Origin of the sequence: Nocardia kruczakiae NBRC 101016, from assembly GCF_001612965.1 — a bacterium.
GTDB lineage: Bacteria > Actinomycetota > Actinomycetes > Mycobacteriales > Mycobacteriaceae > Nocardia > Nocardia kruczakiae.
In genome coordinates, this window is record NZ_BDBL01000015.1 from 111771 (window position 1) to 169441 (window position 57671).

Annotated in this window: 54 protein-coding genes, 1 tRNA gene and 3 pseudogenes (2 of these 58 cut by a window edge); 29 read left to right on the plus strand and 29 right to left on the minus strand. The window is 65.8% G+C overall.

Annotated features, from left to right (window positions below; genetic code table 11):
- Both NK1_RS12910 and NK1_RS12915 read left to right on the plus strand, forming a co-directional pair.
- Nucleotides 1-435: the 3' portion of a MerR family transcriptional regulator gene (locus NK1_RS12910; protein ID WP_063008770.1), read on the plus strand. Its footprint begins 348 nt before the window's first position; 435 of the gene's 783 nt are visible here — the last part of the coding sequence; its start codon lies beyond the left edge, outside the window; its stop codon occupies nucleotides 433-435.
- Between the two features lie 55 nt (nucleotides 436-490).
- Nucleotides 491-829, plus strand: a complete 339-nt coding sequence (locus tag NK1_RS12915; protein ID WP_063008771.1) for a YciI family protein — start codon at nucleotides 491-493, stop codon at nucleotides 827-829.
- A gap of 34 nt (nucleotides 830-863) precedes the next feature.
- On the opposite strand, the gene NK1_RS36030 is transcribed toward NK1_RS12915, so the two are convergent.
- Nucleotides 864-995 (minus strand): hypothetical protein, encoded by a 132-nt coding sequence (locus tag NK1_RS36030; protein WP_281189152.1) that lies wholly within the window; start codon nucleotides 993-995, stop codon nucleotides 864-866.
- A gap of 24 nt (nucleotides 996-1019) precedes the next feature.
- Between NK1_RS36030 and NK1_RS34485 the strand changes: the two genes are divergently transcribed.
- A complete protein-coding gene (locus NK1_RS34485) occupies nucleotides 1020-1175 on the plus strand; it encodes a hypothetical protein (protein ID WP_157104240.1) in 156 nt (51 codons plus the stop codon).
- 314 nt (nucleotides 1176-1489) lie between these two features.
- Here the strand turns inward: NK1_RS34485 and NK1_RS12925 are convergent, their stop codons facing one another.
- Nucleotides 1490-1702, minus strand: coding sequence for a hypothetical protein (locus NK1_RS12925; protein ID WP_063008772.1), 213 nt, complete (start codon nucleotides 1700-1702; stop codon nucleotides 1490-1492).
- A gap of 61 nt (nucleotides 1703-1763) precedes the next feature.
- Between NK1_RS12925 and NK1_RS36215 the strand changes: the two are divergent.
- A pseudogene (locus NK1_RS36215) lies at nucleotides 1764-1985 on the plus strand (integrase core domain-containing protein); the annotation flags it as partial.
- A gap of 89 nt (nucleotides 1986-2074) precedes the next feature.
- On the opposite strand, the gene NK1_RS12930 reads toward NK1_RS36215, so the two are convergent.
- Nucleotides 2075-2800 carry an SDR family oxidoreductase gene (locus tag NK1_RS12930; protein WP_063008773.1) on the minus strand — a complete coding sequence of 242 codons (726 nt, stop codon included), beginning with the start codon at nucleotides 2798-2800 and terminating at the stop codon, nucleotides 2075-2077.
- Between the two features lie 91 nt (nucleotides 2801-2891).
- Here NK1_RS12930 and NK1_RS12935 point away from each other — a divergent pair, with 91 nt between their 5' ends.
- From NK1_RS12935 to NK1_RS12950, 4 genes are all read left to right on the plus strand, one after another.
- Nucleotides 2892-3311 carry a MarR family winged helix-turn-helix transcriptional regulator gene (locus NK1_RS12935; protein WP_245660467.1) on the plus strand — a complete coding sequence of 140 codons (420 nt, stop codon included), beginning with the start codon at nucleotides 2892-2894 and terminating at the stop codon, nucleotides 3309-3311.
- A gap of 158 nt (nucleotides 3312-3469) precedes the next feature.
- Entirely contained in the window at nucleotides 3470-3898 is a 429-nt protein-coding gene (locus tag NK1_RS12940) for a hypothetical protein (RefSeq protein ID WP_063008774.1), read from the plus strand.
- Nucleotides 3895-5277: a molybdopterin-dependent oxidoreductase gene (locus NK1_RS12945; protein WP_084460826.1), complete on the plus strand. Its 1383-nt coding sequence runs from the start codon at nucleotides 3895-3897 to the stop codon at nucleotides 5275-5277. Before NK1_RS12940 ends, NK1_RS12945 begins: the two co-directional genes overlap by 4 nt.
- Nucleotide 5278: 1 nt before the next feature.
- Nucleotides 5279-5842 (plus strand): hypothetical protein, encoded by a 564-nt coding sequence (locus tag NK1_RS12950; protein WP_063905985.1) that lies wholly within the window; start codon nucleotides 5279-5281, stop codon nucleotides 5840-5842.
- 49 nt (nucleotides 5843-5891) lie between these two features.
- On the opposite strand, the gene NK1_RS35690 is transcribed toward NK1_RS12950, so the two are convergent.
- The 14 genes from NK1_RS35690 to NK1_RS13020 form a co-directional block, all read right to left on the minus strand.
- The gene (locus tag NK1_RS35690; protein ID WP_063008775.1) at nucleotides 5892-6212 is read right to left on the minus strand and encodes a hypothetical protein; all 321 of its coding nucleotides are present in this window, start codon (nucleotides 6210-6212) and stop codon (nucleotides 5892-5894) included.
- The gene (locus NK1_RS35695; protein ID WP_245660468.1) at nucleotides 6209-6589 is read right to left on the minus strand and encodes an alpha/beta hydrolase-fold protein; all 381 of its coding nucleotides are present in this window, start codon (nucleotides 6587-6589) and stop codon (nucleotides 6209-6211) included. Before NK1_RS35695 ends, NK1_RS35690 begins: the two co-directional genes overlap by 4 nt.
- 313 nt (nucleotides 6590-6902) lie before the next feature.
- Nucleotides 6903-8747, minus strand: coding sequence for a serine/threonine-protein kinase PknD (locus NK1_RS12965; protein ID WP_374726777.1), 1845 nt, complete (start codon nucleotides 8745-8747; stop codon nucleotides 6903-6905).
- Between the two features lie 664 nt (nucleotides 8748-9411).
- Nucleotides 9412-10428 (minus strand): ABC transporter ATP-binding protein, encoded by a 1017-nt coding sequence (locus tag NK1_RS12970; RefSeq protein WP_157104241.1) that lies wholly within the window; start codon nucleotides 10426-10428, stop codon nucleotides 9412-9414.
- A gap of 30 nt (nucleotides 10429-10458) precedes the next feature.
- Nucleotides 10459-11082, minus strand: a complete 624-nt coding sequence (locus tag NK1_RS12975) for a hypothetical protein (RefSeq protein WP_157104242.1) — start codon at nucleotides 11080-11082, stop codon at nucleotides 10459-10461.
- 27 nt (nucleotides 11083-11109) lie between these two features.
- A complete protein-coding gene (locus tag NK1_RS12980) occupies nucleotides 11110-12075 on the minus strand; it encodes an MlaD family protein (RefSeq protein ID WP_063008780.1) in 966 nt (321 codons plus the stop codon).
- Complete coding sequence (locus NK1_RS12985; RefSeq protein ID WP_373281747.1) at nucleotides 12072-13088, minus strand: MlaD family protein; 1017 nt, start codon at nucleotides 13086-13088, stop codon at nucleotides 12072-12074. Before NK1_RS12985 ends, NK1_RS12980 begins: the two co-directional genes overlap by 4 nt.
- On the minus strand, nucleotides 13085-14167 hold the full coding sequence (locus tag NK1_RS12990) for an MlaD family protein (protein ID WP_063008781.1): 1083 nt from the start codon (nucleotides 14165-14167) through the stop codon (nucleotides 13085-13087). The genes NK1_RS12985 and NK1_RS12990 overlap by 4 nt, the downstream gene beginning before the upstream one ends.
- Before the next feature lies 1 nt (nucleotide 14168).
- Entirely contained in the window at nucleotides 14169-15113 is a 945-nt protein-coding gene (locus NK1_RS12995; RefSeq protein WP_245660469.1) for an MlaD family protein, read from the minus strand.
- A gap of 53 nt (nucleotides 15114-15166) precedes the next feature.
- A complete protein-coding gene (locus tag NK1_RS13000; RefSeq protein WP_063008782.1) occupies nucleotides 15167-16174 on the minus strand; it encodes an MlaD family protein in 1008 nt (335 codons plus the stop codon).
- Nucleotides 16174-17256 carry an MlaD family protein gene (locus NK1_RS13005; protein ID WP_063008783.1) on the minus strand — a complete coding sequence of 361 codons (1083 nt, stop codon included), beginning with the start codon at nucleotides 17254-17256 and terminating at the stop codon, nucleotides 16174-16176. The genes NK1_RS13000 and NK1_RS13005 overlap by 1 nt, the downstream gene beginning before the upstream one ends.
- Nucleotides 17257-17258: 2 nt before the next feature.
- Nucleotides 17259-18134, minus strand: a complete 876-nt coding sequence (locus NK1_RS13010; protein WP_083871560.1) for an MlaE family ABC transporter permease — start codon at nucleotides 18132-18134, stop codon at nucleotides 17259-17261.
- The gene (locus NK1_RS13015) at nucleotides 18131-18940 is read right to left on the minus strand and encodes an MlaE family ABC transporter permease (RefSeq protein WP_063008828.1); all 810 of its coding nucleotides are present in this window, start codon (nucleotides 18938-18940) and stop codon (nucleotides 18131-18133) included. Before NK1_RS13015 ends, NK1_RS13010 begins: the two co-directional genes overlap by 4 nt.
- A gap of 73 nt (nucleotides 18941-19013) precedes the next feature.
- Nucleotides 19014-20411 (minus strand): aldehyde dehydrogenase family protein, encoded by a 1398-nt coding sequence (locus NK1_RS13020; protein WP_063008784.1) that lies wholly within the window; start codon nucleotides 20409-20411, stop codon nucleotides 19014-19016.
- 208 nt (nucleotides 20412-20619) lie between these two features.
- On the opposite strand from NK1_RS13020, the gene NK1_RS13025 reads away from it, so the two are divergent.
- Nucleotides 20620-21435 carry an enoyl-CoA hydratase/isomerase family protein gene (locus tag NK1_RS13025; protein WP_063008785.1) on the plus strand — a complete coding sequence of 272 codons (816 nt, stop codon included), beginning with the start codon at nucleotides 20620-20622 and terminating at the stop codon, nucleotides 21433-21435.
- 12 nt (nucleotides 21436-21447) lie between these two features.
- Here the strand turns inward: NK1_RS13025 and NK1_RS13030 are convergent, their stop codons facing one another.
- The 4 genes from NK1_RS13030 to NK1_RS13045 all read right to left on the minus strand — a co-directional run bounded on the left by NK1_RS13030 (nucleotide 21448) and on the right by NK1_RS13045 (nucleotide 26588).
- Complete coding sequence (locus NK1_RS13030) at nucleotides 21448-22257, minus strand: alpha/beta fold hydrolase (RefSeq protein ID WP_063008786.1); 810 nt, start codon at nucleotides 22255-22257, stop codon at nucleotides 21448-21450.
- An 87-nt stretch (nucleotides 22258-22344) separates the two neighbouring features.
- Complete coding sequence (locus NK1_RS13035; RefSeq protein WP_063008787.1) at nucleotides 22345-24546, minus strand: 3-hydroxyacyl-CoA dehydrogenase NAD-binding domain-containing protein; 2202 nt, start codon at nucleotides 24544-24546, stop codon at nucleotides 22345-22347.
- A gap of 33 nt (nucleotides 24547-24579) precedes the next feature.
- Complete coding sequence (locus tag NK1_RS13040) at nucleotides 24580-25797, minus strand: acetyl-CoA C-acetyltransferase (protein WP_063008788.1); 1218 nt, start codon at nucleotides 25795-25797, stop codon at nucleotides 24580-24582.
- 83 nt (nucleotides 25798-25880) lie between these two features.
- Complete coding sequence (locus NK1_RS13045; protein WP_063008789.1) at nucleotides 25881-26588, minus strand: nitroreductase; 708 nt, start codon at nucleotides 26586-26588, stop codon at nucleotides 25881-25883.
- A gap of 142 nt (nucleotides 26589-26730) precedes the next feature.
- Between NK1_RS13045 and NK1_RS13050 the strand changes: the two genes are divergently transcribed.
- On the plus strand, nucleotides 26731-28050 hold the full coding sequence (locus NK1_RS13050) for an oxygenase MpaB family protein (protein ID WP_063008829.1): 1320 nt from the start codon (nucleotides 26731-26733) through the stop codon (nucleotides 28048-28050).
- Nucleotides 28047-29189, plus strand: coding sequence for a CaiB/BaiF CoA transferase family protein (locus tag NK1_RS13055; protein WP_063008790.1), 1143 nt, complete (start codon nucleotides 28047-28049; stop codon nucleotides 29187-29189). Before NK1_RS13050 ends, NK1_RS13055 begins: the two co-directional genes overlap by 4 nt.
- Before the next feature lie 89 nt (nucleotides 29190-29278).
- On the opposite strand, the gene NK1_RS13060 is transcribed toward NK1_RS13055, so the two are convergent.
- Both NK1_RS13060 and NK1_RS13065 read right to left on the minus strand, forming a co-directional pair.
- Nucleotides 29279-30418: an acyl-CoA dehydrogenase family protein gene (locus tag NK1_RS13060; RefSeq protein ID WP_063008791.1), complete on the minus strand. Its 1140-nt coding sequence runs from the start codon at nucleotides 30416-30418 to the stop codon at nucleotides 29279-29281.
- A 1-nt stretch (nucleotide 30419) separates the two neighbouring features.
- A complete protein-coding gene (locus NK1_RS13065; protein ID WP_063008792.1) occupies nucleotides 30420-31589 on the minus strand; it encodes an acyl-CoA dehydrogenase family protein in 1170 nt (389 codons plus the stop codon).
- Nucleotides 31590-31713: 124 nt separating this feature from the next.
- On the opposite strand from NK1_RS13065, the gene NK1_RS13070 reads away from it, so the two are divergent.
- The 8 genes and pseudogenes from NK1_RS13070 (at nucleotide 31714) to NK1_RS13100 (ending at nucleotide 39834) form a co-directional block, all read left to right on the plus strand.
- On the plus strand, nucleotides 31714-33714 hold the full coding sequence (locus tag NK1_RS13070; protein ID WP_063008830.1) for a flavin-containing monooxygenase: 2001 nt from the start codon (nucleotides 31714-31716) through the stop codon (nucleotides 33712-33714).
- A gap of 12 nt (nucleotides 33715-33726) precedes the next feature.
- Nucleotides 33727-35568, plus strand: coding sequence for an AMP-dependent synthetase/ligase (locus tag NK1_RS13075; protein ID WP_063008793.1), 1842 nt, complete (start codon nucleotides 33727-33729; stop codon nucleotides 35566-35568).
- A gap of 142 nt (nucleotides 35569-35710) precedes the next feature.
- The gene (locus tag NK1_RS13080) at nucleotides 35711-37003 is read left to right on the plus strand and encodes a TetR/AcrR family transcriptional regulator (protein WP_036511429.1); all 1293 of its coding nucleotides are present in this window, start codon (nucleotides 35711-35713) and stop codon (nucleotides 37001-37003) included.
- Between the two features lie 244 nt (nucleotides 37004-37247).
- Nucleotides 37248-37319 (plus strand): annotated as a pseudogene (locus NK1_RS35700) (Lsr2 family DNA-binding protein); the annotation flags it as partial.
- An 814-nt stretch (nucleotides 37320-38133) separates the two neighbouring features.
- Complete coding sequence (locus NK1_RS36220) at nucleotides 38134-38325, plus strand: helix-turn-helix transcriptional regulator (RefSeq protein WP_369689814.1); 192 nt, start codon at nucleotides 38134-38136, stop codon at nucleotides 38323-38325.
- A 267-nt stretch (nucleotides 38326-38592) separates the two neighbouring features.
- Nucleotides 38593-38877 (plus strand): hypothetical protein, encoded by a 285-nt coding sequence (locus NK1_RS13090; RefSeq protein WP_063008795.1) that lies wholly within the window; start codon nucleotides 38593-38595, stop codon nucleotides 38875-38877.
- Nucleotides 38864-39643 carry a site-specific integrase gene (locus NK1_RS13095; RefSeq protein WP_063008796.1) on the plus strand — a complete coding sequence of 260 codons (780 nt, stop codon included), beginning with the start codon at nucleotides 38864-38866 and terminating at the stop codon, nucleotides 39641-39643. Before NK1_RS13090 ends, NK1_RS13095 begins: the two co-directional genes overlap by 14 nt.
- A 20-nt stretch (nucleotides 39644-39663) precedes the next feature.
- Complete coding sequence (locus NK1_RS13100; protein ID WP_157104244.1) at nucleotides 39664-39834, plus strand: hypothetical protein; 171 nt, start codon at nucleotides 39664-39666, stop codon at nucleotides 39832-39834.
- 83 nt (nucleotides 39835-39917) lie between these two features.
- Here the strand turns inward: NK1_RS13100 and NK1_RS13105 are convergent.
- Nucleotides 39918-39994, minus strand: a tRNA-Pro gene (locus NK1_RS13105).
- Nucleotides 39995-40418: 424 nt separating this feature from the next.
- Between NK1_RS13105 and NK1_RS13110 the strand changes: the two genes are divergently transcribed.
- The 8 genes and pseudogenes from NK1_RS13110 to NK1_RS35705 form a co-directional block, all read left to right on the plus strand.
- Nucleotides 40419-42743, plus strand: coding sequence for an ATP-binding protein (locus tag NK1_RS13110; protein WP_218023115.1), 2325 nt, complete (start codon nucleotides 40419-40421; stop codon nucleotides 42741-42743).
- A gap of 83 nt (nucleotides 42744-42826) precedes the next feature.
- Nucleotides 42827-44032, plus strand: coding sequence for a PucR family transcriptional regulator (locus NK1_RS13115; protein ID WP_063008798.1), 1206 nt, complete (start codon nucleotides 42827-42829; stop codon nucleotides 44030-44032).
- 203 nt (nucleotides 44033-44235) lie between these two features.
- Nucleotides 44236-44934, plus strand: a complete 699-nt coding sequence (locus NK1_RS13120) for a cutinase family protein (RefSeq protein ID WP_084460828.1) — start codon at nucleotides 44236-44238, stop codon at nucleotides 44932-44934.
- Between the two features lie 723 nt (nucleotides 44935-45657).
- On the plus strand, nucleotides 45658-46035 hold the full coding sequence (locus NK1_RS13125) for a VOC family protein (RefSeq protein WP_063008800.1): 378 nt from the start codon (nucleotides 45658-45660) through the stop codon (nucleotides 46033-46035).
- A 130-nt stretch (nucleotides 46036-46165) separates the two neighbouring features.
- Nucleotides 46166-46465, plus strand: a complete 300-nt coding sequence (locus tag NK1_RS13130) for an ArsR/SmtB family transcription factor (protein WP_063008801.1) — start codon at nucleotides 46166-46168, stop codon at nucleotides 46463-46465.
- A 110-nt stretch (nucleotides 46466-46575) separates the two neighbouring features.
- A complete protein-coding gene (locus NK1_RS13135) occupies nucleotides 46576-48411 on the plus strand; it encodes a phosphoenolpyruvate carboxykinase (GTP) (protein ID WP_063008802.1) in 1836 nt (611 codons plus the stop codon).
- A gap of 2 nt (nucleotides 48412-48413) precedes the next feature.
- The gene (locus NK1_RS13140; RefSeq protein WP_084460849.1) at nucleotides 48414-50027 is read left to right on the plus strand and encodes a SulP family inorganic anion transporter; all 1614 of its coding nucleotides are present in this window, start codon (nucleotides 48414-48416) and stop codon (nucleotides 50025-50027) included.
- Nucleotides 50028-50198: 171 nt separating this feature from the next.
- Nucleotides 50199-50549, plus strand: a pseudogene (locus NK1_RS35705) (class I SAM-dependent methyltransferase); the annotation flags it as partial.
- Between the two features lie 423 nt (nucleotides 50550-50972).
- Here the strand turns inward: NK1_RS35705 and NK1_RS33710 are convergent.
- The 4 genes from NK1_RS33710 to NK1_RS13160 form a co-directional block, all read right to left on the minus strand.
- On the minus strand, nucleotides 50973-51395 hold the full coding sequence (locus NK1_RS33710; RefSeq protein WP_084460829.1) for a DUF7144 family membrane protein: 423 nt from the start codon (nucleotides 51393-51395) through the stop codon (nucleotides 50973-50975).
- 287 nt (nucleotides 51396-51682) lie between these two features.
- Nucleotides 51683-53047 (minus strand): hypothetical protein, encoded by a 1365-nt coding sequence (locus tag NK1_RS13150; RefSeq protein ID WP_063008803.1) that lies wholly within the window; start codon nucleotides 53045-53047, stop codon nucleotides 51683-51685.
- A gap of 128 nt (nucleotides 53048-53175) precedes the next feature.
- Nucleotides 53176-53547 (minus strand): ArsR/SmtB family transcription factor, encoded by a 372-nt coding sequence (locus NK1_RS13155; RefSeq protein WP_036508374.1) that lies wholly within the window; start codon nucleotides 53545-53547, stop codon nucleotides 53176-53178.
- Nucleotides 53548-53555: 8 nt separating this feature from the next.
- Complete coding sequence (locus NK1_RS13160) at nucleotides 53556-54800, minus strand: MFS transporter (RefSeq protein WP_063008804.1); 1245 nt, start codon at nucleotides 54798-54800, stop codon at nucleotides 53556-53558.
- A 192-nt stretch (nucleotides 54801-54992) separates the two neighbouring features.
- On the opposite strand from NK1_RS13160, the gene NK1_RS13165 reads away from it, so the two are divergent.
- The gene (locus NK1_RS13165) at nucleotides 54993-56360 is read left to right on the plus strand and encodes a DUF2254 domain-containing protein (RefSeq protein ID WP_063008805.1); all 1368 of its coding nucleotides are present in this window, start codon (nucleotides 54993-54995) and stop codon (nucleotides 56358-56360) included.
- 16 nt (nucleotides 56361-56376) lie between these two features.
- Here the strand turns inward: NK1_RS13165 and NK1_RS13170 are convergent, their stop codons facing one another.
- A complete protein-coding gene (locus NK1_RS13170; protein ID WP_063008806.1) occupies nucleotides 56377-57177 on the minus strand; it encodes an AraC family transcriptional regulator in 801 nt (266 codons plus the stop codon).
- A gap of 60 nt (nucleotides 57178-57237) precedes the next feature.
- Here NK1_RS13170 and NK1_RS13175 point away from each other — a divergent pair, with 60 nt between their 5' ends.
- Nucleotides 57238-57671 carry the 5' portion of a hypothetical protein gene (locus tag NK1_RS13175; protein WP_157104246.1) on the plus strand. 139 nt of this gene lie beyond the right edge of the window, so 434 of the gene's 573 nt are visible here — the first part of the coding sequence; it begins with the start codon at nucleotides 57238-57240; its stop codon lies off the right edge, out of view.

The following is a 57671-nucleotide window of genomic DNA, read 5'->3' on the forward strand; positions in this document are numbered from 1 at the left end:
CTGACGCCCGCCGAGCGGTTCGAGGTGTTCGGCGGCGACCGTCTCGTCGAGTTCGCCGACGAGGCCGAGCGGCGCTGGCACGATCGGCCGGAGTTCACTCAGCGGCGAGAGCGGACCAGCCGATACACCAAGCAGCAGTGGCTCGAGCTGCGCGCCGAACAGCGAGAAATCCACCAAGCCCTCGCCGATGCGATGCGTGCAGGCACCCCGGCGGGCGATCCAGCAGTCATGGAGATCGCCGAACGGCACCGCCGTCATCTCGAACGCTGGTTCCACGACTGCGACTTCGACACCCATCGACGCCTGGCCGAGGAATACCGCGCCAACCGCCGACTCGGCCTCAACTATGACGATATGGCCCCGGGGCTGTCGCAGTACATCCACGACGCGATCCTGGCCAACTGCCGCCGCGGCACTCGATCCGCTGGCCGATGACCCCGAAGCGGTTATCGTCGCGGAGACCGAGTAAGCAGGACCGGAGGCGACAACTTTGAGCACGACAGTGACCGACGAACAGATTCAAGCGCTGGCCGCGACCGCGAAACCCTTCAGCCTGGCCGTGCTGCACTGGGGCCCGGATCGAGACATGGACGGCGCGAACGCAATTGAACTCGAGCACCAGCGCCGAATGGTCTCATTGCGATCCGATGGCGTGATCGCAGTCCTGTGCCCGGTCGTCTCCGACACCATCGCAGGCGTCGCGATCATGACCGTCCCCGCCGAACAGGCCACCGCGATCCTCGCCGGGGACCCATGCGTGCAGGCCCGGATGATGCACTACGAGGTACACCCGTGCCACGGTTTCCCCGGGGACTCCCTTCCCGCCTGAATGATCGGTTCGCCGCGGCGGAACCGGGCCGCTTTCAGTCGAGCGGCTCCGTAGCCTCGACCAGGTACGACGGAGACAGCCGGGACATGGCCTCGAGCGTCGGCTCGACCGCCACCATGGCTGCGGTGGCCCGGGCGATCGCGACGCGTGCCGATCCCCCTGCCACCGTGCAAACCCGGAGGGTCGCGCCATGACACAACAGCCCGGCCACGACCTCGACGAACTGCGGGACGCCGTAGCAACGCAGTTGAGCGGGTGGCGCACGGTGGTCAGCGGCGACGCCTTCGGGTTCACACATGCCCGCGACCGGCACGGGCAGCGACTATCGAACGACGTTCCTGCCTGAGGCTCGACTCGAGTCTTGTCGCAGAGATCGGCCGCCGACGAGCCGACAACGACGGTACGTTCGATCGGTCCGGTCCCGTGCACATGGTGACGCTCGTGCTGGCCAGCGATCCAGCTGCTGCATCCGGCGAGACCGACACGATCGTCGATTACCGGGAGGCGACGGCATGGCGCAATGTTCTTCTGCCTCGAATGGCCCCGTGCTACCTCTTGGAGAATCCGAGCCATCCTGGAGCCCACCGGCCCGGTCGTGGTCGATGAGGACGGCCGTCGGGTCGAGACGGTGTACGAGAACCCGCGGTTCCCGCGGTTCTATCACAGCAATCGCTGATGGCTTGCGGCCGATGTCACTGTCCTGGCGACAGGGCAATCTAGCGCGGCGCCGGTGTCGAACAGCCAGCGCTCGATCAAAGCGGTACGGGCGCAGCAGCATTCGTCGCGCCACCTGCGCAGCATCCACATGTAGCGGCCGTAGACCTCAGCCGCCACGCGTTTCTCGTCAAACCTGACCAGCGGATGGAACAGCATCTACGATCGTCCCAACAACGAAAGGTTGCGTCGACCAGTTGAACTCACCCGATACACCTCGGTGAAATTCACTGAATCTCTTGCTCTGCAAGAACTCTCGGCATCGACAGGTTCGGTTGGAGATGCCTACGACAACGCTCTTGCCGAATCGATCATCGGCCTGTTCAAGACCGAGGTCGTCAACCGGCACTGTCCGTGCAAGACCCTCACCGAAGTCGAATTCGCGCTCATGGAATGGGCCGACTGGTACAACAACGCCCGCCTGCACTACCTGGCCCCGGCCGAATACGAAACCGCGTACTACTCTCGACGATCGCCACGCCGACCGAGGTACTCGTCCCATTCGGCCTCGGTCGGTAATCGACTCCGCGTTCAGAAACTTCCGCCGCCGGCATCGATGAGCTGGCCGGTCAACCACGCTGCGTCGGGGGAGGCGAGAAATGCCACGATACCGGCGATGTCGTCCGGTTCTCCGATTCGGCCCAGCGGAATAGTCTGCGCCGTCTGCTGCAACGCGTCGGGTGTCACGGTGGCGGTGAGCGCTGCTGTGCGCGTCGGGCCTGGCCGCACCGCGTTCACGGTTACCGAACGGTGCCCCACCTCGCGAGCGAGCACTCGTACCAGGGCCTCGCTCGCGGCTTTGCTCGCGGCGTAGGCTCCCGAGCCGGGGCGGTGAGTGACTGTGACGCCGCTGGAGACCACCACGATTCGGCCGCCGTCACGGATACGTGTCGCCGCCGCGCGCAGCAGTTGGAACGTGGCACGGGTGTTGGTGGCGAACATCGCGTCGAAGTCCTCGTCGGTGGTTTCCGCGACCGGCGCGAACCGTGCGGCCCCCGCATTTGCGACGACGACATCGAGTGTCCCGGCGTCGCGCTCGGCATGATCGAGCAGAGTTCGTAGCTGTTCGGAATCGGCGACATCCCCGGCGATGGTGATCGCCCGCCCGCCCCGCTGGGTGATCTGTTCCGCCGTGCGCGCGGCAGCGTCCGCATCGGTGCGGTAGTTGACCACCACAGTCGTGTCCGGCGCGGCCAGCCGGACCGCGATGGCCCGGCCGATGCCGCGAGAACTGCCGGTAACCAGCGCCGTACGCATGCACCGTCCCCAATCGTCGAGTATGTAGTCAGTCGATATGCTCGACTAATATGGTCGATAGTGTCAACAGTCGCTTTGCTAAACTGTATGCGTGGAGTTGGCCGAGTCGCTTGCGGTATTGAACCGAGAGATCGCCATGCTGCGCATGGTCGTTGCCCGCCGCTTCGATCTGACCGTGCAGCAAGGTGAGTTGCTGTGTCAGATCAACCGTGACAGTCCGTCATTCGGGGAGTTGGCGCTCCGGCTGGGATGCGACAAGACCAACATCACCGGCATGATTGATCGACTCGCGCAGCGCGGCCTGGTGAGCCGCCGACCCGACCCGACCGATCGCCGGGTCACCAGGGCGGTCCTCACCGCGGACGGCATCGAACTCGGGGCCAGGATCAGAGCAGCGTTTTCCGCCGAGGTCGAACGCCGTTGCGCGGATCTGTCACCGGAAGACCGTTCACAACTGATCCGACTGACCCGCAGCATCGCCGACGATCTCGCCGGCAGTAAGACCCCCTGACCGGAAACAGCCTGTCGTCGCACCCGCTGTCACTGGCCAGCCGTCGGGGAGTGTGGGGATCGCGGCGAGGTAAATCGTAACCTCGTGATGATCGGGACAGGTCTCGTAGTCGCGGACACAGCGGCGGTGGTCGACCAGTCATCCGAAGGAGCCCGTACGTGCAGGGCGACATCAACCACACCGGTAGCGGGCTGTCGCTCACCGCCGGACCGGCCACGGCCCAGCCGACCGACTTCGACATCGACCCCGGCGCCTCGGTGCTCTACGGCGACGTCAGCGTCAACGGCGCCCCGGCGGCTACCCACGCACTGCTGTTCAACCTCGACGGCAGCACACCGCAGCCACTGCGCAACGGACCCGACGACACCGCCATCCTCCAGGGCATCCGAGTACTGCTGTCCAAAGACGCCGCCGGACTGTTGAACAAGACGTTCAACACCGACGCGGTCAAGGAGGGACTTGCTGGTCGGCGTCGCGACGATCACACTGAACACCAAGTAGGTGCGGCCATGCCAGAAGAAGTCGTTTCTGGTGAGGCGCAAGGTAACTCACTGTCATCCAGACCGGATCGGACAGGGTGCTCATGACCACGAACAGCTCGAGCGCGAATCGGTCCGGTCGCGCACCGAGTCCGACCGACCAGCAGGCGCGGACGCGGGGAGAACCCCCCGCCTACGGCTTCCCGGCCGGCTTGTGGCGGGCGGTCGAGCGCCGTCGGCCGCGCGGGTTCCCCGGCCCGCGGACCTGGCGAAGCCCGCTCCGAGGGCCATGGCTGACATCTGTTTTCGGTGCGGTGCTGCTGGCGGCTCTTCCCGTCGTCGTCGTCACCGGCCTGCTCGACTACATCGCCTACGGACCACAGTTCGGTCAGGCGATGCCCGCCGATGCGGGATGGCTGCATCTGCCGTACTTCGACTGGCCGACCCGACCGGCCTGGCTGTTCCGCCTCACCCAAGGCCTGCACGTGGGCGTCGGGCTGATCATCGTCCCGGTGGTGCTGGCAAAGCTGTGGTCGGTGATGCCCCGCCTGTTCACCTGGCCACCGGCCCGATCGGCCGCGCAGATCCTCGAACGAGCATCGCTGCTGCTGCTGGTCGGCGGAATCGTCTTCGAGATCGCCACCGGCGTGCTGAACATCCAATACGACTACATTTTCGGCTTCAGCTTCTACACCGCGCACTACTTCGGCGCATGGGTGTTCATTGCCGGCTTCCTGATTCATGTCACCGTCAAAATGCCCCGCATGGTTCGCAATCTGCGCACCCGTTCCCTGCGGCGGGAACTGCGCACGACCCGGTCCGACACCCGCTCCGAACCCCTCGACCCCGACGGGCTGGTCGCCACGAACCCGGCTCCGGCGACGATGAGCCGACGCGGCGTACTGGCGCTGGTCGGAGGTGGGTCACTGCTGGTGGCGGGGCTGAGCGCGGGTCAGACGATCGGCGGGGTCACTCGCGAGGCGGCGTTGCTCCTGCCGCGAGGACGGGCGGCCGGGCCCGGCCCCGACGGGTTCCCGATCAATCGGACGGCGACCGCGGCGTCGATCGATCCGGCCGCGACCGGCGAGGCCTGGCGGCTGACACTCACCGGCGGACCGCGGACGGTCACACTCGATCGCGCCACGCTGGCCCGCATGCGGCAATACAGTGCGTGGCTGCCCATCGCATGTGTCGAGGGATGGTCGACCACCCAGCAGTGGACGGGTGTGCGTCTGCGCGATCTCGCCGCGCTCGCCGGGGTTGGCGGCCCGCGCTCGGCGCACGTCGTCTCGCTCGAACGCAACGGTCCGTTCGGCGCGGCGACGTTGCAGGGAAATCAGGTCCGGCATCCCGATTCGCTGCTCGCATTACGGGTCGGTGGTGTGGATCTGTCGCCGGATCACGGCTACCCCGCCCGGATCATCGTTCCGGCCCTGCCCGGGGTGCACAACACCAAGTGGGTCGGTTCGATCGAGTTCCGGAGCTGATATGGCTGCCATCGTGTCCGTCGTGCGGCGCTATTACGGGGCGCGTCCCCTGCATTTGCTGGCCTTGACGACCTGTTTCGCGTTCGTCGGGTACGTCGTCGCGGTCATCGGGCCGAAGACGTTGTGGAACACCCAGGTCTGGTGGCAGTCGATCCTCGTCTGGTTCCTCGGCGCGATCATCGCCCACGACCTACTGCTGTTCCCGCTCTACTCGCTGGCCGACCGCTCCCTGCGCGCGGGCCTGCGTGCCGTGCGCGGGCGCACGCCGGCACCATCGCCGAAAGTGCCTCCCCTCAACTACATTCGCGTGCCGACGATGGGTTGCGGACTGCTTTTCCTGCTCTTCTTTCCCGGAATCCTCCACCAGGGACAGGCGACCTATCTCGCCGCCACCGGACAGAACCAGCAGCCGTTCCTCGACCGCTGGCTGCTGCTGACCGCGCTGATGTTCGGGCTCAGCGCGGTCGTTTACGCCGCGCGAGTGTCGATACTCGCGAAACACGAACCAACGCAGCCGAAGTCGACGAGCGAATCCTCCACCGAAAGCCGGGAGAGGTCCACGTGAGCGCATCGGCCTCGAACAACGGGCGAACGCAACTCTGCGATCGGCCTTTTCAGTTCGGTTGGCTGCCGATCGACCGCGCCAGGAACGGCCGGAGACGGTGCAGGTCGTCCTCCCGGTAGCCCCACGAATGGGTGCCGACCGGCCGATCGTCGACTGTCACCGGAATATTCAGCTCGTGCAGCCTGTCGGCCAGGTTCATCGTGCAGAAATGGACCGCGGCCTCGATCGGACCGCCGAGCGCGGTCTGCGCCGGCAGCGGAATGCGCCCCTCCGCCACCCGCCGATCCGCCGGAGTGTCGTGCGGTGCGGCCGGAACGCCGCTGCCCGAGCTCATATAGATCGCGGTCCCGCGCAGCCGATCCGCGTTCACCAGCGGGTCGTTCGCCCGCCGGGCCCCACATATTCTCCACGCTGCGTGCCCCCGCCCCAGTTCTCGACAGTGAGCCGCACGAACTCGTGCCCGATCGCATCCGAGGTCTGCGCGCAGCCGCTGTAGGAGGCCACACTCGCCCAGAAGCCCGGCTTGGCGATAGCCAGGTTCAACACCGACGTGCCACTCATCGACACGCCCACCACTGTGCGGTTCCCGTTGGCGCCCAAGAACTTCTCGATCACCGGAGGCAGCTCGTCGTTGAGGAAGGTCTGCCATTTCTCGACGCCGAGAACAGGGTCATCGCGCACCCAATCGGTGTAATAGGAACTGGCGCCGCCGATCGGGTTGACGACATTTACATCTTTGTCGCGCAAGAATTTCAGCGCATCGGTCTGCGCGTCCCACCCGCTCTCGTTCGGCCCGGATCGGGGCGACTCCGTACCGAGTGCGATACTCGGCGCTGAACGCACAGAATATCGGTGTCGCGGGTCGCTCTTCCCTGCGAGAAAATTTGTTGCCGCCTCATGGATTTCGATTGTTTCGGCGTTCTCGAGTTCGAGTTCGCGGATCTCCCCCGCGTCGTCGATTGAGACGCCCTCGGCTCACCCGCATCGACCTCGGCTCGGCGGAGCCACTTACGCGGTCCCACGCTGCGGTTTTCCCACGATCTCGATCGCTCCGAGCGCCTCAGCCTACCGGGAGTTTCACCACCGGATCGGCGCCCAGGTCGGTGATATAAATGTTGCCCGCCGTGTCGACTGCCACACCCTGGGGATTCTTCAGGCCGGTGAACGGCAGCGGAGTCGGCGTCGACGCACCCGCCGCCAACCTCACCACCCATTGATTACCCCAGTCCACGACGTACAAGTCTCCCGCCTTGTCGACTGCCACGCCCTGAGGATCCTTCAGCCCGGCGAACGGCAACGTGGTCGGCGTCGACGCACCCGCCGCCAACCTCACGACCCGCTCGGTACTCAATTCGGTGACATATACGTTGTGCGCAGCGTCGACCGCGACCCCGTGGGGATCTCGGAGCCCCGTGAACGGCAGCGTCGTCGGCGCCGACGCACCCGCCGCCAACCTCACCACCCGATCGTTGCCCCGGTCGCTGACGTACACATCTCCCGCCGTATCGACCGCCACCCCCTCGGGATCCTTGAGCCCGGTGAACGGCAGCGGGGTCGCCGTCGACGCACCCACCCCCAACTTCACCACCCGATTGTTACTCGTGTCGGTGACGTAGACGTTGCCTGCCGTGTCGGCCGCCACACCCTGGGGATTATTCAGCCCGGTGAACGGCAGCGGGGTCGGGGCCGACGCACCCGCCGCCAACTTCACCACCCGATCGTTACCCATGTCGGTGACATATACGTTGCCAGCCGCGTCCACAGCCACATCAGTGGCCAAGCTGACGCCGGTGAACGGCAGCGCAGTCTGTGCCGAGTAGGCCGAGTTGACAGGCGGGGGCGAGCTGCCACCGCCGCCCGATTGCCGTTGAACACCGATGACGACAGCTACGGCGGCCACCACCGTCACCGCGACCGCGGCGGCGAGTAGCCCGGCGGTCTTGGGCGACAATCTGATTCGCCGCCCACGGCGCGCAGCCCCAGTGGTGCTGACCGCGGAATCGCCCAGCGCGGCGTTGGCCGCCGCCGCCAGCTCGCGTACGGTCTGGTAACGCTCCTCGGGGTTTTTGGCCATGCCCTTGGCGATGACAGTATCGAACGCAGTCGGTACATCGGGTGTAGTGGTGCTGGGACGCGGCGGCGGGGTGTGCAGGTGATGGGCGATCACACCCTGCACCCCCGCTGCGCTCGCGAACGGTGCTCGACCGGTCAGGCACTCATACAGCACGCACGTCAACGCGTACACGTCCACTCGAGCATCGGCCTTGACCTCCGCGCCGATCTCCTCCGGCGCCATGTAGGCGACGGTGCCGATGGTCTCACCGATCGAGGTCAGCGTACGGTCGTCGGCGGCGTGGGCGATCCCGAAGTCGATCAGGGAGGCGAACTCATCGGCCCCCAGCAGGATGTTGGTGGGTTTGACATCGCGGTGTACCAGCCCGACATCGTGGGCCGCCTGTAGCGCGCCGGCCACCTGCGTGATGATCGACACCGCCCGCCGCGGCGACAAGGCCCCTTCTCGCGTAATCACCTTGCGCAGGTCGGTGCCCTCGATCAAGCGCATATTCAGATAGAGCCTACCGTCGATATCGCCGAAGTCGTGTATGGGGATCACATGCGGCTCGGTCAACTGCGCCACCGCCCGGCACTCCCGGCGGAACCTCTCGCGCAGCTGCTCGTCATCGGCAAAGCGCTCAGGCAACACCTTGAGTGCGACCACCCGGTTGGTCAGCGAATCATGCGCCCGCCACACCTGGCCCATGCCACCCTGACCCAGCAGCGTCAACAGCCGATATCGCCCGAACGCCTCCGCTGAGATCGTGTCCCCGCCACCAACTGACGTGTCATCCATTGTGTCGTCCCGTGACCATCCGACTGGCGAAAGGTGTACATGCCTGCGTCCCATCCCCGCCCTAGCTGGTACCCCACCCCAGTTGATTCAGCCAGGCCAGACAGTCGAGAGTCGGCGCTATCCAACCACAAACCTGTCGCGACTCAAGCGTACCTCTTTGCTCTTGATTCAACCGCCCGTAACCGGTGTAGCCAGTGTCTGCCAGCCACACGACCACGTCACGGACCTGCGCGGCGGCTACCGCGGTGGCGTACACAACGGCCCATCGACCCTGTACGTTGTCTCGATCCTCGCGTTCGACGCACAGCCCGTCGGTCCAGATGCCTCTGGCTCCCGTGAGCAACCACCTGGGGGGAGTGTCGGGATAACGGCGGATCTGACCTCGGTCTAGACGGCGGGTCGGCCGGAGGCCGAGATCGTCTCCAGCTACGCCTGCGAGCAGGACCGCCAGCCCTGCATGCCGATCACGGAACGCAATTTACGTCGTGATTGTTCGGTGAGAACCTGCGACGACTCTGAAGCTCTGCTTCAGAAGTGTCGTCGAGCATCTGCCTCACAACGAGGATCGAGATAGCGAAATACCCACATGCGGGGCACTTTTCGAAGAAGTTCAGAATCTCATGGGCAGCAACACGCACCGGAGCGTCACGACCACTCGAAATCGAGGTATACGAAAAACGTGACGGCGCAACGTATTCAGCAGCGCGACGAACCGTCCTCACCGCGGCGTGTAGGCCAGCATGACTTGAGTATCGCTGTTCTGGTCCATGGATTCTCCGATGGCGAGCTGGGCCTGCTGCGGCAGCGTGTGCATGATCTCGAGGACCCGGCGGCGGCGGCGTTCCACGGCCTGACGCACCGGCATACCCGGCTGCGCCTTCATCTGCGGCGGAATACCCTCGACCTCGTCGATACCCGAGTCGTAATGGCCGGCGTCGGCGAGGGCCTGCTCGCGCGCCATCTGGGCCTCGTCCTTCTCCTCCGACATACCGATCGGACCGACCATGCGGCCGTTGAGGAACTGCTTGACCACCGGCTCCTCCGACGTCAGCAACACCTCGCGCGGACCGAACATCACCAGCTGACGGCGGAACAGCATGCCGATGTTGTCGGGCACGCTACGCGCCAGGTTGATGTTGTGGGTCACGATCAGAATCGTCGCGTCGATCTGCGCGTTGATATCGATCAGCAGCTGCGACAGATACGTCGTACGCACCGGGTCCAGACCCGAGTCCGGCTCGTCGACGAGGATGATCTGCGGGTCCAGCACCAGCGCACGGGCCAGGCCGGCACGCTTGCGCATACCACCGGAGATCTCACCGGGCAGCTTGCCCTCGGCGCCGAGCAGACCCGTCAGCTCGAGCTTCTCCATCACGATCTGCCTGATCTCGGACTCGCTCTTCTTCGTGTGTTCCCGCAGCGGGAAGGCCACGTTGTCGAACAGGTTCATCGAACCGAACAGCGCGCCGTCCTGGAACAGAACGCCGAACAACTTGCGGATCTCGTAGAGCTCCTTGTTCGAACAGGTGGTGATGTCGGTCCCGTCGATGAAGATCGAGCCCCGCTCGGGGCGCAGCAGACCGATCAACGACTTCAAAAACACCGACTTACCCGTACCGGACGGGCCGAGCAGAGCACTGACTTCCCCCGGAGGCAGCGTCAGAGTGACGTCCTGCCAAATACGCTGGGAACCGAAAGATTTCGTAACACTCTCGGTTTTGACCTCAACACCCACGACAATCCCTTCTCGATATCAGTGCGCAGATCAGCGCGGCGCACTACCCAGCGCGGAGTCGATTCCGCTGATCTCGGTGATTGTCCAGTTCTTGCCACTGTCGATGCTGAGTTTGTAGGTTGCCGTCGATTGCACGCCGTCGGGAGCCTGGACATTTTTGGTGAGCACGTCGACGAAACAGATCACATGGAACACACCGTTGGACTCCGACTCCGTCTTCGCAGCGATCGGGTGGGCGGTGGATGACCATTGAAGCGGTCCGATGAGCTGCTCCATGGACGTAGCGGCCTTGCTCAACCGGTCGGTCAGTTCGGGCGTGGTGTTCTTCGTCAACCTGCCGCGCCACTCCTGAGTGTTCTGAAAACTCATCTGCGCCGCACCGGTCGCGTAGTCGAGGGCGACCTGTTCCGCGTGCCGCTGATTCGCTGCGTCGGCGTCCCGACGATCGAGCCCGTCGGCGGCCGAATGCCACTTCCAGCCGAGCACTGCGATAACGACGGATACCACCACAGCCGCCAGGATCGCCCCGGCCCTGCGCGTCACAATAGGTCGACGACTGTTCCGCCGCCACACCGCATTTCCTTCCGCGCGATCGGCGACTTCTGTGTTCTCGTTCTCTTCGATGACCGCTGTGGCCGATGACTTCTCCGGCATCAACCTGTTCCTTCCGATTCGGGACTTCTAATTAGGGGGCGAGACCGCTGGGACGTGCACGGTGAGTGCGCCAGGAGGATCCGTGGCAGCGAGCACGCGGCCCAGTAGGCTTCCGAGGTCGACCGTTCGCAGTGCGGCGCCGCCGGCCTGGGCAGCGGGCAAGAGATTTACGCCGATAACCTTCAGATCGGATGCCGTGTGATCGAGAAATTTTTGTAGTTCGCCGAAGAGCGGACTGGCACCGTCGCGAATACCATCCAGCAACGGCCCGCGCCGCATCGCGTCGCGCACCGAGTTCAGCAGATCCTGGAATCCGACGCCGAAACCGGCGAGCTGCGGACTCGTCGCAGCGAGGCTTGCGGGGACATCGCCGGATCGCATCAGCAACGGCTGTAGCGTGCTGAGCAGGGTGACCAAGTTGTCGGTCTGCTCGGTGAATTCGGCTGCGAGCAAGGAGCCGGCGCGGTTGAGGTCGCCGATCACTTGCACACCACCAGGCAGGCCGACATCGAGAGCGTGAAAGATCCCCTGGACCTGATCAGGGGCGACCTGCTGTAGCAGGTGCGTCAGCCGGGCCGAGAGTTCCTCGAACGTGGTCGGGACCGAAACTCGGTCCGCCGCGACCTGCGCACCGTCAGCCAGGTAGGGCCCGTTCGCGGTGTCGGGAAGCACGGAGATGTACGACTCGCCGAGCGCGGACAGATTGTCGATCCGGAACCAGCTTCGCACGGGAATGTGATGGGAGTCCTCATAGCGAAGGGCGAGCCGGACGCCGCCTGCCACGGGCGTGATCGCGGTGACCTTTCCGATGGGCACGCCGCGCAGCAAGACGCGGGCGCCGACCAGGACGCCGTTGGTGTCCGGCACTGTCATGGTGGCCGTGCGGGTGTCGCGGAATCGGTCGACATCCAGGCCGACGCGCTGGATATAGAGCAACGACAACGCGGTCAAGGCCGTCATGGCCACCACCGAGACACGGGTGCGGGTGATCATCGAACTGCTCCCAGCATGCGCAGAATGGATGTCGCGTCACCGATGAGCTCGTCACCGTTGCCGCTGCTCACCGAGGTGACGTTCACAGCGGGATGTTGCGCGAAGGGCAGCAGCGTGGTGCGAAGGAAGTTGTTTATCCGCACCATGGTCGCGGGCGCGCCGTCCCAGATGCCGCGTCCTGATTCCGCCGTTCCGGCCAGTGAATTCAACATCGGAGTGAGCCAGAGCCCACCTTCGAAGATGGATCCGACCGACGGTAGCAGCGTGCTGATGTGAGCGACGACGGCGCGCGCCACATTGTGCCAGTAGTAGGCGCCCTGCTCACCGAAGGCGGCCTGCCATTCGGTGGCCTTGTCGTCGACCGCAGTCGCGGTGTCGTTGAATCCGTTCAGCAGTCGATCGAGTTCCGCAGTGCCGGAAGCCAGATCGGACATGTCCGCCGCGACAGTGGAAGCCATTCGCCTGACGTCGGCAAGCGCCGGCATGGTCCGGTTCAAGGTTGCCATGGTGTCCTGCATCTTCTGGATGCTGCCGCCGTTGACGAAATAGGCGAGCACCGCGATGGTGTCCTCCAATTGTGGTGGTGACGTGGTGCGATTCATGGGGATCACCCCGCCCGGGCCGAGGAAGCCCTGATCGGGGTCTCTGTCGGTGTTCGGGATCAGCGCGATGTAGGTGTCGCCGAGCAGAGTGTTCTGCCGAATGATCGCACCGGCGTCGCCGGGCACCTTGGTGTTCCCGCTGAGCCCGACGGTGACATCGACCCCGTCCGGGGTAGATGTCAGCGCTTTTACCTGCCCTACGCGCAACCCGTCGAAGAGGACGTCCGCGCCGGAGGGCAAATTCATGACATTGTCGAATTTGACGGTCACCGTGTAGTCGGTGTGTACGCCCGCACGAACAGAAGGAAGATCGTTGGGGCCCAGGGAACATCCGGCAACCGATAGTGCGATCACTGTTCCCACGGCGATGGCGGATACCCGCAACCCGCGGCCGATTTCGGAACTTCTCACGACGCCCTCCGAACGATCAGGGACAGCAGATTCACTGTGCCCGGGGCGAATTGGTTGTTTACGCACTGCGGCCCGAGCAGTTCGCACGCGGCGGCGTCCACCGGAACCGATGGCGGCTGGTATGGCACCGACAATCCACCGCCGGAGTCGGCCTGGTAGTTCGCGGCGGTGACGATCGCCGGGACGGTTCCGTACAATTTCGCGAGATCCGGTGCGCGGGTGGCGGCCAGATGAATCAGTTCGGCGACCGGTCCCTGCATGAACGGCCACAGTTGTTCGCCGTAGTGGCGCTGGATGTCGTAGATGGTGGCGACCAGCCAGCCGACGCCTCGATCGAAGCGGGCGACGAACCCGAACAGTTCGGTGCCTTGGGCGGCGATTTGCGGCATCCGGTCGAGGATCGAGCTGATGCGATCCCAGTCGTGCAGGGCGTTCTCCGTCAATGGGGCCATGTTCATGATCGACGAGCCGATATCCGAGGTGACCTGGTCCGGGCTGGCGGCAGCCGAGGCCGCATGATCCAACATGGCGTGGATGGCGGGGCCTGTTCCGTCGAGTGCGGTGTCCAATCCGGCGACCGAACCTCGTACGCTCTCGTCGCTCGTCGCCGACAGCGCGTCGATGAAATCCGCTGCCGAACCGGCGATCTGGGAGATGCTCTTCGGGGTGTAGCTGCGGCTGATGGGCACACATTGCCCCGGCCGCAGGACGGGACCGGCGGTGTAGTTGCCCACCAGTTCCAGGCTGCGGTCGGCGAGAAGCGATTTCGAGCGGGTGACCACCCGCACGTCCGCGGGGTAGCGTCGACCGCCGTCGAGGGCGAACTCGACGCGCACGTGGTCACCTCGCTCGGTCACGGCCCGTACCTTGCCGACCCGAAAGCCCATCTGCGTCACCGGGTTACCGGGGTACAGGCCGATGGCATCGGGCATATCGACGCAGTAGCCATCGCTTGCCGCGACCGGTGCGGTGCCGACCGATCCCGTACCGCGGGCGTAGTGCACCACTGCGGTCGTGGCGAGTGCGGCTGTGGTGGCGAGCGCCAGTGTCACTACCGTGGCTCGTTTGGATACGCGCATATCAGCACTCCCGCCCGGGTATCGGAATACACAGAGAACTGGCCAGCACACCGCCGCCGAATTCGGCCATGCCCGCCGGCGTCAGCCATTGCTCGAGTTGTCCGCGCAGCTGCGTGAGATTGTCGATGGCCGGACCGAGGTGCTGCCGCATTTCGGTGATCAGATCCCGCAGATCGCGGAAGTGGGCGAAGACTTCCTCGGAGTGGGCCAGATAATACGACTCCAGCGGTTGCAGCCTCGACAGCGCACTGCCGAGTAGTTCGTACGCGTAGTTGAATCCCGCCGCATTGTTTTGATAGGTGGTGAGAACGGTGTCGATCTTGCCGATCAATTCGAAGATGAACCCGCGGTTGGCGTTGAATGTCTGTAGATACTCGGCAGCCAATGCTGCCACCTGGTGAATCTGCTGCCGTTGCCGATCGAGGACTTCCGCGACGGAGTTCATGCCGTTGACGATCGTGCCCAGCGAGGTGGTATTCGCCTGCAGTGCTTGTGCGACCTGGCGCAGATTGGCGTTCATGGTCGCGGCATCCACATGGTCGGTGACAGTGGGTGCGCTCTGCAGCACATCACCGATCGAGTACGGCATCGCGACCCGGTCCACCGGAATCACGCCGTTGTGGTCGGTACGGGAACCGAGCGGGATGAGCGATACCGCGTAGCCACCGACAGGGGTCAGCATTCGCACCTCGATGCGGGACTGGTCACCGACGTGAATGGTGTGGTCGATTCGAGCGCGCACGGTCACGGTGGAAGCGCCGATGGCTATGTCGGAGACCTTGCCCACGCTGATGCCGGCGACACGGACGTCGGCACCGGGTTCGACGGCGGAAGCATCGGTTGTCTCGAAGGCGATGGTCTGCTGTCCGGGCGGATGCAGGTACAGCCCGGCGAAACCGACGACGACGACCATCGTGGCGCCGACGACAGCGGTTCCCAGGAGCACGTCGTTGTGCCACACCGTGCGTGCCCGGTCGCGCAGTCCCCTTCTACCCCTTGTTATTTGGCGTTGCACAGTACGACCTCACTACCATTGAGCAGGACCTCCATATCGGGCGGCAGGTGCGCGTGCCCGTTGCTGCATCGAGCGTTCTCCGGACGAGGGTGCGCGACCTGCAGCCCGGCCAGCGCACCCGGCATCAGCCGAAACGAATCCACGGCCTCGGTGAGCGAGGCGAATGCGTGGCCGACCAACGCGTCCACGTCCAGGTCGCTGCGAAATCCCAGCGCCGCGAGCAGTCGCTCGATCGGCTCGACCAGCGCCGGGCCGGCCGATGCGGTCTTGGGGAACTCGTCGAGCACCGTCATGGCGTTGCTGATGGGCAGACTCATGGCCTTCAGGAACTCGATCACATACGGTGACCGGCCGCCCATGGAGTCGGCGATCCGCGCGACGTTGCCGGTCAGGGTAGAGATCAGCCGCTGACGGTCCTGGGCGTAGGAGGCCAGCCGCTGCGCACTGTCCAACATCGGCGCCAGCCCTCCGCCATCGCCCTGCAGCACCGCGATGGCGTTCTCGGCGAAAGCATTGATCTGGTCGGTGTTCATGGTCGACAAGACCGGCTGCAAACCGTTGAACAGGGAAGTGATGTCGAACGAGGGGCGCGTGGCCGAGGCACTCAGGTGATCGACCGGTTTCCCGGGTTGCGCACCCAAGCCGACATCGATGAAGCGGACCCCGGTCAGGTTCTGATACTTGATCGCGAGCGTGGTGGTATCGGTGAGCTGATACCGGCGTTCCATCGAGAAGGTGACCCGCGCGGCCATCCCAGCGCCCTGATGGATCAGTTCGACGCCCGTTACTTTGCCGATACGCAACCCCTCGAGCCGCACATCGCCGTTCACGCGGAGGCCGGAAACGTCGGTGAATTCGGCGGAGTAACCACGGGTGCTCTGCTCGACCGGGTTGCGCATCGCGTTGAGCACGATCACGAAGAGCAACACGGTCACCACGGCCACCGCCGCGAGTTTGATTGCGGCCCAGAGTCGTCCGCGTCCGCTCGCCATCAGTGTCCCCCTCGCGCCGGTCCGGAGAGCGCGCCGAGCTGTGCCAGCGGTCCGGCGAGCGCCGGTACACCGTCCAGCACGACCCGCAGTTGCAGCGTCTTCTGCTCCGGGGTGCCGCTGAACGACGATTCGATCCTGTCGACGGCGGCGTTCAGTTCGCTCATTCGGCCGTTGCCGAGCAGGCCGGGCAGTGGAGCGACGACCTCGTTCACCGATGCGGTGACCGGGGTCAGTTCGCTGTCGTGCGAGGCCAGCAGGGAGCCGGCCAAGCCGAAAAGGTCCGATGCCGCCAGGGTCAACGCTTGATCGGTTTCGGACATGAAGGCGTCGTCCACACCGGTGCTTCCGTCCGGGCGCTTGTTGTAGGCGCTGTTGTAGATCGCATACAAGGCGTCGGCCGCGCCCCGGCCGAAGGCCGGTAGCTGTGTCAGCACGTCGTTGGCACGGATCAGCAACTCGACCGGCATGTGCTGCTGGGTGCGTGACATCTGCTGGGCGATGATCACGCCGGTGCGAATCAACGGTGCCAGGCCGTTGGCATAGGTCATCATCTTGTTCAACGTGGCGATCATGCTCGAGGTGAGCGTGCCGTCCACGACCGTCGATACCTGCTCCAGCATCGTGGACATGGTGAAATCGGGTGCTGTGGTGCGCTGTAGGACCTCGCCGCTGGTGAGGGCCGCACCGCCGGGACGTTCGATCAGGTTCACCGCGGTGACACCGAAGTAGTTCTCCGGCCGGAAATCGACATCGAGACTGTCGGTGAGGATCGTGTCCATCTTCTGGTCGAGCACGAGAGCCACTTTCACGGTGCCGGAGCCGAGCGCGGTGACCTCGGTGACCTTGCCGACCTCAGCGCCACGGACGAGCACCTTCGATCCGGCTTCGACACCCGGTCCCAGCGCGGGTACCACGATTTGCAGCCGGATCCCCTGCGGCGCTGTCACTTTCGAATAGGCCCAGGATCCCGCGATTACCGCGATCACCATCACGAGCGCCGCGGCGCCGCCACACAGCGCCAGTACCCGTAGTTGGCGGCCCCGGTCGCCTCGGATGAAGTCTTGATTGATATGTCTGGCCATATTCATCCCCTGAATGGAAGTTCGGGGTTGAGGCCCCAGATGGCAACTGTCATCAGAAAATTGAGAACGACGATGGCGACCAGGCTCGCCCGGATGGCACGCCCGGAGGCGATTCCGACGCCCTCGGGTCCACCTGCGGCGAAATAGCCGTAGTAGCAATGGATCATGGTCACCATGGCGCAGAACACGAGCGCCTTGGCCACGGACGCGACAAGATCACCGGCATTGACGAACTGGGCGAAGTAATGGTCGTACGTACCCGAGGGCTGCCCGTACCCGATCTTGATGATCAGGCCACCGGTGATGAAGCTGACCACGATGGCCATCAGATAGCCCGGCAGTACCACCAGCATGCCGCCGACCAGACGGGTTCCCACCACGAACGGAATCGCTTGCAGCCCCATCGATTCGGTGGCATCGATCTCCTCCGAGATGCGCATGGCGCCGATCTCGGCGGTCATCCGGCAGCCGGCCTGGGCGGCGAAGCCGATCCCGGTGATGATCGGCGCGATCACCCTGATGTTGCCGAACGAGCCGATGATGCCCGTCAACGCGCCGAACCCGAGCAGATCGAAGGCCATGAACGCCTGAATCGCCACCACCGCGCCGACCGCGACGCCCAAAAAGAACATCAAGCTCAGCACGCCACCGTCGACGATGAGCGAGCCGCTGCCCCAGGCCATGTCGCTCATGGTCTTGAGCGTCTGCTTGGAGTAATGCCGCACCGTCTTCGGCAGGGACGTCAGCGTCTTCCAGGTGAACGCCACGATCTGCCCGAACTCGTACACGAGGCCCAGCAGCGAGCTGGTCGCAGCGCGCCCGGTGCGCGCCAGTGGTCCGGGCCGGGTCAGCGGGTAATTCAGACTGTCGATACTCATGCCAGCCTCGCCGGAAAGAACATGTTCTGCAGCTGGCTCACGGCCAAGTTCGTCATGAAGATGCAGAAAACACTGAGCACGACGGAGGCGTTGACGGCGTTGGCGACCCCCTTGGGACCACCGGTGGCCTCCAGACCACGCAGGCTGGCGATCGTCACCACGATGATCGCGAACAGAAGAGCCTTGACCACAGAGAAGAGCAGATCGACCGGCGTGGCGAAGGCGCCGAAGGACTGCCAGAAACTGGCCGGCACCACCCCGTTGACGTTGGTCGAAATAATAAGACCGGCCGCCACACCCGCCGCGATGATCAAAATGCACAGCGCCGGCGCGATCGCGACCATCGCGATGAAACGGGGAACCACAAGTCGCTGCACCGGATTGACACCCATCACGCGCATGGCGTCGATTTCTTCCCGGATGGAGCGAGCGCTCAGGTCCGAGGCGATGGTGGATGCGGCCGCTCCACTCATGAGCAGGCCGGCGGCCATCGGCGCCCCTTGACTCACTACGCCCAAACCGCTCGCAGCACCGGCAAGCGAGTTGGCGCCGACCTGATCCATCACGCCCCCGACCTGTACCGACACCTCCGCGCCGATCGGCACTGCCATCAGTAGCGCGGGTAATGCGGTGACTTTGAACAATTTCCACATCTGCTCGATCACCTCGCCGACCGGCAACCGCGCGCCGAACGTGTCGACGACCGAGAAGCGCGTCACGTCTACGCCCAGGCGCGCCGATCTACCCAGCGTGCCGAGGCCGCGCAGGATACGGTCAACGAACGAGTCGCAGACACGCTGCGCAATCCCCCCGGATACAGAAATACTCACTGCACATCTCCTGTGGCAGGTCGGATCGAACGAACTGGGCAGGAACGACTCAGCCCATGAGGCGGCGCAGTATCTTCTGCATCGTCGCGCCATAGGGCGGATAGGCCGCCGCGGGGTCGGGCCGTGACGGCTTGCGCAGCACAGCCTTGTAGTGGCTGAAAGTATCGAACCCGTGTTTGCCGTGGTAGTTGCCCAGCCCGGAGTCACCGACTCCGCCGAAGGGCAGTTCGGGCACCAGCAGGTGATACAGCAAGTGGTTCACCACCACCGCACCGGAGGATGTCTGCTCCAGCACCGTGCGCTCGGTATCCCGCGAGGAGGTGAACAGGTACAGCGCCAGTGGCTTGGGCCGGCGATTGACGAATTCGATGGCATGCCGGACGTTTTCGACCGACAGCAGCGGCAGGATCGGTCCGAAGATCTCCTCGCGCATGAGCTCGGAGCTGGGGTCCGGATCAGTCACCAGGGCGGGTGTCAGGGTCAGCTTCGCTCGATCGATCACACCGCCGAACTGTTCGCCACCGTGGCTGGCCAGCGCACCGGCCAGCCGGTCGAGTTGGCGTTCGTTCACGATGCGGGTGGTGTCGTTCGAGCCGTGCGCCGGCAGTTCCGCGAGCAGTCGTTCCACCAGTTGTGGCCGCACCGCGTCCTCGACCAGCACGTAATCCGGCGCGATGCAGGTCTGCCCGGCGTTGATGGACTTGGCCCAGGCGATCCGGCGAGCGGCGACCTCGATGTCGGCATCCGCGGTGACGATCACCGGACTCTTGCCGCCCAGCTCCAAGGTCACGGGAGTGAGATGCTGTGCGGCCGCCGTCATCACGGCTTTGCCCACCGTGGTCGAACCGGTGAAGAAGATGTGGTCGAAGCGCTGCTCCAGCAACCGGCGGTTGACCTTACCGTCGCCGAGGACCACTCGGACCGCCTCGGGATCGACATAACGCGGCAGCAACCGGGCCAGCAGCGCACCGGTACGGCCGGCGGCGTCGGAGGGCTTGAGCACCACGGTATTTCCCGCTGCAAGTGCGCTCACCAGAGGTTGCACAGTAAGCAGTACCGGGAAGTTCCAGGTGCCGAGGATCAGCACGACCCCCAGCGGCTCGGGCAGTGACCACGCCTTACCCGGCGCCGTCGCCGCGCTCATCCGCACCGGGTTCGGCCGCATCCAGTGCGCCAGATGTGACAGGGTATGGCGAATCTCGTGCCGCACCGGCCCGATATCGGCCATGAACGTCGCCATCGGACTCCGGCCCAAATCGGACTCGACTGCCGCCGCGATTTCGGGTTCGCATTCATCGATGAACCGGAGCAGCCCTTCCAATTGCGCTGTCCGCCAGGACAAGGAACGTGTTCGGCCACTGCCGAAAGCCGCGCGAGCACTGTCCAGGTCGGCGGTGAAATCCTGGTCGAACGCACCACTCGCCTTCGCGGTGGCCGCGGCGGTCATCGCTGGACTCCAGCGCGATCGCGGGATGTAGGGGCGCCCCCCACCATGGCCACAAAAGTGGCTGGAACAGGAATAACTTCGAACATGACGAGCACCATACATAGTGTTCAGATGTAATGTCAATCACGTTCTCCGCCCGGTCGGAAGGCGTGCGAATTGGGGTAAAACATCTTGTCTGTACACTGTGTATGGACTACGCTGCCAATCTATGTCCGACTGGGAAACTATTTCTCGTACAAATGTCCTCGAAATTCGCCGTTCCGGTGCCATTTCACAATTGGTCCTGGCTCGCCCGCAGGCCCTCAACGCCTTCGACCTCGCGCTGCAGAGCGAATTACGCAATGCCGTGGAAACGGCGGCTACCGACGATTCGGTGCGCTGCGTGATACTCACCGGCGCCGGTCGTGCGTTTTCTGCCGGCGCCGACCTTTCACTCGATGACCTGTCCGACGGAACCCGACTGGCGCCACGGACCGAGGAAGAGCTGCGCCTGCGGTACAACCCGACAGTGCGTGCCCTGCGAAACATGCCCAAACCGGTGATAGCCGCGGTCAACGGCGCGGCCGTCGGCGCGGGATGTTCGCTCGCGTTGGCCTGCGATCAGATCGTGGCGGCTCGGTCGGCATCCTTCACCCTCGCGTTCGCGCGAGTCGGTCTGACCTTGGACGCCGGGTCGTCACTGCTGCTCGGAGCACGGGTGGGACTGGGCCGGGCTACCAGGATGGCGCTGCTGGCAGAACGCGTCGACGCCGAGACCGCCCTGAGATGGGGCATGGTCGATGAGATCGTGGACGACGACGCGTTGCCCGGACGCACCGGCGAACTGGCTGCCCAGCTGGCCGCCGGACCCACAGGCGCGTTCGCGGCGACCAAGCGCAGCCTCAACACGGCGCTGCTCTCCGGACTGGACGCGAGTTTCGAAGTCGAGGTGGCCGGCCAGACGCGATTGGTCGATTCACCCGATTTCCGGGAGGGGGTCACCGCGTTCACACAGCGACGTCCCCCTGCGTTCACCGGTAACTGAAAGTGCCGCCGCTCAGTCTGTTTCGGCAAGAGCGGCAAGCAGCGCCGCATCGAACTCGGCAGCGGCTTCCAGCATCGGATAGTGGCCGGTGTCGAGTTCGACGAGCGTGCTGCCGAGACGCTCGCACACCCAGCGCGCGCCGCGCACCGACAATGCGGGGTCGGCAGTGCCGATGATCTGAGTCACCGGTATCGCCACGCGGTCCAGGATGTGGGTCTGATCGGTGCACAGAAGGGTCCGCATAGCGGCCCCGGCCGCCCAGCTCGGCGTCTGCAGCGAGACTCTGTGCAGCCAGTCGAGCAGGTCCGGGTTCGGCGGTTCCTTGAATGGATCGCCCACCGCACTGCGGCGCAGGGCGATCCGGTCGCGGTGCTCGGCGTTGAGGATGGCGGTCAACGGTCCCTCGGCGGGCACGCCGAAAGGGAAGGACTCGGTACGAGACGCGGCGACACCATTGGAGGCGACCATGACGACGCGTTCGACCGCGGCCGGATGATCACAAGCCAGGCGCAGTGCGACCATGCCGCCGAGCGACCAGCCCACCACCGCCGCGATCGGAATGCCGAGGGCGACCAGCACGTCGGCCGCGTCCTCGGCGAGTGATCCGATGTCGTACCCGTCCAGCGGCGCGTCGGAACCACCGTGGCCCCGCATATCCATGGCCAGCACCTGATAGTCGGCGTCCGCCAATACTCGGATCTGCCGGTCCCAGACCTCCCCACTGAGACTCCAGCCGTGTATCAGGAGGACCGGTCGCCCCGTCCCCAGCACCCGGACGTTGATGCGCACATTGTCACGGGTCTCGACGAGGCGTTCGGACATGGTTCTCCCTCAATGGATTACGGATGGGGGGCGGCCCAGGACGGGCGGATCGGACCGGGGGCCGAGAACTACAGCGGCCCGGAAAACTCAGGAGCGCACAGGCTCCCGGGCTGCGTGTGCGGCCGCGAGTGTGCCGCCCTCGCCGGCGAGGGCGACCAGTGAGGCCGGCGGTGCGAAGCGGTCGCCGTAAGCGGCGGCCAACTCCTCGGCACGGCGCACGAAACCCGCTACGCCTCCGGCATATCCGTCGATGTACTGCAGAACACCACCGGTCCAGCCGGGATAACCGATGCCCAGCAACGAGCCGATGTTGGCGTCGGGCACCGACTCCAGAACACCCTCGTCGAGACACTTCACCGACTCGATCGCCTCGACGAACAGCATTCGCTCCTTGACATCGGTGAACGGCACATCCGCCCGCGACGCCCCGAAAGCCTCTGCCAGATGCGGCCACAGTCGCTGCCGGACACCGTCGACGTATTCGTAGAAGCCGGCCCCCGCCAACCGACCGGCGCGGCCGAACTCGTTCAACATGCGATCGAGCACCGCCTCGGCCGGATGCGCGACCCAGGTGCCGCCCGCGGCATTCGCGGCGTCGCGGGAAGCGTCACGCACTCGCCGCAGCAGTTCCAGATTCAGCTCGTCGGCCAGTTGCAGTGCCGGGGCCGGGTAGCCCGCCCGGGTCGTCGCCTGTTCGATCACCGGCGCCGGCACACCTTCTCCCAGCATGGCCAACGCCTCGTTGACGAAGGTGCCGATCACCCGGCTGGTGAAGAACCCCCGGCTGTCGTTGACCACGATCGGTGTCTTGGCGATCAGACGCGCCAGATCCAATGCGCGGGAAAGGGTTTCCTGCGAGGTGCGCTCACCCTTGATGATCTCGAGCAGCGGCATCCGGTCCACCGGGCTGAAGAAGTGCAACCCGATGAAGCGTGCAGGGTCGGTGACACTGGCGGCGAGCCCCGTGATCGGCAGGGTAGATGTGTTCGATCCGATCAGCGCGTCGGGGGCCAGCAGCGGCTCGATCTCACGAAGCACATTCGTCTTGAGCGCTGGATCCTCGAAGACCGCCTCGATCACGAGATCGGCACCGGCCGCGTCGGCGGCATCGGCGGTCGGCTGGATACGAGCCAGCACCTCGTCCCGGAACTTCGCGGAGACCAGCCCGGACTTCACTCGCTTGTCGAGCACCCGCTGCGAATAACCTTTGCCACGCTGTGCGGCCTCGGCGGTCACGTCTTTGAGTACGACCTCGATTCCCGAGACCGCACACTGGTAGGCGATTCCCGCACCCATCATCCCGGCACCGAGCACGATCGCCTTACGCGGCGACCACGGCTCACGCGCCGTATCACGGCCGCGGGGTCCGCTGACCACTCGCATATCGAAGAAGTTCGCCTGAATCATATTCTTCGCGATCTGACCGGTCGCCAGATCCAGGAAGTAGCGCGCCTCGATCGTCAAGGCGTTGTCGACATCGACCTGAGCGCCTTCGACCGCAGCGGCGAGGATGTTCTCCCGCGCCGGGCAGGGAGCGCCTTTCGTCTGCGCACGTAGGCTGGCCGCCAGGGCGGGCAGGGTCGCGGCCAGCGCCTGCCCGCGGTCGCCCGGAGCGCCGCCGGGAATGTCGAATCCCGTTGTGTCCCATGGCTGTCGAGCATCGGCGTGCTCCCGGATCCAGGCCGCTGCGGCCGCGGGTAGTTCAGCTACGGTGGACACGACTTCATCGACGAGACCGAGTTCGCGCGCGTGGGCCACCGTGTGTTTTTTGCCGGTGAGCAGCAGCTCCTGCAGTGCCACCCGGACTCCGAGCATGCGCACCGATCGCACCACTCCCCCCGCACCGGGCAGCAGGCCCAGCGTGACCTCCGGCAGTCCGAGGCGCAGATCGGGCGCATCGACGACGATTCGGTGGTGGGCGGCCAGGGCAAGTTCCAGACCGCCTCCCAGTGCCGAGCCGTTGATCGCCGCGACCACCGGAACCGGCAGTTTCTCCAGCCGCCGCAGCAGGGCGCTGTTGCGTTCGACGAACGCGGCGAACTCGTCGAGCCGGTCGCGGCTCGCCGTGCGCAGGTCGTTCAGGTCACCACCGGCGAAGAAGGTCTTCTTGGCGGAGGTGATGATCACCCCCGTCACATCATCGGCCCGCTCGATGGCGTCGAGTTCGGCGGCGAGGGACTCCACGAACAGTGAATTCATCGTGTTGACACGTTGATTCGGGTCATCGATCGTCAAGGTGACGATCCCGTCCGGATCGCGCGTCAGGTGAATTGCGCTGGCAGTGCTCATCGTATTTCCGTGTCCTTTTGGGTTCGTCGACGATCAGAGGGCTTCTACGACGGTGGCGATGCCCATCCCGCCACCCACACACAGCGTCACCAGGCCGTATCGGCCGCCGGTTCTGTGCAGTTCGTCCAGCACGGTGCCGACCAGCATCGCCCCGGTGGCGCCGAGCGGATGGCCCATCGCTATCGCGCCGCCGTTGACGTTGACCTTGTCGAGATCGACGTCGAGATCCTTGACGAAACGCATGACGACCGAGGCGAATGCCTCGTTGACCTCGAAGAGATCGATGTCTTCCACGGCCAGGCCCGCCTTGGCCAGCGCCTTGCGCGATGCCGGGGCGGGGGCGGTCAGCATGATGGTCGGGTTGTCACCGGAGACCGCGGTGGACACGATGCGTCCGCGCGGAGTCAGCCCCAGTTCGGCGCCCGCACGTTCACTGCCGATCACCAGGAGCGCCGCCCCGTCGACGATGCCCGAGCTGTTGCCGGCGTGGTGGACATGATCGATCCGCTCGACGTGCGGGAATTCCTGCAGCGCAACAGCATCGAATCCAGCGGAGGCGCCCAGCGCGGCGAAGGATGGGCTGAGCTTGGCGAGCGACTCGACACTGGTACCCGGGCGAATGGTCTCGTGGCGGTCGAGCACGATTCGGCCGTTGCGGTCGCGCACCGGCACCACCGAACCCTCGAACCGCCCCTCCGACTCGGCCTTCGCGGCGAGCTCGTGCGAGCGTGCGGCGAACTCGTCCACATCGGCGCGCCCGAAACCCTCGATGGTGGCGATCAGATCGGCGCCGATGCCCTGGGGCACGAATCCGGTGACGAGGTTGGTCATCGGGTCTTCCATCCAGGCCGCCCCGTCGGAGCTCATCGGCACCCGGGACATGGATTCGACACCGCCTGCCAGCACCACGTCCTCGAAGCCGGAACGCACCTTCTGCGCCGCGAGGTTGACCGCTTCCAGACCGGAGGCACAGAAACGGTTGATCTGCACTCCCGCGACTGTGTGCGGCAGCCCCGACACCAGCGCGGCTGTCCGGGCGATGTCGCCGCCCTGCTCCCCCACGGGAGTCACCACGCCGAGCACGATGTCGTCGACTCGACCGGGATCCAGCGATGGGTTGCGCTCGAGCACAGCTTCGATGGTCCCGCTCGCCAGGTCGATCGGTTTGATGGTGTGCAGGGAACCGGAATTCTTACCCCGGCCCCTGGGGGTCCGGACGGCGTCGTAGATCAGCGCCTGTGTCTCCGGCATGAGGACTCCTTACCTATTGATATTCGCGAGTGCCGCTGCGATCAGGCACTTTCCGGACCATACAACGTGTATGAACTATATGTCTAGCCTTCGCAAAATGTCGCTAATTGGTTCAGGTCCTGCCGATCGGTGCGATAGGAGTTGACCGGGTGATCGTCATCGGCGTAGCCGAACGAGATTCCCACCAGCACCTGCCGATTCGCGGGCAGGCCGAAGTGCCGCCGTATGAGGGGCGCCTGAGTGGCCAGCGCGGCCTGCGGAATGGTTCCGATCCCGCGGCTGTGCGCGGCGAGCAAGAAATTCGAGACAAAGATCCCGCAATCGACGGCACCATAGGAGCCGAGCGCCCGCTCGGTGGTCACAATCGCGACGTGCGGCGCATCGAATAGTTCGAAATTGCGCAACATCTGCCGGCCAGAAGCGATCCGATCACCCTTTTCGATGCCGAGACTCGAATACAGCTGCCGGCCGCTGATCTGCCGCCGCTCGCGATATACACCTTCATACGCTTCCGGAAACGCGATGTCGGGCGACTGCTGCAACCCTTCGGCAATAGCGGAGCGCAACGCAGCGCGGAAGCGCTCGGTTTCGGCCCCGCTCGTCACGTGCACATGCCAGGGCTGGGTGTTGCACCACGACGGCGAGCGACGGGCCAGGTCGAGTATCCGCAGGATCTCCTCGCGCGCAACAGGTTCCGGCCGGAATGCGCGACAACTCCATCGATCGGCCAGCAGGCGTTCCAGCGCCGCGGTGGCCTCGTCGTCGGAACGGAGAACAGCAGTGTCAGGCATGGCGGATTCCTTACCGAAGATGGCAAACGACCGGCATCGCGGGCAAGAGCCTTACGAACAACGAAGCCAGACAGTCAGTGTAGACATAGTGTTCAGTCGGGTCTACCCTCGCTGTAACCACAGTCACAACGAGGAGATGGAAATGACCAGCGCATCGACGCGCCCGGAGGCCCGCACCTTCCGCGGCGACTTGGATGTCCCGCCCGGACTTCCCCGCGGCATAGACCTCGGCCGCATCGCCAACAAGGACAAGGCGATCGCCATGTTCGGCCGTGAGATGGTCGAGAAGCTGACCGATCACGCACTGCTCGCCGACGACTACGCCTATCAGGCGATGCTCGACTTCAAGGACAAGAGCAACACCACCAACTGGCGCACGTTCGATCTGGCCCTCGAACAGGGAATCGACGCTGTCGAAGACCCGGGCCCCGGCCTGGTCGCGCTGTTCGAGCAGTTCGACCGGATCCCGGATTGGGTTGATTTCGACCAGCTCTACCGAGGCGCGGTCGCCTTCTGGCGGGCCGGCCCCATCGTCCCGCCGGTGTTGGCATGGGCGACCATCGCGGGCGGGTTCTCCATGTACAGCGCAACCAGGCCGGTGCTGTTCAGCGGGCGGCTGCAACACTCGGACAGGGTCGGCACCCGGCTGATCGAGAGCTTCCGCTACGTCGTCGCCGCCTACACACCCGGAGGAATGCACCGTTTCGACGAGGGGTTCCGGCTTACTGCCAAGGTACGAATGATCCACGCCGCGGTCCGGCACAGTCTGGGACGTTCGGATGCCTGGGACTGGGCCCGGTGGGGTGTGCCGATCAATAATCTCGACGGTATGGTCACCCAGGCGGGGCAGTTCGGGGTGAAATTCATCGACGCCGTGCAGAACTCGGGCATCCGCTACAGCGATCGCGAACTCGAGGACATCTTCGCGCTCAGCCGCTACGTCGGGTATGTCATCGGAGTCCCGGAAGACATCCTGCACACCGGCTACGAAGACGCGCGGCGCAAGACCGAACTCCACACGCTGATCGAGCAGCCACCGGACGACTTGTGCCGCGAAGTGGTGCATTCCATCATCAAGTTCAGCGTTGAGAATCCGCCCGGCGACGCAGAGGTACTTCCCGGCCCGGTGGCGAAGTTCATGACCACGGAGCGCCGCCTGTCCTTGGCCTACGGTCTGTTGCACTCCTGGATCCCCGCCGATGTCATGACAGCACTCGGCGCCGAACGAACACGCTGGCGACATGTACTGCCCGCCGTCCGCCCGTTCGTCTCTGCCGCCGACCGGATCAGCCGGCTCCTCCCCCATGACGACGAACGCACCGCCTTCGATATTCTCCGCACCTTCAACGCCGCGATCGAAGTACCCGCCGGGCAGCAGGCCGCCGCAGTCGCCAACCCGGACGAAGTGCACGCCGACATCACCGCCAACAAGGGGGGCATGCCCCGGGTGAGTTCCTCATGACGCGGCCGCCCCTCGATGGCGTGCGAATCATCGAATTGGCCGGTATCGGCCCCGGCCCGTTCGCGGGAATGATGCTCGCCGACTTGGGTGCCGAGGTGATCTGCGTGGACCGACCGGGCGGCAATCCCTGGGCGGCCCAAGGGCATTCGATCCTGTTTCGGAGCAGAAGACATCTCGCCCTCGATCTGAAGAACCCCGCGGGCGCGGAAGTGGTGCGCAAGCTCTGTGGCGAGGCGGACGGCCTCATCGAGACGTTCCGTCCCGGGGTGGCCGAGCGGCTCGGCGTGGGACCACAGGACTGCCTGGCCGTGAATCCGAATCTCGTATACGGCCGGATGACCGGCTGGGGGCAAACGGGGCCGATGGCATCCATGCCGGGCCACGACATCAACTACATCGCGCTGGCCGGCGCGCTACACGCGATCGGCCGCAAGGGCCAAGCGCCGGTCCCTCCGTTGAACCTGGTCGGCGACTTCGGCGGCGGTGGAATGCTGCTCGGTGTAGGCATGCTGGCCGGGATCCTGTCCGCCCGCGCCGGCGCCGGTGGCCGGGTTGTCGACGCCGCCATGATCGACGGCATCTCCGCGTTGATGGCGATGTTCCACACTTACCGCGCCGAAGGAACCTTCACAGCCGAGCGCGGCACCCATTTGCTCGACTCCGGCGCCTTCTTCTACGACGTCTACCGCACCCGAGACGGGCAGTGGGTGAGCATCGGCGCCATCGAATCGGCCTTCTGGCAGAAACTGTGCGACATCCTCGAAATGCCGGACGAGGTGCGAGACAACCAGTTCGACATCGAGAACTGGGATGAGTACCGTCGCATCCTGGCCGAGCGCATCGTCGGCTACGACCGGGCAGAGCTGGACGAGCTGTTCCTCGGTACCAACACCTGCTACGCGCCGGTCTTGTCGCTGGCCGAAGCTGTGGAGCATCCACATCACCGCGCACGCGGCACCTTCGTCGATATCGACGGTGTGGTCCAACCCGCACCCGCACCCAGATTCGACGGCGTCGCGCCCACCGCACCGCGTCCGCGCCGAGCGCCGGGCGCGGACAGCCGCCAGATCCTCACCGACCTCGGCTACCCGCAGCACGCGGTGGACGCACTCGTCGCCGGCGGGGTCGTCGCCGACTGAGCGGCGAGACGGTCGCACCGCGTTGCCGAAGCCGCGAGAAGATCAGCGCGGCAACGGTATCGCGGTGCGACCGTCCTGGTCCGCAAGGACTACAGACCGAGCGACCGGCCGACAATCTCTCGCATGATCTCGTTGGTGCCACCGTAGATGCGCTGCACCCGCGCATCGCGCCATCGCCGCGCAACCTCGTACTCCTCCATATAGCCGTAGCCGCCGTGCAACTGCAGGCAGACATCCAGCGCCTCGAATTCGAGTTCGGTGGTGGAGAACTTGGCCCCGGCTGCCTCCGCGGCGGTCAGCTCACCGCTGTTCTGCGCTTCGATGCATCGATCGACGTAGACCCGAGCGAACCCGACCTTGGTGGACAGCTCCGCGAGCCGGAACCGGTTTGCCTGGAACGAGCCGATCGGCCGGCCGAAAGCATTGCGTTCCTTGGCATATGCGATCGCGGTCTCGACGGCGTACTCGGCGCTGGCGACCGCGACCACCGCCATCGACAGCCGCTCCTGGGCCAAGTTGCTCATCAGGTAGTGCAGGCCCTTACCCGGCTCACCGAGCACGTCGGTCTCCGGCACATGCACGTCACGAAAGAACAGCTCGGCGGTGTCCTGGGCACGCCGGCCGATCTTCTCGAGTTTGCGGCCACGTTCGAACCCGTCGCGGTCCGACGGGACGACGAACAGGCCGAATCCTCCACCGTCTCCCTCCGGGATACGGGCGGCCACAATGATCAGGTCGGCTTGGATGCCGCGGGTCACGAAAGTCTTGGCACCGTTGAGCCGCCAGCCGTTTCCGTCGCGAACCGCAGTGGTTTTGATGGCCCGCAGGTCGGATCCGGTGCCGGGCTCGGACATGGCCACGGCGATCGCGATGTCGCCGTTGACGATTCCGGGTATCCAACGCCTCTGTTGCGCGGGCGCAGCGATGTCCAGGAAGTACGGCAGCACGATGTCGTTGGTGAGCGAGAAGCCATCACCTACCGTTCCGGTGCGCACTACCTCCTCGTTGAGCACGGCATTGAACCGGAAGTCACGCAGACCCGCGCCACCGAACTCCTCCGCCGCCGCGAATCCCACCAGTCCCTGTGCCGCCGCGGCTTTCCAGAAACCACGGTCGACCTGCCCCGTGGCCTCCCATTCAGCGGTGTGCGGCACGGCGTGGCGATTCAGGAAGCTACGTACCGAGGCACGGAACTGATGGTGTTCGTCCGCGAAGATGGTCCGTTCCATCTCAGATCCCCATCGCTTTCCCGACGATCTCCTTCATGATTTCGCTGGTTCCGCCATAGATCCGCTGCACCCTGGCATCGGCGTACGCGCGCGCGATGGAGTACTCGGCCATGTATCCATAGCCACCGAACAGCTGCAGGCAGGCATCGACCACACGACCCTGCACCTCGGTGGCTTCGAGCTTGGCCATGGCCGCGCGATCGGCGGTCAGACGCCCGTCGAGGTGTTCGCGCAGGCAATCTGTGACGAAGGAGCGCACCACCTCGGTGTCGGAGTACGCCTGTGCCAGCGCGAACCTGGTGTTCTGGAACGCCGCCAACGGCTTTCCGAATGCCCTCCGCTCGCGCACGTATTCGGTGGCATGCTCCACCGCGCGAGCGGCGGCCGCGGCACTCGCCACCGCGATGGTCAGGCGCTCCTGTGGCAGATTCGACACCAGCGCGGTGAATCCGCTACCCGGGTCGCCCAGCAGGTTCGCCGCGGGTACTGCGGCATCCTCGAAGAACAGTTCGGCCGTGTCCTGGGCGTGCATACCGATCTTGTCCAAATTGCGGCCGCGAGTGAACCCTGGAGTGTCGCGTTCGACCACGATCAGCGAAAGTCCGTCGTGCCTGCCCGCATCGCGATGGGTACGTGCCGCGACGATCACCAGATCGGCATTGATTCCGTTGGAAATGAAGGTTTTCGCACCGTTGAGCACATAGTGGTCACCGTCGAGTACGGCGGTGGTCTCGATACCGGCGAGATCGGAGCCGGTACCCGGCTCGGTCATGGCGATAGCAGCGATCAGCTCCCCGCTCGCGAGACCGGGCAGCCACCGCTTGCGCTGCTCGTCGTTCGCGTAGCGCAGGAAATAGGGCACGCAGATGTCGTTGTGCAGGTTGACGCCGAACGACATCACCCCGGCCCGCGATACCTCCTCCGCGATCACCGCGTTGAATCGAAAGTCGTCGACGCCGCCGCCACCGAACTCCTCGCCGATAGCCATCCCGAGAAAGCCATGCCCGCCTGCCTCGGCGAACAACCGCCTCGGGATGATGCCGTCCTTCTCCCACTGCGGGTAGTGCGGAACCACACGGGACTCCAGGAATTTTCGGAAACTCTGCCGGAAGGCTTCGTGTTCAGCGTCGTACACCGACCCTGCACTCACTCGTTGCTCTGATGTCGTCATACAGGCGACAATACATGCGATCCATACACTGTGTCCGTACGGTACGTAATACTTTCTCACCAACATCGAACGCAGCCCGAAAAGGCGATTGACACTGTATCTGAACAGATTGTATGGTCGCCGTATGCCGCAGTCGAATCCCCCTTCGAGCCCAGCCCGCTGGGGTCTGCAACCGCTCGGAAGTTTTCAGCCGTCGCCCGATTTCACCGACGACGAACTCGCCGCCGCACTCGACGAGGCGAATCTGCCCGTGTTGCTCGGTGCGCTCGCTGTACTGACCGGACAGGACCGCTGGATCAAGGCTCCGTACCTGCCGACACCACCACCCGACCTCGGCGACCACGATTCGGGCGGCTTCGACGAGGTTGTGCGGCAACAGATCATCGATGAGGCGACGGAGGTGCTTCGGGCCTGGCGAGACGGAACCGAGACGTTCGGACACACTCCCCCGGAGCCCGACCGGCTCGCGCTGGTGCTCTCGGTCATGCTGGGCGAAACGATCCCCGCCGAATACGGCAGATTGCTCGGCGAGGAAATGGGAATCTATCCCCGCCACACCGAGCCCTCGGCACCGATCGACCCGACGTTTCGGGTGATCATCGTCGGCGCCGGCGTCTCCGGCCTGGCCATGGCGATCCGGCTGGGACAAGCCGGTGTCGACTACCTCGTGGTGGACAAGAACACCGAGGTGGGCGGTACCTGGCACGAAAACGTCTATCCCGGTTGCGGAGTGGACACCCCGAGTCACCTCTACGCGCTCTCGTTCGACCCCAAACCGGACTGGTCCAGCTATTTCGCACCGCAGTCCGAGCTCGCCCGCTACTGGCGCACCCTCGCCGAACGCCACGGAGTGCTCGAACACATTCGGCTGGGCACCCGGGTTCGCACAGCGATCTTCGACGAGCACACGAACCGGTGGCACCTCACGGTCGAATCGGCCGGCGGCGCTTCCGAAACACTGACCGCCGACGTGGTGGTCAGCGCCGTCGGGCTACTGAATCAGCCCAGCGTGCCGGATCTGCCCGGGCTCGGAGAGTTCCGCGGATCCATCGCGCACACCGCGCAGTGGGACCCGAACGTGGATCCGGCCGGCAAACGGATCGCGGTCGTCGGAACCGGCGCCAGCGCAATGCAATTCGTCCCCACCAGCGCAGAGACCGCCGAGCACGTGACGGTGTTCCAACGCACTCCGCAATGGGCGACTCCGCACCCGCTCAAGGGACGTGCGGTGTCGTCGGCATTCCAGTTTCTCAGCGAGCACGTACCGTTCTATCTGGCCTGGTACCGCGCTCGACTGTTCTGGCGTATGGGCGACAAGGTGTGGGGCCTGCTACAGGTCGACCCCGACTACCCACATCTCGGCCGGGCGGTAAACAAGGCCAACGACAAACTGCGCCGACATCTGACGGCGTACATCGAACACGAACTGGACGGCCGCCCCGACCTGATCGCCAAGAGCGTCCCCGACTACCCGCCCTACGGAAAGCGCATGCTCATCGACGCGGGCTGGTTCCGTACGCTGCGCCGCGACAATGTCACGCTGGTGACCGCCCCTATCGCCACCGTCACCGCCGAGGGGGTGCGCACGGCCGACGGCACCGAGCATCCGGCCGACATCCTCGTTCTGGCAACGGGTTTCAAGGCCGTCGATGTGCTGGCCTCGATGGACGTGCGCGGCCGCGGCGGCCGCACGCTACGCGAGGTCTGGGGCGAGGGCGACGGCCGAGCGCACCTGGGTATCACGGTGCCGGGTTTTCCGAACTTCTTCTGCCTGTACGGGCCCAACACCAATACCGGACACGGCGGCACCGTCATCGCGAGTACCGAGATGCAGGTCCAGTACGTCACTGCCATGATCGCGGCACTGATCGACAACAACTGGGCCTCGGTCGAGGTACGCCAGGATGTGCACGATGCCTACAACCGCGAACTGGATGCGGCACTGGCACAGACAGTCTGGGACTTCGGCGGAACCACCACCTACTATCGCAACGATCGCGGCCGCATCGTCACCAACAGCCCATGGCGCTACATCGACTACTGGAAACGTGTGCACGAGCCGCAGTTGTCGGACTTCGAGATCAGTTACCGCGACGCGTCCGTCGCCCCTACAACAACCCGATGATGTGAGGTAGTCATGTCCGAACTGGTCGAGGCCACCACCGACGGCGCGGCGCCCGGCATCGCCGCCGCCACACTGCCCGAGGCGTTTCAAGCCACTGTCGCCGCTCGAGGCGACTCGCCCGCGCTCGTCGCCCACGGCGAGGACACCACGCTCAGCTGGAACCAATTCGGTTCCGCTGTCGAAGAAGTCGCGGCCGGGCTGGCCGCGCTCGGCGTCGGCCACGGCGACACCGTGGGCATCCTGATGTCCAACAGCCCCGAATTCCACATCGTCGACATGGCAGCACTACACCTGGGCGCCACCCCCTTCTCGATCTACCTCACCTCCTCCCCCGAACAGATCGCCTATCTGTTCCGGAACGCGGGCAATGCCGTACTGGTGGCCGAGCAGCGCTACCTCGAGGTGATCGCGCGAACCGACGCGCCGTCGCTGAAACATATCGTGATCAGTGACGCCGACCAGGCCGCGGTCGCCGCCGATTCCGCCCGCACCCTCTCACTCGCCGAACTGCGCCGTCGGCGTCCTGACGGCTTCGATTTCACCGAAACCTGGAAATCGGTGCGGCCCAGCGATGTCGCCACCCTGATCTACACCTCCGGAACCACAGGCGATCCGAAGGGCGTCGAACTGACGCACTCGAACCTCATGTTCGTGATGCACTCCTGCAATATCCGTTTCCCGTTCACAGTCGAGGGGGCGGCCATCTCCTACCTGCCCACAGCGCATGCCGCGGACCGCGTCTTCTCTCACTATCTGGCCACCGTCACGGGATGGCCCATAACCACCGTGCGCGACGCCGCAACGGTTTTCGCCGCGGTCGCCGCCACCCGGCCGTCCTGGTTCCTCGGAGTGCCGCGCATCTGGGAGAAGCTGCGCGGCGCCCTGCTCAGCAAGTTCAGCTCCTTACCCCCGGCAGAGAGGGCCTCGACCGAACAAGCCCTCGAGGCCGCGGTCGAGTACGTTCGGATACGCCAGCGACAGGGCGCAGTCCCCGCCGACCTCCAGGCCCGGGTCGCCGCTGACGAAGAGCGGATCTTCAGGCCGCTGCGGGCCCAGCTCGGCCTCGACCGCATCGCATTGCTCATGACCGGCGCCGCACCGATCGCACCGGTGGTGCACGAGTTCTTCCTCGCCATCGGCCTCCCACTGCAGGAGGGGTTCGGGATGTCGGAAACCGGCGCCTTGGGCTTCACCAATCTGACCACCGATATCCGGATCGGGAAGGTCGGCCTGGCCCAACCGGGCACCGAGGCGGCTCTCGCGCCGGATGGCGAGTTGCTACTGCGCGGACCGCATGTCATGCGTGGCTACCGGAACGACCCGGCCCGGACGGCCGATGCCATCGACGCGCAGGGCTGGCTCCATACCGGCGACATCGCGGACATCGATGACGAGGGCTGGGTCTCGATCATCGACCGCAAGAAAGAACTCATCATCAACGCGGCCGGCAAGAACATGTCTCCGGTCAACATCGAGAACACCCTGAAGAGTGCGTCCGCGCTGATCGGCCAGGTGTGTGTGATCGGCGATCGCCGACCGTTCAACATCGCACTCATCGTGCTGGACGCCGACTCGGGGCGAATCTTCGCGCAGCAGAAGGGTTTGTCCGATGCCTCGATAGCCGCGCTCGCCGCGCAGCCTCAGGTGAGGGCGGCGGTCAGCGCCGCGGTCGAGGAGGCGAACACGCGGCTGTCCAGGGTCGAGCAGATCAAAGCTTTCCGGCTACTGGACACTGAATGGCTTCCAGACTCCGAAGAACTCACTCCGACCATGAAAATGCGTCGGCGAGGCATCGCTCGGAAATACGCCGACATTATCGAGGATATCTATCGATCCACCGCACGCCCGGCGTGACTACGCCATCCGGACTCCGGGCGGGGTGAGGAATCGCTTGCCGACTCACCCCGCCCGGCTGCGACCTCACACTGTCGTGAATCGGCACATACACCCACACCGTTCATTATGTCCAGACATCGGCTACTGTAGGCAGGTGGACATGGAATCGCTAGCACGCCAGCGACCCCGCGCACATGACGGCGGCGCTGTTGCCGAACTCGCGGTGTTTGCGGCCACTGAGCAACTGCTGCAAGAGATCGCGCTGCACGACCTGACCGTTGCGCAAATCATCAAAAGTGCGGGGTTGTCGCGAGCTAACTTCTACCACTACTTCGCTTCGAAGTTCGATGTGATTGTCGCCATGGTGTCCCGGCTACTCGATGACACCTATATCGAGGAAGGGCCGTGGAATTCCGATCTCGGGCGTTCCCGTCAGCGCGCTCTGGGCGACAATTTGCAGCGCACAATAGGGATGTGGTCCGAGCACGGACCGCTGATCTGCGCCGTCGTCGAGAACATGCACGGGACACCCGCGTTGTCGGCAGCGTGGAATGTCATGTTGCAGCGGTTCGTCTCCGCGATCGCCGAACAGATCGAGTTCGAGCGCGCGGCCGGCCGCGCTCCGGCAGGTGCACCGGCGCAGCTGATCGCCACGGTGTTGGTCTGCGCCTACGAGCGCGCTTTCTATATCGGGCAGCGTAAGCTCGACGCACGAATTCCCGACCCAGAATCGACAGTCGCGCCGATCACAGAGCTCACCTTGGCCGGCATTTACGGTGGGAAACGCCGTACAAAACGCTGCCGAAAGCAAAAGGTCACGGCGGCGGCGCCGTTGGAGATTTCCGACGAGAACATCGAGCCGGTGACGACCGGCGGCGATGCGGAGACCAAAGCAGCAATCCTGCGAGCGACGAGCGAACTGCTCGGCGAAATGACCCTGGATCAATTGAGCGTTGCCAAGATCCTGGAACGCTCACAACTCTCACGGGCGACATTTTACTTCTACTTCGGAAACAAAGACGAAGCCTTCATCGAACTGTTCCGAACCGTCGCCGAAGACATTGTCCGCGGATTCGTGCGGTTCGCCGCAATCGATCGCACCGACCCCGGCGGGATTCGAGGCGCGATTCACGCGTGGCTCGACCTCGACCCAGCCGATCTCGGTGTGCTGCGTAACGCCGTCCACGAATGGCCCCGTCGCCCCGAACTTCGCCAGCTCTATCTGCACACCGTGGCGAGGATGACGACGGTGATGGAGCGCATCATCGACGACGACCGCGCGGCCGGACTGGCCATCGAGGGCCCGCCGTCTCCAGAACTCGCCGCGGTGCTGTTGTGGACTATCGAACGCAGCATTGCCGGCTCGCTCGCGGGTGAGACGAGCCTCCAAGATATTGATGCGGTCGCCTCCTTCCTCGGCGATCTGCTTGCATCCGCCGTCTACGGAGTCTGACGGTCAGTGAGCGCTACGAATGCCGGGCAGCCGTTGGTCGCGGGTCGTTGACCGCGATCGGTCAATAAGTCGGCGATGCGCCCGCGGCGGTGTTGTCGGAGTTGGGATTCGGCGCCTCGATGCCGGTGGAATCGACGATCCGCCGGTTGCTCCAAGCGGTAGACACCGACGCGTTGGACGCCCCTGGCGAGCTCGTGGGTGGACAAGCAGAAGGACCGGTGCCATTCGCGAATAGGCGAAGAACAACGGCTACAACGTTTCCGGCCGCGGCCGCATCCAAGCCGACATCATCGAGGCATACAACAAGGCCAGCTAATCCCACCGGTAGCAGCGCGGAGCCCGACTGAAGCACGAGTGACTGGCGACGCGCCGGCAGCCGTTTTCGACACCGGCACGGCCGCGCGCCAGGTCCCAATAGCGCCCCTACAGCGCTGTCCGTGGGATCGGTATCACTGCTGGACGCGGTCGTTGAATTACCCTCGTCCGACCATCCGGCGAATGATCGCCGACGGGCAACTCCCCGCGTACCCGTCCACGGAACCGGTTGCATAGACAAGAGTGGTCCCAGCTGGTTTCAAACCGCCGACCTCTCGCGTGCGGCTACGCTCTTCCGCCCGCGGCGGGGCGGGCGTTGCAGTCCCACCCGCGCCGAGCCACGCCATCGACAGGCATGACATGGCGGGAACCTGACGAGCGTTGAATCCAGCCCAACACCCTGAGAGGCTCCCAAGAAGGCCGGCCCAAATGGGCAAAACTCCTTCACTTTCGGAAACGGAGATGGGATCCTCGACTTCATCTGGCGTAGAGCGAGGGACTCGATCGGAAACGAATCGAGGCCTTGTCTATGTTCCGACTCCACCATCTTCGCTGTGTCGATTGCAGCAGTAATCCCAGGTGCACCTGCACGCACCATTGCCTGAGCGCGATCGCCATACGCTGTTGCTCCAAGCCTGCCGACGAGTGACCCTGTTGCGCCCTTACCCATTCCGTTAAGCGGCGGCAGCACGCGGCCATCCCCCGCGGACCATCAGCAAGTGCCACCCTGCTCGACGCTCGGCTTTGCCTGGCCAGCAAGGAATTTCATTCGAGCGAGGCCTTCAGAGGCTCCCATGGAATCTGACGAAGTATGGATGAGCACCGATGAGGTCGCCGAGCGTCTCAAGGTTCCGAAGAAGACGTTGGCGAGTCGGGCGGCCGCGGAGCGCGGCCCGCGCTTCGCACGCATGGGACGGTACAGGCGGTATCGCCTGTCGGATCTACTGAGCTGGGAACAGAGCCGACTGGACGAAGGCGGAGGCCAGCGCCGAACGCCGGATTGCTGAAGCACGTGCGGATCCAGATCCTTTCGACCGACTTCGGCCCACCCTTACAGCTACCAACTAGCAATCTTCACGCCCTTGTGGGGTGCCGCTGCAGTCGCCAGGCTGCAGCTCGTGAATTTCTCAGTGGCTGAGCTCCGAGGGATGTAGGCCGAGTAGGCCTTTTGTCGCGCTTCAGACCAACGCTTCGAAAGTTCGCTGACTGATCGGCCGGCTACGCGCCGATCCTGATTTGAGGAGGTGAAAGTGGGAGGCCGGTTACCGAAACCGGTGGGCACGTTCGGTCTTCCGACCAAGCCGAAAAAGCAGCCGAACGGTCGCTGGCGCACGACGGTTCGCTTCTACGGCGCCAGCGGTTCGACTCAGATCGAAAGGATCGGGCGAAGCTCAGACGAGGCGAGCAACCGACTCGCCGAGGCGAGGCGTGCCTATAAGGAGCAGTTGGGCTACCACTGCATCACTCGCAGTACGAAGCTGATCGAGCTTGCGGCCGAGCTTCTTTCCGACCTCGAGGCCGACGAGTCCTACACAGCCGGGCAACGTGGAGGACTATAGGCGCGAGATCTATGTGTCGACCGACAAACGCGCGGACCCCAGGACGATCAAGATCGAGAATTCCGTGGGAAATCTGCAGGTGCGGCAGGCCACGACAGGCGAACTGGACCGCCACCTCAAGCGCCTCGTCGGAGCCGGCCTACGCCGTAAGGCCAAGCAGCACAAGATAATCCTGCGCGCGATGATGCAGATCGCGGTACGCCACGGCGCCATCGACACCAACCCGATCGACGGCGTGAGCGCATTCACCCGGCGCACCACGCGTGCCCGCGGCAACGTTTTGGACCAGGGCGCCCTGCCGGGCTCTCGGGCACAGGTGCGCGCGTGGGCGTCCGGTGAAGCGATTCCCGGCACTCCGGCATACACCTGCGGTCCGCCGCGCGACTGGTCGGTGGTGTGGGTGGTGGACCGGATCTGCGGCACCGGCCTGCGACCGCACGAGGTCTTCGCCGCGCGCCTGGACGACATCAATCTCGACGCCGACACTCCCTACCTCGATGTCACCGGAACACTGGTCGAAGTGAAGGGGTCGGGCACGGGAGGATGGGTGCGCAAGCCCTTCCCTAAATCGGTGCACGGCTGGCGCAGGATGCTGCTACCGGAGCATGCGGTGCAAGCGTGCCGGGAGGCGATGAAAGACCTCGAGATCACCGGTAGCCGAACCCACACGGGGTGCTGTTCCCGGCCCCCAATGGGTCGTTGCGCAACCCCAACAACTTCGGGCGGGTGTGGCGGGCCGCACGGGGCGAGAACTACGCCTGGGTGACGCCACGGACGTTCCGCCGAGTGGTCGTTACGGTAATCGACAACGCCTACGGTGACCCCGAGCGGGCCGCGCGACAGCTCGGCAACACCGAAGCGGTGGTCAAAGCCCACTACATCGATATCCCCGAGACCGCCCCCGACAACCGGGCAGTCCTCGAGCGGTGGGCGCGCGACGACGGCCCGAAAACGTGAGATTTCTGTGAGATCAGCTCGAATTCCGGACATATCCCCACCCACGAAAAATCCCCTCCGATGCTGGTCGGAGGGGATTTTCTTGGTCGGGCTGACAGGATTTGAACCTGCGACCACTTGACCCCCAGTCAAGTGCGCTACCAAGCTGCGCCACAGCCCGTGGCTCCCGCTTGCGGGTGCTCGAAGAGATTACCTCACTACCCCCTTGTTGGACCAAATCGGCTGCGTGTGGGCAATCCCGTCTCGGAGGCGCAGGCGGAGTGACAGTCCGTGACGCGGCTCGTCTGATCGACGGCTGCCACGGTGGATGTCGACCACGAGTCGGTGACGGAGGGAGGGCCTTCGCCGCTCCGCCGGCACAACCACGAGCCGAATCAATCTGCGGTCCTTTCGAACTCGGCCTATGGCAGGCTTGACGTTCGTTCCATATGCGGCATGGAGTCTGCCGTGGGCTACCGGTTCCGGGTCTTTCTTCGGCGGGGGCTGGGCGAGCTGCCTCTGACTGCCAAGGCGGCCGGGTGCGGTCGGCGCTTCGCTCTGTCCTCCCTCAATCATGGGCACGGTGACAAAGGTGCTCAGTAGGATTGCCGAGACCTGACAATGCGGGTGCGTGGACGAAAGTGGACGACCGGATGGTGCGTACCGGGCTGGTGTCGGAACTGACCAGCTATGTCGGCCGGCGCGGCGAGTCCGCGGACGTCCGCCGATTGCTCGGGTCCGCGCGCCTGGTTTCGCTGACCGGGCCGGGTGGGGTGGGCAAGACACGGCTGGCGTACCGGGTTGCCTCGGACACCGCACGCGCGTATCGCGACGGGGTGTTCTTCGTCGAACTGGCCGAGTTGCGCGAGCCGGCGCTCCTGGCCGACGTCGTCGCCGATCGGCTCGATCTTCAGATCCGCTCCGAACAGCCGGCGATCGACCGGGTGCTGGATTATCTGGGCGACCGTGAGCTCCTGCTCGTGCTGGACAACTGCGAGCACGTGCTCGGTGCGTGCGCGGAATTCGTTGCGGCGCTGCTCACCCAGTGCGGCGAGGTCACTGTTCTGACGACGAGCAGGCAATCGCTGGCGGTCCCCGGGGAGAGGACGTTTCGGGTGCCGCCGCTGCCGATACCGCCGGACACCGCCGAACCGTCGGAACTGATGCGTTACGACAGCAGCCGCCTGTTCGCGGACCGGGCCGCCGCCGCGCAGACCGATTTCGACATCACCTCGCACAACGCCGCCGACGTGGCACGCCTGTGCCGGCAGTTGGACGGAGTGCCGCTGGCGATCGAGTTGGCCGCGGCGCGCATGCGTTCGCTGCCGCTGCACCAGATCTGCCGGCGCCTGGACCGGAGGCTGACACTGCTGACCACCGGTTCGCCGATCTCGCCCGAACGGCAGCAGACCCTGCGCGCCACGATCGTGTGGAGTTACGAGTTGTGTTCGCGCGCCGAACAACTCGTCTGGTGCCGAGCGTCGGTGTTCACCGGATCCTTCGACCTCGAGGCCGCGGAATTCGTCTGCGGCGGCAGCGGAGTCGATCCTGCGGCCGTGCTCGACGTGATCGACGCGCTGGTCGACAAGTCGGTGCTGGAGCGAGACGGCACCGACGACGCCCGGTACCGGATGCTGGAGACTCTCCGGGAATTCGGGCAGGAAGAACTCGACGCGGCTGCCGAGAACGACCGGATCGCCCGTAGACATCGCGACTGGTTCGACCGGCTGACGGCGCGGGCGGATGCCGAGTGGATCGGTCCCGCGCAGTCGTCGTGGGTGTGGCGGTTGCGGCGCGATCACGCGAATCTGCGTGCGGCACTGGAGTATTCGCTCACCGCGCCCGGCGAGGCGGATATCGCCCTGCCGATGGCGCAGCGGATCGTCGAATACTGGACGTTGCGGGGCGCGAACCGAGAGGCGCGCACCAGGCTCGACCGCGCCCTGGCCGCCACGTCGCCGGACCATCCCGCTCGCGCCTACGGCCTGGCGACCAGCGCCCAGTTCTCCGTGTGGCTGTCGGACATCCCCGGCACGCTCACCAGGCTGGACGAGGCCGACAAGATCGCCGCGGACCGCGGCGATCGGGTGGCCGCGGCGTTGTCCGACGTGGTGCGCGCGCAAGTGGCGAAGATCCGCCTCGAGGACGGGCTCTCGGCCGAGCTGGCCGGCGCGTCGGTGCCGGTCTTCCGCGCCCACGGCGATCGGCGCAACGAACTACGCGCCCGGTTGCACCACGGGATCGCCAACACCGCGAGCTCTCCCGCGGAAGGTCTTCGGCTCCTGCGGGAGATGACGGCGCGCAGTGACGAACTGGGCGACACCTACTACCGCGATATGGCACTGTTCGGTATCGCCATGATCGAGGTGATGGCCGGCAGCCTGGACGCCGCCGAAGCCGCCGCCCGTACCGCGCTGGCCTCGACTCGATTGCGCGACAGCCGTTTCGGCGACGCCTACCATCTCGAGACGCTGGCCTGGTGCGCGGCCCGGCGCGGCGAATCCGAACGGGCGGCGACATTGTTCGGTGCCGCGGCGACAGCGTGGGACCTGCTGGGCTCCGACCCGGCGGCGATCATGCCGCGGCCGCACGGCAGATTCCGGGATCTGGCCGCCACCGCTCTGGGCGTCGACGCATTCGACAGCGCCCATGCCGCCGGACGCGCCTTGCCGCGCGAGCGGGCGCGTCGATATGCACTGCGCGAAGAGGCCGAGGGCTCGGCGGTCCGGGAGCCGCGGTCACCGCTGACGGCGCGTGAACTGCAAGTCGCCCGGCTGGTCGCGCAGGGGCTGACCAACCGCGAGATCGCTGTCCGGCTGGTCATCGCCCCACGCACCGCCGATACCCACGTTCGCCACATCCTCACCAAGCTCGGCTTCGGCAAACGCGCGCAGATCGCCGCGTGGACGGCCGCCCGAGCACACCCGTAAGGCACGGATATACGTCGTTTCGCCGATGTGGGCGAACCCGCACGCCGTGCACGCTGGCACTCCCGGCAGATGGGAGTGAGCCTATGTCCGAACCGACCACCGACCACCCGGCCCGGCGGCTGCGGGGCGTCCTCGCCGTCGCGGACCGTCCGGCTCCGGCCGCACCCGCGGACGCTCGCGACACAGCGCGGGCGATGATCGGCCGGCTTCTCGCGCGTATCGCGGCGGACGCGACGCGAGCCGGCGATGCCGATCGGGACTGTCTGCGGCTCGCGAGCGAGATCCTGCACGCACCCTCTCCCCACGACTGCACCGCGCGACTCGAGGATGCCGCGCGCACCTGGGCACGCGATGGGATGTCGATCGACGTCGTGAACGTTCTGCACGCCGCCGCGCAGGAGGTTTTGAACCGGATCGGCCAGGGCGATGCGACATCGGCCCACCGGCAATACGACGTCGTTGTCGCCGCCGCCACGCTGGTCGGGGATCTGTTGGACACCATGAGCACCACAATCATCGGTGCCTGCGTTCGGCAGTTCGACCGAGCCGAAGACGGCAACGAGGCCGCGCTCTCGGCTCTGCTGGAGGGACAACCGGTATCCGAGATCGTGGCTCGGTACGGCGTGACGCTCGCCGAGCGTTATCGAGTCCTCGCGCTGGCAACACAGCCGGACCGGCACCGCGACGGCGACGACGTCATCGGCAAAGACCTTCGGGCACAACGACTTCGACATGCACTGGCGGAACGGGCCGGCGGCGCGACGCTGTCGAAGTTGTCCGCGACCGGGGGCACGGCTCTGCTTCCGGCAACGGAGGTGGCCGCAACTTGTGTCGAACACCTGATCGCCGAAATCGGTCGGGCAGCACACCTGTCGATCTCCGCCACGGTGGTGGAGGCATCCATCACGGACATCGCCGGCGCTGCCGAGCGGGCACACGAACTTCTGGACATCGTGGAGCGGCTGGAGCTGCCCTGCGGGCTGTACGGATTCGATGAGCTCGCACTGGAATACCAGCTCACCCGCCCCGGACCGGCGCTGGCGCATCTGCGGGCTCTGCTCGCACCGCTCGACGGGCACCCCGAACTGCTGGCGACGTTGCGCTGCCATATCGCCGCCGGTCTCAACCGGCGCCGCACGGGGAAGACGCTGAACCTGCATCCCAACACCGTCGACTACCGGCTGCGACGCATCGCAGAACTCACCGGCTTCCACGCGCACCGCTATCCGGATCTGTGGTACCTGCGGTCCGCGCTGGTCGTGCACAGCGTCCGGCCGCACCGAGACTGAGGCACCGCCGGCGCCGCGGCCGTGCGGGCCCGAGTGCTCGGTAGTTGCGCCACCCCTGTGCACGCGACCAGCGATGCCGGAGGGTCTTGGTGACAATCACGGAGACCGTCTCCTCGGCTCTCCTGACCTCGTTCCCGGTTCTAGCGTCTGACCAGCATCGGTACCGCTGTGATATCGAGTCGATCAGCAGAGGAGACTTGCAGATGGCACTGTTGGACAGGACGAGGACGCGCCACCTTCACGAGATAGCTGCGGCCTCCGCAGTCGCGTCGATCGCCGCTACCTTCGCGGTGGCCGGGATCTCGGCGGCCACCCCCGCGGCGGCACCGACGACGTGCACCGATGTCGACGTCGTCGTCGCTCGTGGCACCGGCGAACCGATCGGTACCGATCCCGGTCTCGGCGCGGTCGTCGGCAACCCGGTGCATCACGCACTCGCACAACGCTTGTCGAACTCACACAGCGCCTATCGCGTCGAGTACCCGGCTAGCCTGGTCGAACCGTGGTCTGTGCAGCAGGGCAATCGCGACCTGGTGAAACATGTGACCGACGCGGCGAAGGACTGCCCGAATCAGCGCTTCGTCCTGGTCGGGTACTCGCAAGGCGCGAACGTGGTCGACAACTCGATCGGCATCAGCAGTGTGGGCGCGAAGGTCGGCGGGCCGATCGTTGCCACGCTGCCCGCGTCGGTGGCTCCGAAGATCGCCGCGATTCTGTTGTTCGGCAACCCCATTCGCGGCATCGGCCACAGCGTCACCGGCCCCTACGCGAGCCGCACCTACGACACCTGCACCGCGGACGACCCGGTCTGCGACCCGAAGGGCACGAGCTGGAAAGTGCACCGGACCAGCTACACCGCCAAGGCGGGCGAGGCGGCGGACTTCGCCGTTGCGCATCTGTGAGGAACGCCGCCCCTCTGTGAGAAGCGGAAGGTGTTGTGCCCGTCAGGAAAACGTCGCAGAATCCGAAAAGGGTGATGTGCTGGAAAGCTTTTCAGATAGAACCACCCGCCCAACCGCATCCGGTGCGGTTCGGCGGGTGGGTGAGGGACCGGAGTCAGATGCCGATCACGCCGCGCATCTGATCGAACCAGTCCACGACCATGTTCACGACCTGAGACAAATCACCGATAATCATCGGGTTCCTCCTTTCGATAACATTTGCGGACTGCGTATTTCGTCATACCCGGCAGATCCTGGAATTAACATCTTCTGCCCCTCGCCGGTCAGGGCAGGTTTCACGCCGCATCGCGGAAACGACCGGACGGCAGTTGGACATTCGATCAACAGCTTCCCCGCCGACCGCCGAGGGCCCGGGACGGTAGCCGACAAAACCGGTCGGAAACAACCACTTTCGCGTCGAGCCGGAAATGTTTGCATGACAAAACCGTTTCGAACAGTCGACCGCTGTTTCCCAACCGGTATTCACGACGTGCGGCGTGCAGGTCGTCGACGAGGAGGTCCGGTCCTCCGTGAGGTCCAGTGCCCGGCCCGCCGGCACTCGTGGACCACGCCGGTCCGGCCGCGGTCCAGTGCAGACCTACCCGTACTCGCCCACCGCCTGACCGCCGCTCTCCCCCGAGGAGGGCTAGCCGATCCGGCACCCCGGCGGCGACACTGGAAGGTATGCGCTTGAACCAGGTCACCGTCGGCAGCACGGACCTCGATCGCTCCGAGCGTTTCTACCGGCTGCTCGGCCTGCGACTGATCGTCGAGAACGATCACTATCTGCGGTTCGAATGTCCCGCCGGTGAGAGCACCTTCTCGGTCGACCGCGTCGATGCCGTACCGGCAGGCGAGGAGATCACCCTGTATTTCGAGACCGACGACCTCGACGGCGAGTATCGGCGGCTGTCCGACGCCGGCATCACATTCGATCAACCCCCCGCTGATATGCCGTGGCTGTGGCGCGAGGCCCGGCTACGTGACCCCGACGGCCACCGGCTGTGCTTGTTCCATGCCGCCGGCAACAGGCGCAATCCGCCGTGGCGGCTGCCCGACTGATCGGCGGGCGCCGGCATCTCGACACTTTCCTTGCTTGCTAAACTTTGCAATCAAGAGCGACGGGCAGGCCGTGCGGCCGCGGACTATAGGGAGTGATTGCGTGCCCGGACTGAGCAGGCCCCTTTATCAGATGAAAGCGGAGTTCTTCAAAACACTGGGACATCCGATCCGGATTCGCGTCCTCGAACTGCTCAGCGAGCGCGAACACGCGGTCTCCGAGATGCTGACCGAAATCGGCATCGAACCGGCGAATCTGTCGCAGCAGCTCGCGATTCTGCGCCGAGCCGGCCTGGTCGCGGCCCGGCGTGAGGGGCTGTCGGTCACCTACGAGCTCACCTCACCGCAGGTCGCGGAATTGCTGGCGGTCGCACGAGCGATCCTGACCGGCGTGGTCGCGGGCCAAGCGGAGGCACTGGAAGAGCCCGCCTGACGATCCTGCGGTAACGGCCGAAATCATCGGCGCAGGCACCCCGGACGCCGCCTCTGATTGCAGGTTTTCTAAACTAACTACATTGCAGCTTTATCAAGGAGGAAGGTCTCGTGTCCGACAGTTCACGTGTCATCGCACGGCTCGACGAGGTTCCCGTGGCTCACGAGAGCGTTCTGGCGTGGATCGCCGAGGTGGCCGAGCTGACGGCCCCCGAGCACATCGTCCTGTGCGACGGCTCCCGGGCGGAGTGGGATCGGCTGACCGGACGATTGGTCGAGAAGGGCACCTTCGTTCCGCTGACCGGGAAGCCGAACTCGTTCTGGTGCGTCTCCGATCCCGAGGACGTCGCACGGGTGGAGGATCGCACGTTCATCTGTTCCGAACGCGAGACCGACGCCGGTCCGACCAACAACTGGGTCGACCCGGTGGATATGCGCACGGTGATGACCGAGCACTATCGCGGCGCGATGGCCGGTCGAACCATGTATGTCATCGCGTTCTGCATGGGGCCGCTGGATGCGGAGGATCCCGAATTCGGTGTGCAGATCACCGATTCGGAGTATGTGGCGGTGTCGATGCAGATCATGACGCGGTCCGGCGACGCCGTGTGGGAAAAGCTCACTGCCGCAACGGACTTCGTCAAGTGCCTGCATTCGGTCGGGGCACCGCTGGGCGCCGGCGAGCCGGATGCCGCGTGGCCGTGCGATACCACCAAATACATCTCGCACTTTCCCGAGCGGCGCGAGATCTGGAGCTACGGATCCGGCTACGGCGGCAACGCTCTGCTGGCCAAGAAGTGCTTCGCACTGCGCATCGCCTCGGTGCTCGGCCGGGACGAAGGTTGGCTGGCCGAGCACATGCTGATCCTGAAACTGACCTCCCCGCAAGGGAAGACACACTACGTCGCCGCGGCGTTCCCGTCGTCGTGCGGCAAGACGAACCTGGCCATGCTGGAACCCGCGCTCGACGGCTGGACCGCCGAGACGGTCGGCGACGATATCGCGTGGCTGCGCTTCGGTGCCGACGGCCGGCTCTACGCGGTCAATCCCGAGGCCGGATTCTTCGGCGTCGCCCCCGGCACCGGCGCCACGACCAACCCCAACGCGATCGCCACCATCGCGAAGGGCAATTCGATCTTCACCAACACCGCCCGCACCGACGACGGGGACGTGTGGTGGGAGGGATTGACCGCCGAGGCGCCCGCCCATCTCGTCGACTGGCACGGCAAGGATTGGACGCCCGCATCGGGAACGCCTGCCGCGCATCCGAATTCGCGGTACTGCACGCCGATCCGCCAGTGTCCGTCGGTAGCTCCGGAATGGGACGATCCGAACGGCGTGCCCATTTCGGCGATCTTCTTCGGCGGCCGCCGCGCGACCACCGTCCCCCTGGTCACCGAAACCTTCGACTGGGCGCACGGCGTATTCACCGCCTCGGTGCTGTCCTCGGAGACCACCGCCGCCGCGGCCGGGAGGGTCGGCGTCGTGCGGCGCGATCCGATGGCGATGCTACCGTTCCTCGGCTATCACGTCGGTGACTACTTCGCCCACTGGCTCCGGCTCGGCGCCGCCGCCGACCCGGCGAAACTGCCGAAGATCTTCCAGGTCAACTGGTTTCGCCGGAGTCCGGAAGGCGAATTCCTGTGGCCCGGGTTCGGCGACAACGTGCGCGTGCTGAAGTGGGCCCTGGACCGGCTCGACGGCACCGCCGAGGCCATCGAGACGCCGATCGGCTACCTCCCGGACGCCGAGGCGCTCGATCTCACCGGTCTCGACGACCGGCAACGCGCCCGAGCGGCAGCCTCGCTCGCGGTCGACATCGACGAGTGGGTGGCCGAGGTGGCCGACATCGACCACTGGTACGCCACCATCGGCGGCAATCGATTGCCCGAATCGTTGCGGGAACAACTCGCCGCGCTGAAACTGCGTCTGGCAGCACGGTTGTGAACATCGCCGCACTGCTCCCCCGCTGGTCCGATTGGCGTCCGGCGGTGCGCGCCCCGGGCCCCGATCTGTTGTCGGGGCTGATCGTCGCCCTGGTGGCGCTGCCGCTGGCACTGGGCTTCGGCATCAGCTCCGGACTCGGCGCCGCGGCCGGATTGACCACCGCCGTCGTTGCGGGCATCGTGGCCGCGATATTCGGCGGCTCCCGTTTCCAGGTGTCGGGGCCGACCGGGGCGATGACCGTCGTGCTGGTTCCGATCGTCCACCAGCACGGCGGGGGCGGGGTGCTGGCCGTGGGCCTGATGGCCGGCATCGTGCTGGTGGCGCTCGCGGTCGCCGGGGCCGGGCGTGCGGTGCGATACATGCCGGCCCCGGTGGTCGAGGGCTTCACCGCCGGCATCGCCGTGGTGATCGCGTTGCAGCAGTTCCCCAACGCCCTGGGAATCGCGCACGCGCACGGGGACAAGGTCTGGCAGTCGGCCTATGATGCTGTGCGCCAATATGTTTCGCATCCGCATCCCGTGCCGGTCGTGATCGCTCTGGCGGTGGCCGCGGTGATGCTGGTGGGCGGCCGATTCCTGCCGAAGCTGCCGTTCGCGTTGCTGGCCGTCGCCGGTGCGACCGTCATGGTCGCGGTCTTCGACATCCCGACCGCGGCCATCGGCACCCTGCCTGCGGGGCTGAGCGCACCGACCCTGGACTTCCTCGATTGGGGCAGCCTCGGATCGCTGGTGGCACCGGCGCTGGCGGTCGCCGCACTGGGCGCCCTCGAATCACTGCTGTCGGCAACCGCCGCGGACGCCATGGCCGTCGGCACCCGCCACGATCCCGACCGCGAACTGTTCGGACAGGGGTTGGCCAATATCGCCGCACCGCTGTTCGGCGGGGTGCCCGCAACCGGCGCGATCGCTCGCACCGCCGTCAACGTCCGCTCCGGCGCCCGCACCCGACTGGCCGCGCTGACGCATGCGGTGGTCCTGGCCGCGATCATCTATCTGGCCGCACCACTGGTCGCCGATATTCCGGTCGCCGCGCTGGCCGGTGTGCTGCTGGCCACGACGGTTCGCATGGTGGAAACCGCGTCCCTGACCGCCATCGCACGCGCCTCGCGCGGCGACGCACTCATCATGGCCGCGACATTCCTGGTCACGGTCGCCCTGGACCTGGTGACCGCGGTCGGTGTCGGCGTCGCGATCGCCGTCGTGCTCGCTCTGCGTTCGGTAGCGAAAGAGGCTCGGCTGCATCAGGTTCCGCTCGACGAGACCGATCACCTCACCGAGGAACACGGCCTTCTCCACGACCGCATCGTGGCATACCGCATCGACGGGCCGTTGTTCTTCGCGGCCGCGCACCGCTTCCTGCTGGAGCTGACCGAGGTCGCCGACGTCCACGTGGTGGTGCTGCGCATGTCGCATGTCACCGCTCTCGACACCACCGGCGCACTGGTGCTCAAGGACGCCGTCACGAAACTGCAGCACCGCCACATCACGGTCCTGATGTCGGGCCTGCGCGAAGACCACCGCCGCCGGCTCGCGATGCTCGGGGCCCTGCCCGCGGGCGGAGAGACGCAGATCTTCGAGCAGACGCCCGACGCCCTCGCGTACGCACGCGCCATGTGATCGCCTAGCCGAAACGTTCCGGCGCTGCGGCGATCTCGCCCGGCAAGCGGGGCGGCGCGCGTAGCATCACCTGCTGTGAGTGGTGATCCGAGGCCGGGCTCACCGGCCGGAGGCGGCGACACGTCGTTCACCGGATCGATCCCGCAGATCTACGACACGCTGCTGGTTCCGATGATCTTCGCCGAACCCGCTCGGCTGATCGCGCGGGCGGTGGCCGCGACGGGCGCGGTCGACATTCTCGAAACCGCGGCGGGGACCGGGGTGCTGACCAGAGCGCTGGCCCGGCTGGAGGGTCGCGACATCGTGGCGACCGATCTGAACGAACCCATGCTGACGACCGCCGCGAACCGCTCGGCGTCGGATCGGGTGCGGTGGCAGGTGGCCGACGCCGGGCATCTGCCGTTCGCCGCATGTTCGTTCGACCTGGTGGCCTGCCAGTTCGGCGTCATGTTCCTGCCCGACAAGGTCGCCGGATACGCCGAAGCCCTGCGCGTGTTGCGCCCGGGCGGCGTATTCGCCTTCAACGTCTGGGACCGGCTCGAGACCAATGCCGTGGCTCTGGTCGTCACCGAGGCGCTGTGCGCGGCGGCACCCGTAGAACCGCTCGAATTCTTCCGCCGCACGCCCCACGGATACTTCGACATCGATCGGATTCGCGGTGAACTCGCCGAAGCCGGCTTCGAACACATCACCGGCGAATACCTCGAGGGGTCGAGCCGGTCGACTGCCGAGACCGCTGCGATGGCGTTCTGCCAGGGCACCCCGCTGCGTGGCGAGATCGAACGACACCCGTCGCTCGATCTCGAATCCGCTACCGCGATCGCGGCCGAGGCACTGCGCGGCCGCTACGGAAGCGACGAATTCGACGCACCGATGCGGTGGCTGCAGATGACAGCGCGCCGGCCGGACCGCGTCCCCGAGACACGGTCCGATCGGCGCGAGATGTCAGACTCGGCGGGGATCCCACGTGGCGATCGCCCAGATCACCACGATGTCGAGGGCGATGACCAGGATCGACCACCACGGATAGTGCGGCAGCCACAGGAAATTGGCGATGATGGACAAGCCCAGTAGGGCGATAGCCAGCATCTGTCCCCACGTCGAACGGGTGAACAGCCCGGCGGCGGCCGCCACCATCAGGATGCCGAGGATCAGGTGGATCCATCCCCATCCGCTGATGTCGAACTTGTAGATGTATTCCGGTCCGGAGACGTAGACGTCGTCCTTCGCGATGGCCGAGATGCCTTGCAGGATGGACACGACTCCGGTGACGGCCAACAGGGCCGCCGCGGCCAGCGACGTGCCGGCCGCTACCGCATACCGGGTGTCGGATCGCCCATTCCGTGTTCCGTGTTCCGAAGCCGTCACGACGGCTCACCCCTTTCCGCGAACCTCGCCGACGGCCATCCGCCGGCATGTACCGACATGTGTCGGTCCTGGTGGGTTGTGACATGCGGCCCTGCGCTGCCTCCTGACCAGCCGCCGCGGCGGATGATGGTCCCGGTTCGCTCATCGACCTGGTACATCCCTCGATGGACGAATTCGGCGAGCCAACCGGGCATCTAACGATTCGTCGCGGAGAACATCGCGGATAATCACGAACCGGTGGACCGGTCGATCGACCCCGAAACGTAACCGAATTGCCGGATCCGGCGTCACCCGGCAGTCGACGAGGGCTCCGGACCGGGAGTGGTTTCCGGTGAGACCGCGGGCCGCGCGAGAATTTCGATGACCAGCAGCAGCGCGCCCGCGACCAGCGCGATGCCCACCACGACCAGGCCGGTGGCGTAGGGCCACAACACCAGGACGAGCACGGCACCGGCCAGTACCGCGAGGCGCAGCGGTGTCCGATACTGCGCGACGAACGTCTCGACCACATTGGGCGGGCGCCGACGCCGGCCGCGGGCGGCGACCATGAGCCGCCCGAAACCGGAACGCACCGACTGCGCCGAGTGGGACGACCCGGCCAGATATCCCACCGCGGCCACGACCAGGCTCACGACCGCGACCGCGCGCAGCGACACCCGCAGCGGGTGGACAACCGTGTCGAACAGTGCGGTGGCGGCCGGTGCTGACAAGGCATCGGGCGGAACGGAATCCAGGTAGATGCTGCGAGCGATCACCACTCCGACGGCCAGCAGCACCATCGCGACCGCGCCGGCGACGCCGACCAGAGCAAGGGTCCGCAGCCGCCGCCCGCGGGGAGCCAGCCACACCGCGCCCGCCGCGGTGGCCAATGCCACCCAGGGCAGGATGTTCGCCGACCGATCGAGCGTGCGCAGCCACTTCTGATACTTGGGCAGCTCGGTGGCGTGGAAAATGACGAATTGCGTATCGACATCCGGAATCTTGTCCGCAAAGCGGATTCCGCGTGCGTCGAGACGTTCGCGCACCGTCGCCAGGATCGGCTTCAGCGAAATGCTCACGGTGCCGTTGTCGCTGACCTCGATCCCCGGTCTGGTCTCCCCCTTGACCACGTGGACCAGTGCGTCGTGCGCGCGGCGGTTGGCGGTATCCCAGGCCTCGACGAATTGATCGCTGGTCACCACAGCGGTCGCGGCCTGGTGGATGTAGTTCTCGGCCTGGTCGGCCACCAGCGCGGGAAGACTGTCGAGCGCCGCGACCGCACGAGGACGATCCGACAACTGCCCGACGTTCTGAGTGAGCGCATTGACCGCATCGGCCGTGTACGCCTTGATGTCGACGCGGGTGACGATCGCATCGGTGATCTTGTCGGCCAACTCCTTCTGGATCGCCGGATCGGTCGCCAGCGGTGCGACGGTCGTGACGTAGCGGTCGGTATCGAAGATCTGGCTGCGCACGAAGCGTGTCGTCACCGATCCGATGATCAGCACCGCGGTCAGGATCAGCAGCAGCACGACTCCGGTCCAGCGCCATGCGTGCCGACGGGATGGATGCGCCGCGACATACGCTCGTAGTCGCTCGAGTTCGGCACGATCGTCGGCGGACAGTTCCGCCTTCGACTCCGGTGGGCGGATATCTCGATCATCGGCGGACATGACGGTTCATACCCTTCCGGGCCGATCGGGACGGCCCAGAACTGATTCGGCGCCACTGCCTTCGGAGGGACTACGTATTCACCCGCCGGCCCCGGATCGATCCCACTTCGTGACCGGTCGTTGTCCCGCTATTCGTGCGGCAGTTCGCCGGTGACGATGTGGTCGGCGAGGTTGAGCCCTTCGCGGGCGAGGCGGGCGAGGTGGCCGTCGCGGATGCGGTAGATGATGCGGCGGCCTTCGCGGCGGGTCTCGACCATGCCGGTGAAGCGCAGTTTCGCCAGGTGCTGGCTGACCGCGGTGCGGGAGCCGCCGCAGGCTTCCGTGAGGGCGGTGACGTCGGCCTCGCCGTCGGCGAGGACCCAGAGGATGTGCAGCCGGGTCGGATCGGCGAGCATCCGGAACACCGAGGTGGCGGCCTCGAGACGGGCCGGGTCGGGTGCTACGAGGTGCACCAGGCTGGGCGGCAGGGCGTCGACTGCGGGGGTTTCCTCACCGGTCATGGGCTGATTCACCGACTTCCTGCTGTGGCCATCTGCGCACCCGACGATACGTGGACCGGCCACATCCGCGCGGCAACCACGGCGGCGGCAGCGGCCAGGACCGCCGAAGTCGCCGCCGCCCAGGCTTGTCCGGCGGCGGCGCCCAGCCAGCCGGCGATCGGATAGGTCAGCAGGAAACAGGCATGCGAGAGCGAGAATTGCGCGGTGAACACGGCGGTGCGGGTGCCGCTGTCGGATTGGGCGCGCAACAGTCGCGCCGAGGGCGTGTTGATCAGCGAGGTGCCCGCGCCCATGATCGTCCACGCCACCACCAGCAGCGTCCAGCCCGCCCGCGGTCCGGGCTCGAAGGCGGCGAGCATCGCGGCGCCGATGAGGCCCACAGGCAGGATCGCGCAGCCGGTCAGCATGAGGCGGCGATCGGGAATGCTGGTGAGCAGCCGCGGAATCGCGAGCGCGACGATCATCGAACCACCACCGAAGTAGCCCAGCGCCACCGCGACCACGGGCGCCGGCCCGTGCAGCACGCCGCGCACATAGACCACGGTATTGACGACGACCAGCGCGGTCGCCGCGGCGACGGCGACGTTCATCGCCAGCAGCCCGCGCAGCACCGGACTCGCCGCCATCAGGCGTGCGCCCCAGGTGATCCGGGCGGACAGCGAACTGGTCCGATCGGTCGGCCCCGATCGAGGCAGCGTGGTGCGCACGACCATGATCGCGGAGGTCGCGAAACCCGCCGCGGTGCCGACGAACAGCAGGTGGTAGCCGACCACGGTCAGCAGTGCCGCCGCCACGACGGGGCTGAGCAGCGATTCCAGGTCGTAGGCCAGCCGCGAGAGCGACAGCCCGCGGGTGTAGTCCTCCTCGTCCGGCAGGATCGACGGGATGACCGCCTGGAATGCGGGAGTGAACGTGGCCGAGGCCGCCTGCAGCACGAAGATCAGGACATAGATCTGCCAGACGTGCGTGACCAGCGGCAGCAGTAACGCGATGACCAGCCGGACCACATCGGCCGACACCAGCAGCACCCGCCGCGGCACCCGGTCGGTCAGCGCCGAGATCACCGGCGCCACGAAGACATAGGCGACCATCTTGATCGCCAGCGCCGTGCCCAGCACCGCACCGGCATCGGTTCCGGCCAGATCGTAGGCGGCCAAACCCAGCGCGACCGTCAGCAGACCGGTCCCGACGAGCGCCACCACCTGCGCGGTGAACAAGCGCCGGAAACGGTCGTGCCGCAATACCTCCAGCACTTCGGGACCTCCGGAATCCGCGGCGTGTATCGGATACCGCCAGTTTAAGACAATAGGTGCGCAATTGCGAACCTATCGTCGTCTCCGGTTCGACGGCACCGCGCGACAATTCGATCTCCGCCGAGAAGTGAAGGTAGGTTCGGGACGACAGGCCGGAGAGTCGCCGTCGGCGAGAGCGCAAGGAGGTCCAGCGTGCACGGGATCTCACTCGAGGCGGACCGATGGCGGGAACGGTTACGCACCAATCTCTGGTTCGTCCCGACGCTGGAAGTTCTGGCCGCGGTAGCCCTGTTCGCACTGACCTTCACCCTCGACCGCGCGGCCTACCACAGCGGAACGAACCTGCCCACCTGGGTGCTGGGCGGCACACCGGACGCGGCACGCCAGGTGCTCACCTCCATCGCCGCCGCGATCATCACCGTGGTCGGTGTCGTCTTCTCGATCACGATCCTGGCGCTGACGCTGGCCTCCACCCAGTTCGGGCCACGCATGCTGCGCAATTTCATCCGCGACCGCGGCACCCAGCTGACGCTCGGCACCTTCGTCGCGACCTTCGTCTACGCGATCGCGGCGCTGGTATCGGTCGGCGAGGATTTCGTCCCGCACATCAGCGCCACGGTGTCGATCGGTTCGCTGGTGGTCGATCTGGCGGTGCTCATCTACTTCATCAATCACATCGGCGGGCAGATCCAATTGCCGAACGTGGTCGCCGACATCGCGCGCGAAGTGCGCACCGCGGTCGACGCCAACGTCGACACCACCGCGAGCGGGGCGAAACACGGTCCGTCGGCGCGTGAACTTCGCGATCTGCTGGCCCGATCCGGCGGCGAGGTGCGCACCTCCAATAGCGGATATCTCCAGTACATCCGCTACGAGCGGCTGGTCCGGCTGGCCGCCGAAGCGGATGCGGTCATCCATTTGCCTTATCGCCCAGGGCATTTCGTGACCGAGGGGCAGGTGATCGCGCGAGTGTGGCCGGCGCAGGCCGCGAAGGGGATCGAGAAGAAATTCTCCCGCGGCCACGTCACCGGGTCGATGCGCAGCCTGGTGCAGGACGTGTCCTTCGGTGTCGATCAGATCGTCGAGGTCGCACTGCGCGCGCTCGCCTCCGCGACCAACGACACGTTCACCGTGCTGACGTGTATCGACTGGCTCGGTGATTGCCTGTCGCGGATCGCGGTCACCTGGGACCCGAATCCGGTGCGCCGCGACAAGGACGGTCATATCCGGGTGCTCGCCGCGCAGGTCAGCTACGAGCGGCTGGTTCAGCGCGCCTTCGAGAAGATCCGCCAGGCCGGTGCCGGGCAACCGGCCGTGATGATCCGCCAGCTCGACGCGCTGGCGCAGATCGCCGACCGCGTCACCGATCCCGATCGGCTCCGGGTGATCCTCGAACAGGCGACGATGATCGAGCACGCGGTCCCGCTCGTACCGGAGGAACCCGACCGCGCCGACGTCCTGCGCCGATACCAGGCCCTCCACGCCCACATTTCGACGGAACGCGCAGCGCTCGCCACTCGACCCCGACAGTCCACACCCGCATCGAATCCGACACCGTGACCGGCTCGGGCGGTGCTCAGATCGTCACGTGCGGTTCGGAATCCGAGACGTCGAACCGCACCCCGGTTCGCAGCAGGTCGGTCGCGGAGAGGCCGAAGGTGTGGCGGAAGGTGTCACTGAAATGCGACGGCGAGGCGAAGCCGGCATCGACCGCGCTGCGGGTCAGGTCGTATCCGGAGGCGAGGCCGTGCACGACCCGGAGCAGACGCGCCCACTGCTGGTATCGGCGGAAGGTGGTGCCGGTGTCCCGGGCGAACAGACGCAGGAAATACGAGGTCGACATTCCGAGCCCGGCCGCGACCTGCGGGGCGCGATACACCCGATCGGGCGCGTTCCGGATGGTCTCGGCGAGCCGGGTGATCCGCGGATCGGCCGAGCCGGTCATCGGCCCCGCGGCCCGCAAACCGGCGTAGCCGGCGATCACGTCGGGTGCGGCGCCGTCGCGGCAGGCCGCGGCGATCCCGGCCTCGGACCGATGACCGAAACCGAAGGGACCGAAGGACTCTCGCACCGTGCCCGACGCATCGGATACCGGCCGGCGCGCAGGATCGGCGAACAGCAGCAACACTCGCCCCTCGGGAACCAGTACCCGATGGGCGACTCGCGCGGGAGCGTAGACGCTGCCCGGGCGCATCGAGCCGACTTCCGGAGATTCGAAGATCAGCGGCCCGTCCACGCCCACGTTCAGCACGTCGACCACCGCCGCGTGCGGCCTCACCCCGATGTTGGGACCGAGATATCCGGCGTGATCGGGCCTGATCCACACCAGCGGCGGCGGTTGGTCACCGCACGTTTTCGGAAGTCCCGCGGCGCGCACACCTGCGACGCTAGCGCCACGACGGCTACGCGTCGACCCCTTCGAGAAAGAGTGACCACCATGCCCTCACTCGGCCTTTCCGCCACCGTGGATGCTTTCCGGCTGTCGGCGGCGACCACGCTGCAGGCACATGCGCAGTCGGGCTTCGGCGCCTCGGACTTCCGCCTGTACCGCCCGTGGTATCCGACCGCCGCCACCGTCTGGCCCGAACGGATACTGTTGAGTGTCAACGAATTTCGTCCGCATCGGCTGTCCGACCTGGTCCCGGTCGCCACGATCTCGGCGCGGTTGGAGAAGCAGGTGCTGCGGACCGACGGCGCGCTGGGAATCGTCACCAGCTATCAGCCGTGGGGGCGGATCACCTATTCGCTGTCGCTGTGGGCCGATGCCGACGCGCTGGAGGAGTTCACCGGCAGCCCGGACCACGTCACGGTGATGAACACCTACCGCTCCCGCGGCTATCTGCGCCACATCCATTGGTGGGGCCGGCATCG

Coding starts and splice junctions, on each gene's coding strand:
- NK1_RS13130 (WP_063008801.1), top strand. CDS start 46,166: ATGAAAGCGGAGTTCTTCAAAACACTGGGACATCCGATCCGGATTCGC.
- NK1_RS13080 (WP_036511429.1), top strand. CDS start 35,711: ATGGAATCGCTAGCACGCCAGCGACCCCGCGCACATGACGGCGGCGCT.
- NK1_RS12925 (WP_063008772.1), bottom strand. CDS start 1,702: ATGCTGTTCCATCCGCTGGTCAGGTTTGACGAGAAACGCGTGGCGGCT.
- NK1_RS12930 (WP_063008773.1), bottom strand. CDS start 2,800: ATGCGTACGGCGCTGGTTACCGGCAGTTCTCGCGGCATCGGCCGGGCC.
- NK1_RS12990 (WP_063008781.1), bottom strand. CDS start 14,167: ATGCGCGTATCCAAACGAGCCACGGTAGTGACACTGGCGCTCGCCACC.
- NK1_RS13115 (WP_063008798.1), top strand. CDS start 42,827: ATGTCCGAACCGACCACCGACCACCCGGCCCGGCGGCTGCGGGGCGTC.
- NK1_RS13150 (WP_063008803.1), bottom strand. CDS start 53,047: ATGTCCGCCGATGATCGAGATATCCGCCCACCGGAGTCGAAGGCGGAA.
- NK1_RS12975 (WP_157104242.1), bottom strand. CDS start 11,082: ATGCCGGAGAAGTCATCGGCCACAGCGGTCATCGAAGAGAACGAGAAC.
- NK1_RS13050 (WP_063008829.1), top strand. CDS start 26,731: ATGACCAGCGCATCGACGCGCCCGGAGGCCCGCACCTTCCGCGGCGAC.
- NK1_RS13005 (WP_063008783.1), bottom strand. CDS start 17,256: ATGGCCAGACATATCAATCAAGACTTCATCCGAGGCGACCGGGGCCGC.
- NK1_RS13060 (WP_063008791.1), bottom strand. CDS start 30,418: ATGGAACGGACCATCTTCGCGGACGAACACCATCAGTTCCGTGCCTCG.
- NK1_RS13030 (WP_063008786.1), bottom strand. CDS start 22,257: ATGTCCGAACGCCTCGTCGAGACCCGTGACAATGTGCGCATCAACGTC.
- NK1_RS13075 (WP_063008793.1), top strand. CDS start 33,727: ATGTCCGAACTGGTCGAGGCCACCACCGACGGCGCGGCGCCCGGCATC.
- NK1_RS12950 (WP_063905985.1), top strand. CDS start 5,279: ATGGCTGCCATCGTGTCCGTCGTGCGGCGCTATTACGGGGCGCGTCCC.
- NK1_RS13065 (WP_063008792.1), bottom strand. CDS start 31,589: ATGACGACATCAGAGCAACGAGTGAGTGCAGGGTCGGTGTACGACGCT.
- NK1_RS13035 (WP_063008787.1), bottom strand. CDS start 24,546: ATGAGCACTGCCAGCGCAATTCACCTGACGCGCGATCCGGACGGGATC.
- NK1_RS13010 (WP_083871560.1), bottom strand. CDS start 18,134: ATGAGTATCGACAGTCTGAATTACCCGCTGACCCGGCCCGGACCACTG.
- NK1_RS13025 (WP_063008785.1), top strand. CDS start 20,620: ATGTCCGACTGGGAAACTATTTCTCGTACAAATGTCCTCGAAATTCGC.
- NK1_RS12965 (WP_374726777.1), bottom strand. CDS start 8,747: ATGGGACGCAGGCATGTACACCTTTCGCCAGTCGGATGGTCACGGGAC.
- NK1_RS13020 (WP_063008784.1), bottom strand. CDS start 20,411: ATGACCGCCGCGGCCACCGCGAAGGCGAGTGGTGCGTTCGACCAGGAT.
- NK1_RS13155 (WP_036508374.1), bottom strand. CDS start 53,547: ATGACCGGTGAGGAAACCCCCGCAGTCGACGCCCTGCCGCCCAGCCTG.
- NK1_RS13120 (WP_084460828.1), top strand. CDS start 44,236: ATGGCACTGTTGGACAGGACGAGGACGCGCCACCTTCACGAGATAGCT.
- NK1_RS13045 (WP_063008789.1), bottom strand. CDS start 26,588: ATGCCTGACACTGCTGTTCTCCGTTCCGACGACGAGGCCACCGCGGCG.
- NK1_RS12945 (WP_084460826.1), top strand. CDS start 3,895: ATGACCACGAACAGCTCGAGCGCGAATCGGTCCGGTCGCGCACCGAGT.
- NK1_RS13000 (WP_063008782.1), bottom strand. CDS start 16,174: ATGGCGAGCGGACGCGGACGACTCTGGGCCGCAATCAAACTCGCGGCG.
- NK1_RS13055 (WP_063008790.1), top strand. CDS start 28,047: ATGACGCGGCCGCCCCTCGATGGCGTGCGAATCATCGAATTGGCCGGT.
- NK1_RS13040 (WP_063008788.1), bottom strand. CDS start 25,797: ATGCCGGAGACACAGGCGCTGATCTACGACGCCGTCCGGACCCCCAGG.
- NK1_RS36220 (WP_369689814.1), top strand. CDS start 38,134: ATGAGCACCGATGAGGTCGCCGAGCGTCTCAAGGTTCCGAAGAAGACG.
- NK1_RS13125 (WP_063008800.1), top strand. CDS start 45,658: ATGCGCTTGAACCAGGTCACCGTCGGCAGCACGGACCTCGATCGCTCC.
- NK1_RS12980 (WP_063008780.1), bottom strand. CDS start 12,075: ATGATCACCCGCACCCGTGTCTCGGTGGTGGCCATGACGGCCTTGACC.
- NK1_RS13070 (WP_063008830.1), top strand. CDS start 31,714: ATGCCGCAGTCGAATCCCCCTTCGAGCCCAGCCCGCTGGGGTCTGCAA.
- NK1_RS34485 (WP_157104240.1), top strand. CDS start 1,020: ATGACACAACAGCCCGGCCACGACCTCGACGAACTGCGGGACGCCGTA.